Origin of the sequence: Vibrio sp. MM46, from assembly GCF_027587135.1 — a bacterium.
GTDB lineage: Bacteria > Pseudomonadota > Gammaproteobacteria > Enterobacterales > Vibrionaceae > Vibrio > Vibrio harveyi.
Genome location: NZ_JAPPTO010000007.1, coordinates 1 through 57,671 on the forward strand (window position 1 = coordinate 1; position 57,671 = coordinate 57,671).

Annotated in this window: 46 protein-coding genes and 1 other RNA gene; 9 read left to right on the forward strand and 38 right to left on the reverse strand. The window is 45.5% G+C overall.

The window, feature by feature from the left end:
* Nucleotides 1-692 precede the first annotated feature (692 nt).
* A complete protein-coding gene (locus OH459_RS09480; protein ID WP_269986487.1) occupies nt 693-1,085 on the forward strand; it encodes a hypothetical protein in 393 nt (130 codons plus the stop codon).
* Nucleotides 1,086-1,166: 81 nt separating this feature from the next.
* On the opposite strand, the gene carB is transcribed toward OH459_RS09480, so the two are convergent.
* The 21 genes from carB to rsmI all read right to left on the reverse strand — a co-directional run bounded on the left by carB (nt 1,167) and on the right by rsmI (nt 29,471).
* The gene (gene carB, locus OH459_RS09485; RefSeq protein WP_269986489.1) at nt 1,167-4,400 is read right to left on the reverse strand and encodes a carbamoyl-phosphate synthase large subunit; all 3,234 of its coding nucleotides are present in this window, start codon (nt 4,398-4,400) and stop codon (nt 1,167-1,169) included.
* Nucleotides 4,401-4,416: 16 nt separating this feature from the next.
* A complete protein-coding gene (gene carA, locus OH459_RS09490; RefSeq protein WP_005447811.1) occupies nt 4,417-5,571 on the reverse strand; it encodes a glutamine-hydrolyzing carbamoyl-phosphate synthase small subunit in 1,155 nt (384 codons plus the stop codon).
* A 481-nt stretch (nt 5,572-6,052) separates the two neighbouring features.
* Nucleotides 6,053-6,862, reverse strand: coding sequence for a 4-hydroxy-tetrahydrodipicolinate reductase (gene dapB, locus OH459_RS09495; RefSeq protein ID WP_005447810.1), 810 nt, complete (start codon nt 6,860-6,862; stop codon nt 6,053-6,055).
* Between the two features lie 113 nt (nt 6,863-6,975).
* Nucleotides 6,976-7,374 (reverse strand): 8-oxo-dGTP diphosphatase MutT, encoded by a 399-nt coding sequence (gene mutT, locus OH459_RS09500; protein WP_009697612.1) that lies wholly within the window; start codon nt 7,372-7,374, stop codon nt 6,976-6,978.
* A gap of 73 nt (nt 7,375-7,447) precedes the next feature.
* Nucleotides 7,448-10,177 carry a preprotein translocase subunit SecA gene (gene secA, locus OH459_RS09505; protein WP_009697611.1) on the reverse strand — a complete coding sequence of 910 codons (2,730 nt, stop codon included), beginning with the start codon at nt 10,175-10,177 and terminating at the stop codon, nt 7,448-7,450.
* 781 nt (nt 10,178-10,958) lie between these two features.
* Nucleotides 10,959-11,876 carry a UDP-3-O-acyl-N-acetylglucosamine deacetylase gene (lpxC, locus tag OH459_RS09510; protein ID WP_005447804.1) on the reverse strand — a complete coding sequence of 306 codons (918 nt, stop codon included), beginning with the start codon at nt 11,874-11,876 and terminating at the stop codon, nt 10,959-10,961.
* Between the two features lie 101 nt (nt 11,877-11,977).
* The gene (gene ftsZ / locus OH459_RS09515; protein WP_009697610.1) at nt 11,978-13,222 is read right to left on the reverse strand and encodes a cell division protein FtsZ; all 1,245 of its coding nucleotides are present in this window, start codon (nt 13,220-13,222) and stop codon (nt 11,978-11,980) included.
* A gap of 30 nt (nt 13,223-13,252) precedes the next feature.
* A complete protein-coding gene (gene ftsA / locus OH459_RS09520) occupies nt 13,253-14,515 on the reverse strand; it encodes a cell division protein FtsA (RefSeq protein ID WP_005447800.1) in 1,263 nt (420 codons plus the stop codon).
* Complete coding sequence (locus tag OH459_RS09525) at nt 14,508-15,293, reverse strand: cell division protein FtsQ/DivIB (protein ID WP_009697609.1); 786 nt, start codon at nt 15,291-15,293, stop codon at nt 14,508-14,510. Before OH459_RS09525 ends, ftsA begins: the two co-directional genes overlap by 8 nt.
* Before the next feature lie 191 nt (nt 15,294-15,484).
* Nucleotides 15,485-16,942, reverse strand: a complete 1,458-nt coding sequence (gene murC / locus OH459_RS09530) for a UDP-N-acetylmuramate--L-alanine ligase (RefSeq protein WP_005447797.1) — start codon at nt 16,940-16,942, stop codon at nt 15,485-15,487.
* A 22-nt stretch (nt 16,943-16,964) separates the two neighbouring features.
* Nucleotides 16,965-18,032, reverse strand: a complete 1,068-nt coding sequence (murG, locus tag OH459_RS09535; RefSeq protein WP_045490788.1) for an undecaprenyldiphospho-muramoylpentapeptide beta-N-acetylglucosaminyltransferase — start codon at nt 18,030-18,032, stop codon at nt 16,965-16,967.
* Entirely contained in the window at nt 18,019-19,215 is a 1,197-nt protein-coding gene (gene ftsW / locus OH459_RS09540; RefSeq protein ID WP_017190080.1) for a cell division protein FtsW, read from the reverse strand. The genes murG and ftsW overlap by 14 nt, the downstream gene beginning before the upstream one ends.
* Nucleotides 19,216-19,233: 18 nt before the next feature.
* Nucleotides 19,234-20,547 carry a UDP-N-acetylmuramoyl-L-alanine--D-glutamate ligase gene (murD, locus tag OH459_RS09545; RefSeq protein ID WP_049534677.1) on the reverse strand — a complete coding sequence of 438 codons (1,314 nt, stop codon included), beginning with the start codon at nt 20,545-20,547 and terminating at the stop codon, nt 19,234-19,236.
* Between the two features lie 39 nt (nt 20,548-20,586).
* On the reverse strand, nt 20,587-21,669 hold the full coding sequence (gene mraY, locus OH459_RS09550) for a phospho-N-acetylmuramoyl-pentapeptide-transferase (RefSeq protein WP_005447790.1): 1,083 nt from the start codon (nt 21,667-21,669) through the stop codon (nt 20,587-20,589).
* Nucleotides 21,669-23,033, reverse strand: coding sequence for a UDP-N-acetylmuramoyl-tripeptide--D-alanyl-D-alanine ligase (locus OH459_RS09555; RefSeq protein ID WP_101960639.1), 1,365 nt, complete (start codon nt 23,031-23,033; stop codon nt 21,669-21,671). Before OH459_RS09555 ends, mraY begins: the two co-directional genes overlap by 1 nt.
* A 2-nt stretch (nt 23,034-23,035) precedes the next feature.
* Entirely contained in the window at nt 23,036-24,511 is a 1,476-nt protein-coding gene (murE, locus tag OH459_RS09560) for a UDP-N-acetylmuramoyl-L-alanyl-D-glutamate--2,6-diaminopimelate ligase (RefSeq protein ID WP_050907500.1), read from the reverse strand.
* 60 nt (nt 24,512-24,571) lie between these two features.
* Entirely contained in the window at nt 24,572-26,377 is a 1,806-nt protein-coding gene (locus tag OH459_RS09565) for a peptidoglycan glycosyltransferase FtsI (protein ID WP_005447785.1), read from the reverse strand.
* Entirely contained in the window at nt 26,374-26,691 is a 318-nt protein-coding gene (gene ftsL / locus OH459_RS09570; protein ID WP_005428577.1) for a cell division protein FtsL, read from the reverse strand. Before ftsL ends, OH459_RS09565 begins: the two co-directional genes overlap by 4 nt.
* 5 nt (nt 26,692-26,696) lie before the next feature.
* Nucleotides 26,697-27,647 carry a 16S rRNA (cytosine(1402)-N(4))-methyltransferase RsmH gene (gene rsmH / locus OH459_RS09575; protein ID WP_069218194.1) on the reverse strand — a complete coding sequence of 317 codons (951 nt, stop codon included), beginning with the start codon at nt 27,645-27,647 and terminating at the stop codon, nt 26,697-26,699.
* A 176-nt stretch (nt 27,648-27,823) separates the two neighbouring features.
* An RNA gene (gene rnpB, locus OH459_RS09580) (RNase P RNA component class A) lies at nt 27,824-28,252 on the reverse strand.
* 355 nt (nt 28,253-28,607) lie between these two features.
* Nucleotides 28,608-29,471 (reverse strand): 16S rRNA (cytidine(1402)-2'-O)-methyltransferase, encoded by an 864-nt coding sequence (rsmI, locus tag OH459_RS09585; RefSeq protein WP_005447783.1) that lies wholly within the window; start codon nt 29,469-29,471, stop codon nt 28,608-28,610.
* A gap of 68 nt (nt 29,472-29,539) precedes the next feature.
* Between rsmI and OH459_RS09590 the strand changes: the two genes are divergently transcribed.
* Genes OH459_RS09590 through OH459_RS09605 form a run of 4 tightly spaced genes read left to right on the forward strand, consistent with a single transcriptional unit; the run spans nt 29,540 to nt 32,964 of the window.
* Complete coding sequence (locus tag OH459_RS09590) at nt 29,540-31,351, forward strand: penicillin-binding protein activator (RefSeq protein ID WP_009697603.1); 1,812 nt, start codon at nt 29,540-29,542, stop codon at nt 31,349-31,351.
* Nucleotides 31,338-31,706 (forward strand): YraN family protein, encoded by a 369-nt coding sequence (locus OH459_RS09595; protein WP_005447774.1) that lies wholly within the window; start codon nt 31,338-31,340, stop codon nt 31,704-31,706. The genes OH459_RS09590 and OH459_RS09595 overlap by 14 nt, the downstream gene beginning before the upstream one ends.
* A gap of 3 nt (nt 31,707-31,709) precedes the next feature.
* Nucleotides 31,710-32,300: a phosphoheptose isomerase gene (locus tag OH459_RS09600; RefSeq protein ID WP_005447772.1), complete on the forward strand. Its 591-nt coding sequence runs from the start codon at nt 31,710-31,712 to the stop codon at nt 32,298-32,300.
* A 22-nt stretch (nt 32,301-32,322) separates the two neighbouring features.
* Nucleotides 32,323-32,964 (forward strand): BON domain-containing protein, encoded by a 642-nt coding sequence (locus OH459_RS09605; protein ID WP_005447770.1) that lies wholly within the window; start codon nt 32,323-32,325, stop codon nt 32,962-32,964.
* A 65-nt stretch (nt 32,965-33,029) separates the two neighbouring features.
* Here the strand turns inward: OH459_RS09605 and sspB are convergent, their stop codons facing one another.
* The 8 genes from sspB to zapE all read right to left on the reverse strand — a co-directional run bounded on the left by sspB (nt 33,030) and on the right by zapE (nt 39,592).
* Nucleotides 33,030-33,509: a ClpXP protease specificity-enhancing factor gene (sspB, locus tag OH459_RS09610; protein WP_005447768.1), complete on the reverse strand. Its 480-nt coding sequence runs from the start codon at nt 33,507-33,509 to the stop codon at nt 33,030-33,032.
* Between the two features lie 19 nt (nt 33,510-33,528).
* Nucleotides 33,529-34,164 carry a stringent starvation protein SspA gene (sspA, locus tag OH459_RS09615; RefSeq protein ID WP_005436105.1) on the reverse strand — a complete coding sequence of 212 codons (636 nt, stop codon included), beginning with the start codon at nt 34,162-34,164 and terminating at the stop codon, nt 33,529-33,531.
* A 96-nt stretch (nt 34,165-34,260) separates the two neighbouring features.
* A complete protein-coding gene (locus OH459_RS09620) occupies nt 34,261-34,998 on the reverse strand; it encodes a cytochrome c1 (RefSeq protein WP_005447766.1) in 738 nt (245 codons plus the stop codon).
* Nucleotides 34,995-36,260, reverse strand: a complete 1,266-nt coding sequence (locus OH459_RS09625; protein WP_005447764.1) for a cytochrome b — start codon at nt 36,258-36,260, stop codon at nt 34,995-34,997. Before OH459_RS09625 ends, OH459_RS09620 begins: the two co-directional genes overlap by 4 nt.
* Nucleotides 36,260-36,850: a ubiquinol-cytochrome c reductase iron-sulfur subunit gene (gene petA, locus OH459_RS09630; protein ID WP_005436095.1), complete on the reverse strand. Its 591-nt coding sequence runs from the start codon at nt 36,848-36,850 to the stop codon at nt 36,260-36,262. The genes OH459_RS09625 and petA overlap by 1 nt, the downstream gene beginning before the upstream one ends.
* A 547-nt stretch (nt 36,851-37,397) precedes the next feature.
* Nucleotides 37,398-37,790 (reverse strand): 30S ribosomal protein S9, encoded by a 393-nt coding sequence (gene rpsI / locus OH459_RS09635; RefSeq protein ID WP_005436094.1) that lies wholly within the window; start codon nt 37,788-37,790, stop codon nt 37,398-37,400.
* Nucleotides 37,791-37,805: 15 nt separating this feature from the next.
* Nucleotides 37,806-38,234 carry a 50S ribosomal protein L13 gene (rplM, locus tag OH459_RS09640; RefSeq protein ID WP_005372872.1) on the reverse strand — a complete coding sequence of 143 codons (429 nt, stop codon included), beginning with the start codon at nt 38,232-38,234 and terminating at the stop codon, nt 37,806-37,808.
* A 254-nt stretch (nt 38,235-38,488) separates the two neighbouring features.
* A complete protein-coding gene (zapE, locus tag OH459_RS09645; protein WP_005447762.1) occupies nt 38,489-39,592 on the reverse strand; it encodes a cell division protein ZapE in 1,104 nt (367 codons plus the stop codon).
* A 196-nt stretch (nt 39,593-39,788) separates the two neighbouring features.
* Between zapE and zapG the strand changes: the two genes are divergently transcribed.
* The 3 genes from zapG (at nt 39,789) to degS (ending at nt 43,092) form a co-directional block, all read left to right on the forward strand.
* Nucleotides 39,789-40,232 carry a Z-ring associated protein ZapG gene (gene zapG, locus OH459_RS09650; protein ID WP_005447760.1) on the forward strand — a complete coding sequence of 148 codons (444 nt, stop codon included), beginning with the start codon at nt 39,789-39,791 and terminating at the stop codon, nt 40,230-40,232.
* A gap of 218 nt (nt 40,233-40,450) precedes the next feature.
* Entirely contained in the window at nt 40,451-41,818 is a 1,368-nt protein-coding gene (locus OH459_RS09655; protein WP_009697599.1) for a Do family serine endopeptidase, read from the forward strand.
* 206 nt (nt 41,819-42,024) lie between these two features.
* Nucleotides 42,025-43,092 (forward strand): outer membrane-stress sensor serine endopeptidase DegS, encoded by a 1,068-nt coding sequence (gene degS, locus OH459_RS09660; protein ID WP_009697598.1) that lies wholly within the window; start codon nt 42,025-42,027, stop codon nt 43,090-43,092.
* 38 nt (nt 43,093-43,130) lie between these two features.
* Here degS and parC read toward each other — a convergent pair whose 3' ends face one another.
* The 6 genes from parC to nudF all read right to left on the reverse strand — a co-directional run bounded on the left by parC (nt 43,131) and on the right by nudF (nt 50,158).
* Nucleotides 43,131-45,419, reverse strand: coding sequence for a DNA topoisomerase IV subunit A (gene parC / locus OH459_RS09665; RefSeq protein ID WP_005447746.1), 2,289 nt, complete (start codon nt 45,417-45,419; stop codon nt 43,131-43,133).
* Between the two features lie 3 nt (nt 45,420-45,422).
* Nucleotides 45,423-47,303: a DNA topoisomerase IV subunit B gene (parE, locus tag OH459_RS09670; RefSeq protein WP_005447744.1), complete on the reverse strand. Its 1,881-nt coding sequence runs from the start codon at nt 47,301-47,303 to the stop codon at nt 45,423-45,425.
* A 254-nt stretch (nt 47,304-47,557) separates the two neighbouring features.
* A complete protein-coding gene (gene yqiA, locus OH459_RS09675) occupies nt 47,558-48,142 on the reverse strand; it encodes an esterase YqiA (protein ID WP_009697597.1) in 585 nt (194 codons plus the stop codon).
* Between the two features lie 54 nt (nt 48,143-48,196).
* Entirely contained in the window at nt 48,197-49,003 is an 807-nt protein-coding gene (gene cpdA, locus OH459_RS09680) for a 3',5'-cyclic-AMP phosphodiesterase (RefSeq protein WP_009697596.1), read from the reverse strand.
* A gap of 61 nt (nt 49,004-49,064) precedes the next feature.
* On the reverse strand, nt 49,065-49,508 hold the full coding sequence (locus OH459_RS09685; protein WP_005395930.1) for a DUF1249 family protein: 444 nt from the start codon (nt 49,506-49,508) through the stop codon (nt 49,065-49,067).
* On the reverse strand, nt 49,508-50,158 hold the full coding sequence (nudF, locus tag OH459_RS09690; RefSeq protein WP_005450390.1) for an ADP-ribose diphosphatase: 651 nt from the start codon (nt 50,156-50,158) through the stop codon (nt 49,508-49,510). The genes OH459_RS09685 and nudF overlap by 1 nt, the downstream gene beginning before the upstream one ends.
* Before the next feature lie 229 nt (nt 50,159-50,387).
* Between nudF and tolC the strand changes: the two genes are divergently transcribed.
* Nucleotides 50,388-51,722 carry an outer membrane channel protein TolC gene (gene tolC, locus OH459_RS09695; RefSeq protein ID WP_050907495.1) on the forward strand — a complete coding sequence of 445 codons (1,335 nt, stop codon included), beginning with the start codon at nt 50,388-50,390 and terminating at the stop codon, nt 51,720-51,722.
* 206 nt (nt 51,723-51,928) lie between these two features.
* Here the strand turns inward: tolC and hldE are convergent, their stop codons facing one another.
* The 3 genes from hldE to OH459_RS09710 form a co-directional block, all read right to left on the reverse strand.
* On the reverse strand, nt 51,929-53,359 hold the full coding sequence (hldE, locus tag OH459_RS09700) for a bifunctional D-glycero-beta-D-manno-heptose-7-phosphate kinase/D-glycero-beta-D-manno-heptose 1-phosphate adenylyltransferase HldE (RefSeq protein WP_005450394.1): 1,431 nt from the start codon (nt 53,357-53,359) through the stop codon (nt 51,929-51,931).
* Nucleotides 53,360-53,436: 77 nt separating this feature from the next.
* Complete coding sequence (gene glnE, locus OH459_RS09705) at nt 53,437-56,280, reverse strand: bifunctional [glutamate--ammonia ligase]-adenylyl-L-tyrosine phosphorylase/[glutamate--ammonia-ligase] adenylyltransferase (protein WP_269986504.1); 2,844 nt, start codon at nt 56,278-56,280, stop codon at nt 53,437-53,439.
* Between the two features lie 120 nt (nt 56,281-56,400).
* Nucleotides 56,401-57,657, reverse strand: coding sequence for a methyl-accepting chemotaxis protein (locus OH459_RS09710; RefSeq protein WP_269986505.1), 1,257 nt, complete (start codon nt 57,655-57,657; stop codon nt 56,401-56,403).
* Between the last annotated feature and the right edge of the window lie 14 nt (nt 57,658-57,671).

The window sequence follows — 57,671 nt, forward strand, 5'->3', positions numbered from 1 at the left end:
TGGATATAAATACTCAGAAAAATTAAGTCAATCCTGGCTGTATGATAAGAACTACGTTTATATAAAGTGATAAGAATTAGAAAACCAATATTATTTGGAGTAATCATCCTCTACATTCGATAAGAATAGGTTGTGATACTAGAAATGGAATATTAACACATGAGTAAATGGGTATTATGATGAAGCATGGTAACTACGATAGAACGCAAGCATTATTCTACTTGATACTCTTACTCACATCATCAATCTCTCTATTTATATACTCATTTAAAGGTATCGTCGACTTCTATGATAATATAGTCACCAAAAGTGAAATAGCAACCTTTGATCAAGTATATGTATATATGTTTGGAGCGAGTTTCATTCTTTTTGAATGCTTGAGAATACTAGTTATCTCAATTATATCAAACAACTTTTTGACTAAGGGCCAATTCAAAAAATCAAGTGAGATTTTTTTAGCACTCTCCATAACTACTTTTTTATCATTATACCCTGCAATTATCTTAGCTGATGTATTTGCTAAGTCTAATAACTATATATTTAGCAAAGACGAATCAACTTACAATTTTTTATTGGAGAAAAGATCATACAAAATAAAAAATAGAGTTTAATGTATGGAGCGCGACTCCTTATAAATTACTCTCGAAATCGGATACATATCAAGTTTCAACTTAAGAATTAAAGAGGGTCGCATGACTAAATGGTTTCTCCCTATTGCTTTATATCTATGCTTGACTGTAGGTCTAGCAATAAGCCTAAACATCTGGAATGAATATTTTTCTATCAAGCGAAGAATTGGGGTTGATATTTACTTAATTCTCTTCGGCACAATAACTGCAATAGTAATATGTGTTCCAAACATTCTAACGATTAGCAAAGGCTTGAGTATTGCAGCTAAGGTAAATTTGATCACTATTGCATTTATTCTGGTTACTTGTAGCTCTAATTTTGTTATTGCAAATGGCAGTGCTATTTCTTCATCTTTAGGGACGTTACTTTCAGCCATTAGTTTGATGCTGTACAAAAGTCCGCTCTATCAGGCTTTCTTAGCGCACTTCAATTCTCTCCATTTTAAGCAACCTTAAAGACAAAAAAGCCCGCTCAAATGAGCGGGCAATGAGGTTGTCATATAAGCCCTATTTTTCGGGCTTACTGATTTTTATCTATTACGCTTCTAGGCTAGCTTTCACTTTTGCGTGTAGCTCTTGAACCGAAGTTACTGTGCTCTTCGCATCTGCCGTGTGTGCCATACAAGTTGCGAATGCAGCGTTTAGTGTTGTCGTGTAGTTCACTTTCTCAGCTAGTGCACCGCGACGCAGAACTTTAGAGTCTTCAATCGCTTGACGACCAGCAGCTGTGTTTACGATGTAGGTGTACTCGTTGTTCTTAATACGGTCAAGAATGTGAGGGCGACCTTCGTGTACTTTGTTTACTAGACGTGGGTTAATGCCCGCTTCACCAAGAATGACAGCTGTACCGTGTGTTGCATCCAACTGGTAACCAAGTTTTGTCAACTTAGACGCTAGGTCCACAACGCGCTCTTTGTCACCTGCACGAACAGAAAGAAGTGCACGACCACCTTCTGGGTAAATGTTGCCACAACCCAATTCTGCTTTCGCGTAAGCTTCTGCAAACGTCGCACCAACACCCATAACTTCACCAGTAGAGCGCATTTCAGGACCCAACAGTGGGTCAACACCTGGGAACTTGTTGAATGGCAGTACAACTTCTTTTACAGAGTAGTACGGTGGGATGATTTCTTTCGTAAAGCCTTGAGACTCTAGCGATTGACCCGCCATTACACGCGCAGCAATCTTAGCGATTGGCGCACCAGTTGCTTTAGATACGAACGGTACCGTACGCGCTGCACGAGGGTTAACCTCGATTAGGTATACTTGGTTGTTCTTAACCGCGAACTGCGTGTTCATCAGACCACGAACACCCAATTCAAACGCTAGCTTTTCAACTTGCTCACGCATTACGTCTTGGATTTCTTGGCTTAGCGTGTATGCAGGAAGAGAACATGCTGAGTCACCTGAGTGAACACCCGCTTGCTCGATGTGCTCCATGATACCGCCGATAACCACACGCTCACCGTCACAGATAGCATCGATATCGACTTCAACTGCGTCGTCTAGGAAGCTATCTAGTAGTACTGGAGATTCGTTTGATACGCTTACTGCTTCGTTGAAGTAGCGACGTAAGTCTTGCTCGTCGTATACGATTTCCATCGCACGACCACCAAGTACGTAAGAAGGACGTACAACCAGTGGGTAACCGATTTCACGAGATTTCTCTACTGCTTGCTCCATCGTCGTTACTGTCGCGTTCTCTGGCTGTAGAAGACCTAGACGGTCGACAGCAACTTGGAAACGCTCACGGTCTTCTGCACGGTCGATTGCATCAGGGCTAGTACCGATGATTGGCACGCCAGCTGCTTCAAGTGCACGAGCCAGTTTAAGTGGTGTTTGACCACCGTACTGAACGATAACGCCTTTTGGCTTCTCAACACGTGCGATTGCTAGTACGTCTTCCAGTGTTACTGGTTCGAAGTACAAACGGTCAGATGTATCGTAGTCTGTTGAAACAGTCTCAGGGTTACAGTTAACCATGATAGTTTCGTAGCCATCTTCACGTAGTGCTAGCGATGCGTGTACACAACAGTAGTCAAATTCAATACCTTGACCGATACGATTTGGACCACCGCCTAGAATCATGATCTTGTCTTTGTCTGTTGGGTTAGCTTCACACTCGTCATCGTAAGATGAGTACATGTAAGCTGTATCAGATGAGAACTCTGCCGCACACGTATCAACACGCTTGTACACTGGGTGAATATCGTACTGGTCACGTAGACGACGGATTTCGCTTTCCGCAACACCTAGAATCTTAGATAGGCGCGCATCAGCAAAACCTTTACGCTTCAGCTTGTTAAGTTCTTCTTTGTTTAGACCAGCGAAACCTTTTGCTTTTAGCTCTTGCTCAAGCTTCACAATGTCTTCGATTTGAACTAGGAACCAGCGGTCGATTTGCGTTAGGTTGAATATGCCATCGACTGACATACCCGCACGGAATGCATCCGCGATGTACCAAATACGCTCTGCGCCTGCTTCTTTCAGCTCATGACGAATTTTCGTCAGTGCGTCTGGTGCATCTAGGTCAACCATCTCGTCAAAACCAGTCGCGCCAACTTCTAAACCGCGAAGTGCTTTTTGTAGTGACTCTTGTTGGTTACGACCAATTGCCATTACCTCACCAACTGACTTCATTTGCGTCGTTAGACGGTCATTAGCACCTGCAAATTTCTCGAAGTTAAAGCGAGGAATCTTAGTTACTACGTAGTCGATTGTTGGTTCGAATGATGCTGGTGTAGCGCCACCAGTAATGTCGTTCATTAGCTCGTCTAGTGTAAAGCCAACAGCCAGTTTCGCTGCAATCTTAGCGATTGGGAAACCTGTTGCTTTCGATGCTAGAGCAGAAGAGCGAGATACACGTGGGTTCATCTCGATGATAACCATGCGGCCATCTTTCGGGTTAATACCAAACTGTACGTTAGAACCACCAGTTTCAACGCCAATCTCACGCAGTACTGCTAGAGATGCGTTACGCATTAGCTGGTATTCTTTGTCTGTTAGTGTTTGCGCTGGTGCAACCGTGATTGAGTCACCCGTGTGGATGCCCATTGGATCGAAGTTTTCAATCGCACATACGATGATACAGTTGTCCGCTTTGTCGCGAACCACTTCCATCTCGTACTCTTTCCAACCAATAAGAGACTCATCGATTAGAAGTTCGTTAGTTGGCGACAGGTCTAGACCACGACGACAGATTTCTTCGAACTCTTCTTTGTTGTATGCGATACCGCCACCAGTACCACCCATAGTAAATGATGGACGGATGATACAAGGGAAGCCAACCATATCGAGTACAGCGTAAGCTTCTTCCATCGTTTTTGCAGTATCCGCACGTGGACACTCAAGACCGATAGACTTCATCGCTTTATCGAAACGAGAGCGGTCTTCCGCTTTGTCGATTGCATCAGCCGTTGCGCCAATCATCTCAACGCCGAACTCTTCTAGAACGCCGTATTTCTCTAGGTCTAGAGCACAGTTCAATGCAGTTTGACCACCCATTGTAGGTAGTACTGCATCTGGCTTTTCTTTCGCGATGATGTTGCGAACCACTTCCCATTGGATTGGCTCGATGTAAGTTGCATCCGCCATGTCTGGGTCAGTCATGATGGTTGCAGGGTTAGAGTTTACTAGGATAACTCGGTAACCCTCTTCACGCAGTGCTTTACACGCTTGTGCGCCAGAGTAGTCAAACTCACATGCCTGACCGATAACAATCGGACCAGCACCAAGAATAAGAATACTTTGAATGTCAGTACGTTTTGGCATTATCTACTACTCCGAATTAAGCGCTGTGTTTTTTGATTAGTTCGATAAAGTGGTCAAATAGCGGTGCCGCGTCGTGTGGACCTGGGCTCGCTTCAGGGTGACCTTGGAAGCTAAATGCTGGCTTGTCTGTACGGTGAATACCTTGTAGAGAGCCATCAAATAGCGATACGTGAGTAGCACGTAGATTTTCAGGTAGTGTTGCTTCGTCTGCGGCAAAACCGTGGTTTTGCGACGTAATCATTACAACATTACGCTCCAAATCTTTTACTGGGTGGTTTGCGCCGTGGTGACCAAACTTCATTTTCACTGTTTGTGCACCCGATGCTAGCGCAAGGATTTGGTGACCTAGACAGATACCAAAGATTGGCAGGCCTTTTTCTAGGAATACTTTTGTCGCTTCAATCGCGTAAGTACATGGTTCTGGGTCACCAGGGCCGTTTGATAGGAAAACGCCATCTGGGTTTAGAGCCAGAACTTCTTCTGCTGAAGTTTCAGCAGGAACAACCGTTAGGCGGCAGCCTCGGTCAACCAACATGCGCAGGATGTTACGTTTTGCGCCGAAGTCGTAGGCAACAACGTGATATGGTAATTCGCTGTCGTCTTTCGCTTCTGGAAGTCCACCCTCAAGCGTCCACGAACCTTGTTTCCATTGATACGCTTCTTTTGTTGTAACCTCTTTCGCAAGATCCATTCCTTTCAAACCAGGGAATTCTTTTGCTTTCGCTAGTGCCAAAGCTTCGTCTAGATTCTCTCCGTTTATAGAAGAGCCAGCTACGATACAACCGTTTTGAGCACCTTTTTCACGCAGGATACGAGTTAGCTTACGCGTGTCGATGTCTGCAATGCCGACGATGTTTTGCGACTTAAGGTAATCAGAAAGGGATTGTTCATTACGGAAGTTAGAAGCGATAAGAGGGAGATCGCGAATCACAAGGCCTTGTGCGTGGATTGAAGAAGATTCTTCGTCTTCGGAATTGGTTCCGGTATTGCCAATGTGAGGATAAGTAAGAGTAACGATTTGTTGAGAATAGGAAGGATCAGTGAGAATTTCTTGGTACCCCGTCATCGAGGTATTAAAAACAACTTCACCAACGGAAATACCATCTGCTCCAATGGAAACACCGCGGAACACTGTCCCATCTTCTAGGACTAACAGTGCTAATTTACCCAAGACAACCTCCAGAATAAAAATGCATAAAAAATAAATTAAGCTGCAAATTTGCCTTCCTTTACCTTGATAATTTACATAAACAGGTATTTTTGACAAATTGGCGGTATTCTAAAGACGGACTTTGAAACTGTCAACACACATTGAAAAATAAATTGGTACTTTCTAGCGAGTAATGACGTTTCAACAGAAAAAGCCCTAAAAAAGTAAGTTTTAGTTATCTACAGATCACTTACCATGACTTTTTTGTGAATTTTACAAATTTGAACTTATTGAAGATCACAAAATTTTGTGAGATTTTTGCGCAAACGTTCATCCTGCAAATTCAACTGTAACTTTTAGGACTTACAGCCATTTTTACACACCAAGCACACAAAACAATAATAAAACTATGAGAAATCTTGCGACCTTATGGAACCATTTTGTTTACATAATTTTCTCCAAAAACAAAAAAGCCGGCTTACGCCGGCGAATAATTATGTATTTACAGTTCATTGAGCCCGAGAACATCTGTCATGGTATAAAAACCTGCTGGCTTAGCATGCAACCAAACTGCGGCTTTTACCGCCCCATTAGCAAAGGTCATTCGGTCGGTCGCTTTATGAGTAATCTCAACGCGTTCTCCAATGTCAGCAAACATAGCCGTATGTTCACCTACAATATCCCCAGCACGGATCGTAGCAAAACCAATTTCATCTTTTGTTCGCTCACCCGTAATACCTTCACGAGCGTAAACAGCAACATCGCTTAGCTTATTGCCCATCGCTCCTGCGATCGCTTCCCCCATACCAATCGCGGTACCAGACGGAGCATCAACTTTGTGGCGGTGATGCGCTTCAACAATCTCAATATCACAGTAATCCCCCATCACTTTGGCCGCTTTCTCGAGAAGCTTAAAGACAAGGTTCACGCCGACTGAGTAGTTAGGAGCCATCACAACTGGCACTTGCTTCGCAGCAGCATCGATCAATTCACGCTCTTCTTCGCTAAAGCCAGTCGTGCCAATGACGATACTCTTGCCATGTTGTTTGCAAAGCTCTAGATTCGCTAGCGTGCTCACTGGAGCCGTAAAGTCGATAACAACATCGAAGTTGCCGACCTCTTTTGCTAAATCATCCGTCAGAAAGACATCAAACTTACCTTCACCGCACAGCTCACCAACATCTACGCCAACTAGCGAAGACTCTGGACGTTCAGATCCCGCAGTCACGGATGCCTCTGAGTTTAAATGCGATGCTTTAACTAGGTTGCGACCCATGCGGCCAGCAGCTCCTGCAATTGCAATACGAACCATTGCGCTTTCTCTCCTTCTCTGGATAAACGAGGCTTGCCTCGTCCTCTTTCGTTTCGCCGAATCTTTTTAAACTAACAATATCCCGTGTTAACCACAAGATAGTTCGCAGCGAGTTAAGAAAACTCTTTAATCACTCGCTCTAGAATCGGTACGTTTGCCTCTGGGAAGGTGTAATCAAGTAATGCAGCAACATCAACCCAACGTCCTTCTTGACCTTCGCGACCATAAGGTTGGTTATCGAACTGAGATACTGTCATGAAATCAAACTTCAAAGACTTTTCTGGATAGTCATATTCCAAGTGTTCAAATAGGGATTGCTCTGTCACTGTGATACCAATCTCTTCTTCCAGCTCACGAATCATCGCTTGCTCAACACTTTCACCTTGCTCTACTTTGCCACCAGGGAACTCCCAGAATCCTCCTTTGTGTTTGTCATCTGGACGTTTAGTGATGAAGATTTGCGATTTATCTTGGTTAAAGATGATTGCCGCAACAATATGAATTCTTTTCATTAGATTCGTTCCTAGATCCATCGATACAAAAAGAGCCGCCTAAGCGACTCTTTATCAATATTTTCGGACTGTATTAGTCAATTTTCCCGTGGCACTGTTTGTACTTTTTACCACTGCCACATGGACAAGGCTCATTACGACCCACTTTACGCTCTTCACGAACCATTGGTTGGTTAGACGTTTCTTCAGACTCTTCGCCTTCAGTTAGTGGGTTTTGTGCTGCTGCGTGTTGAGCTTGGGCACGACGAGCTGCTTCTTCAGCTTGCGCGCGACGTTGCTCTTCCATACGCTCAACTTCTTCTTGTTGTTGAACACGTACGCGAGATAGCACGGTAATCACATCCGTCTTAAGCGCTTCTAGTAAACCTTCAAACAGTTCAAACGACTCACGCTTGTACTCTTGTTTCGGGTTCTTCTGCGCATAACCACGTAGGTGAATACCTTGACGTAGGTGATCCATTGCCGCTAGATGCTCTTTCCAAAGCGTGTCTAGCGTTTGAAGCATAACTGACTTCTCGAAGTTGCGAAGTACTTGCGCACCGACTACTTCTTCTTTCGCTTTGTAGACTTCAACTGCTAGGTTGATGATCTTCTCACGCAACGCTTCTTCGTATAGCTTGTCGTCTTCTTCAAGCCATTGCTTAATAGGCGCATCTAGATCGAAGTCCGCTTTCAAGCGCTCTTGAAGACCTTCCACATCCCACATATCTTCTAGAGATTGTGGTGGAATGTATTCATCGATGATCGCAGTAACAACATCTTCACGGTTTTGTTCGATCATATCGCTAATGTCGTCAACGCTCATTAGCTCATCACGTAATTCGTAAACTACTTTACGCTGATCGTTTGCTACATCATCGTATTCAAGAAGCTGTTTACGGATGTCGAAGTTACGACCTTCCACTTTACGTTGTGCTTTTTCGATTGAACGAGACAACATCTTAGATTCAATCGCCTCACCTTCTTCCATACCGCTTTGGATAAGGCTAGCCATACGATCTGAAGTGAAGATACGTAGTAGTGAATCTTCCATCGATAGGTAGAAACGAGATGAACCTGCGTCACCTTGACGACCTGAACGACCACGTAACTGGTTATCGATACGACGAGATTCGTGACGCTCAGTACCAATGATGTGCAGACCACCTGATTCTAGTACTTGATCGTGAACTTGTTTCCACTCAGCTTTGATAGCATCGATCTGTTCTTTGGTTGGATCTTGAAGCGCTTCGACTTTCGCTTGCCAGCTACCACCCAACACGATATCAGTACCACGACCAGCCATGTTAGTCGCGATCGTTACCGCACCAGGTGTACCCGCTTCTGCAACGATCTCTGCTTCGCGTTCGTGGAACTTAGCGTTCAGTACATTGTGTTTAATCTTAGCTTTCTTAAGTGCGTTAGAGAGTAGCTCTGATTTCTCGATAGAAACCGTACCTACTAGAGATGGTTGACCTTTCTCTACGCGCTCTTTGATGTCTTCGATAATTGCAGCGAATTTCTCAGCTTCAGTACGGTAAACTACGTCTGGCATATCGTTACGGATCATAGGTTTGTTGGTTGGGATAACCACTGTCTCTAGACCGTAAATCGATTGGAATTCGAATGCTTCTGTATCCGCTGTACCTGTCATACCTGACAGTTTTTCGTATAGGCGGAAGTAGTTCTGGAAGGTGATCGATGCCAGCGTTTGGTTTTCGTTTTGAATCTTAACGCCTTCTTTCGCTTCAACCGCTTGATGAAGACCTTCAGACCAACGACGACCCGGCATTGTACGACCGGTATGTTCATCGACGATCACAACTTCGCCGTCATCATTGACGATGTAATCTACATTGCGTTCAAACAATACGTGTGCACGAAGCGCTGCATTAACGTGGTGCAGTAGGCTGATGTTAGTTGGAGAGTAAAGTGTATCGCCCTCTTCCATCAGACCATTTTTCACCATTAGTTCTTCAACGAATTCTTGACCCGTTTCCGTTAAGTGAACTTGTTTAGATTTCTCATCAACCGTGTAGTGACCGTCGCCGCGGTATTCTTCAGAGTCTTCTTTATCTTGCTTTTGAAGATTTGGAATAAGCAGGTTAATACGAGTGTATAGATCCGAGCTATCTTCTGCTGGACCAGAGATGATAAGAGGAGTACGAGCTTCATCGATAAGGATTGAGTCCACTTCATCGACAACTGCGAAAAAGCGTTCACGTTGAACACGGTCTTCATTGCGGAAAGCCATGTTATCACGTAGGTAGTCAAAGCCAAACTCGTTGTTTGTACCGTAAAGGATATCAGCTTGGTAAGCTTCTTTTTTCGCTTGAGGAGGCATGTTTGGCACGTTCACGCCAACTGTCATACCTAAGAATTCAAATAGTGGACGGTTAGTCTCAGCATCACGTGTTGCTAGGTAGTCGTTCACAGTGACTACGTGTACACCTTTACCTGGAAGTGCGTTTAGGTAAGCAGGAAGGGTTGCAGTTAAAGTTTTACCTTCACCAGTGCGCATTTCCGCAATTTGACCGCCGTTCAGTACCATACCACCGATAAGCTGAACGTCGAAGTGACGCATACCGTAAACACGCTTAGATGCTTCACGAACCGTAGCAAAAGCTTCTGGAAGTAGCTTATCAAGAGTCTCACCTTGCTCTAGGCGCTCACGGAACTCAACAGTTTTCGCTTTTAGCTCTTCATCAGAAAGTGCTTCGAACGTTGGTTCGTAGTTATTAATCTCTTTTACAATTTTTCTAAGGCGGCGCAGTGTTCGGTCGTTGCGACTGCCAATTACTTTTGTCAGTAGCTTAGTTATCATTTTTCGTGAATCTCTCTTTAATCAGACCGTTCCCGATCTACTCGTAATGCCTTCAGTCTCTGCCAGTTTGGAACTAAGAATACTGAGATAAATCATTTATCAAAGATATTGAGTTCAAACATCCATATTTCAAGGCTAAATTTTGAATCAATGTGGCTTAGTGTAAGGATTTTTCGTCGATACAACCATAAATAGACGTATTTGTTTGAAGCACTCGTAAGTTTTTAGACAAACTGATGATGTATTAGCCACTATTACCCCCTCATCAAAGCGCAAAGTCGGTATTTTATAAGCCATTCTTTAGAAGAATCAGCCTCTAGTGGCTAAGTTCAAATCGTCGCTATGAGCTGAAGATAAAGGCAATAATGTAAACCATCGCCCAGTAGAAAGCTGCTTTTGAATACCCATATCTCAACAAAATTAGATTTTACCTATGTAAGATCATAATTTTATCGCCTTCACTTAAAAAGGATCCTAAGTTTGGTGTTCAACGTTAAAAGATCATAATGGTAAGAAAAGGATCGGCAACGCCTTGCCAAGCGGTAAAAAGTGGCAATGTTTCACTATTCGCCATTGCCATTTCTAATAGGCATTTACAGGACATCTGTATTCATTGAAAGTAATATCTTCACAGAAGATCGTTGAACGATCATTTGCAGAACGCTTCACATGCTGCCAAAAGCCTATGTCAAACAAAGCGTACGTCAGAAATATAGACTCAACATTCAGATACTAAAAAGCCAGGCATTGCCTGGCTTTTTTAATCTGTTTGCGCTGTTTATTACGCTAAAACCATGTTTGGTTCTGCAAAAGCAACTGGTGAACCCACTTCTTCTTCGAATGTTGTCCATTCCCATGCTTCTTGATCCGCAAGAACTGCACGTAGAAGCTGGTTGTTTAGACCGTGACCTGATTTGAAAGCACGGAACTCACCGATAATGGCATGACCACACATGTAAAGGTCACCAATAGCATCTAGTACTTTGTGAGTAACAAACTCATTATCAAAGCGTAGACCTTCTTCGTTAAGAATACGGTAATCATCCAGTACAATTGCATTATCGAAGCTACCACCAAGAACTAAGTTCTGAGATTGTAAGTATTCAATATCACGCATGAAACCAAACGTACGTGCGCGAGAAATTTCACGAACGAAACCTTGAGATGAGAAATCAAACAGAAGACGTTGCTCGTCTGATTCAATCGCAGGGTGGTTAAAGTCGATTTCGAAGTCCATACGGAAGCCATTAAATGGAACAAACTCTGCCCACTTATCGCCATCTTCAAAACGAACTGGTTTTTTAATACGAATAAAACGCTTAGGTGCATTTTGCGTTTCAACACCAGCTTGCTGTAGCAGGTATACAAACGGGCTTGCACTGCCATCCATAATAGGAATTTCAGGAGCGTCTACTTCGACAATAATGTTGTCGATACCCATACCAGCAAGTGCTGCATTCAAGTGTTCTACAGTTGAAATTCGCACGCCTTCATCGTTCACCAATGCTGTACATAGCATAGTGTCTCGAACAGACGCTGGGTCAGCTGGAAAATCTACAGGTGGGTTTACATCTGTACGACGGTAAATGATACCTGTGTTTGCAGCAGCTGGGCGCAGAGTAAGTGTGACTTTACGACCAGAGTGGAGACCCACACCAGTTGTTTTCACTATTTCTTTCAGAGTACGTTGTCTGATCATCTGCTTGCCTCTCTAAAATATGCTACAAAACACGGTCGTCTGTAACGTCGACCGTGAATGCTACCATAATCTTGAGCTATGTCAAATTTATGGGTTAAAGATTAATCAGCCTGACGACGCAAAAATGCCGGGATATCTAAATAACCACTTTCCTTCTCTTGCTTAGGAGCGGCAGAACTCTGACCCGCAGAAGCTGGAGAAGAAGAAACTGTGTTTGTCGGCTGAGGAGTTACCTGTGGCTTCTCTTGCACTGGAGTAGTCTGCAAAGTCTGTGCCGGTTTCTCTTCAGCTTGTGGTGCCGCAGCTTGCTGTTGTGGTTGAGCTTGCGGAGTCGCAGTTGGTGCTACTTTCGCTTTGCCACCAGCAACTAGCGTAATGTCTGGTTTTTTCTCGTTGCCGATACCTGTCGCAACAACTGTTACGCGGATTTCATCAGTCATATCTGGGTCTAGAGAAGTACCGATAACTACGGTTGCATTGTCAGAAGCAAATGCTTTCACTGTGTTACCAACAGTCTCAAACTCATCAAGACGCATATCCAGACCTGCAGTGATGTTAACAAGAACACCACGAGCACCAGCTAGATCGATGTCTTCTAGAAGTGGGCTAGAAATTGCCATTTCCGCTGCCTCTTCTGCACGATCTTCGCCTTTCGCGATACCGCTACCCATCATTGCGTGACCCATTTCAGACATCACAGTACGTACGTCTGCAAAGTCGACGTTGATCATGCCAGGGCGAGTAATTAGCTCCGCAATACCTTGAACAGCGTTCTTAAGAACGTCGTTCGCACTTGCGAAAGCTTCTAATAGCGTTACACCACGACCAAGTACTTTAAGTAGCTTTTCGTTTGGAATTGTGATCAAAGAGTCAACATGCTTAGACAGCTCATCGATACCTTGCTCAGCAAATGCCAAACGCTTTTTGCCTTCAAAGCTGAACGGTTTTGTTACTACCGCAACAGTAAGAATGCCAAGCTCTTTAGCTACTTCAGCAATAACAGGTGCTGCACCAGTACCTGTACCGCCACCCATACCTGCTGCGATAAACACCATATCGGCACCAGTTAGGGAATCTTTAATTCTATCTCTGTCTTCGAGAGCTGCCTCACGGCCGACCTGTGGATTCGCACCTGCACCCAGACCTTTAGTGATATCACCACCAATCTGAATGACATTGCCAACGCTTGTCTTACGAAGTGCTTGCGCATCAGTGTTGACGCTGATGAATTCCACACCTTCGATGGATTCACGCACCATGTGTTCAACGGCGTTACCACCGCCGCCACCAACTCCAACGACCTTGATTACTGCATCGTCAGACATTTCCATCATCGGTTCAAACATGTGTTGTCTCCGTTTATCCTGCAACTCAGGTTAAAACTCTTTTTGTATCCAATTACGCAATTTACCGAAAAAGCCAGTAACAGATGAGCGCTTAGGTTCATTATAATCGCTATCGTCGCTAGACTGCATGTCTCTTGCGTAATGAAGTAATCCAACTGCCGTAGAATGGTACGGCTCTTTTACATAGTCAGTTAACCCGCTGACTTCAAGCGGTTTGCCAACCCTTACTTGGTTGCGGAATACGCGTTCCGCACATTCTACCACTCCTTCGATTTGCGCAGCACCGCCGGTAAGAACTACACCCGCAGCGAGATGGTGCTTAATGCCCTCTTCGCGCAATTTCGCTTGTACAGAGTCGATAGTTTGGTTAACCAGTCCCATAAGCTCAGAGTATCGTGGTTCAATCACTTCTGACAACGTCTGACGTTGCAGACTACGTGAAGGTCGACCACCTACGCTAGGAACGTTAACCGTGTCATCCTTACTGACTAGTTCGCTCAAGGCACAGCCATATTTGACTTTTATTTCTTCAGCATCGCTCACTGGCGTACCAAAAGCAAAAGCAATATCGCTAGTTACTGCATTTCCTGCGTAAGAAAATACTTCAGTGTGACGTAACGCACCACCGGTCCAGATAGAAATGTCCATCGTGCCGGCACCGATATCAACCACACAAACCCCAAGCTCTCTTTCATCCTCGGTGATCACTGCATTACTTGCAGCAAGCCCAGAAAACACAAGTTGCTCTACTTTAAGACCACAACGTTCTACAGCCTTAATAATATTGCGTGCCATATCATTATGGCATGAGATCAAATGGACACTGACTTCCATTCTCACTCCTGATAAACCAAGTGGGTTTTTAATGCCCTCTTGGTAGTCGATGGTGAACTCTTGTGGAATCACATGAAGGATTCGCTGTTCATCACCGATTTTAATCGATTTTGCAGTATGGATAGCGCGATCCATATCTTCCTGAGACACTTCCTCATCAGATATGGTGCCCATGCCTTTTTCAATTCGGCTTGCGATATGCTTACCAGACAACGAAATAAATACTCGGCTGATTTGGCATTCCGCCATCAACTCAGCTTGATCAATTGCGCGTTGTACTGATTTTACAACCGACTCCAAATCATTCACGCCGCCTTTATCCATGCCACGTGAAGGGCTGCTACCCGCACCAATAATATTTATTTGGCCATCCGGTAGAATCTCACCCACTAGAGCTGATACGGTTGCAGTGCCTATATCAAGACCAACAATAATGTTGTCATCAGCGGCCTTAGTCATTCGTACTCTCTTGTTCTAACTCATGTTCAGGGAACCAACCAACTGCGGCTCCCGTATCGTACCTAAGATCGATATAACTGATTCTTTGAGTGTCACTGCCGAGCTTGTTATAAAGCAAAAAGAAGCGCTCTATCCGCTCATCCAGAGACTCTTTACCGAGCTCTAGTCGAATACCGTTATCAAGGATGATCTGCCAAGCTCGTCGTTCGTTTAACACTAATGACGAAATAGCCAGCCCCAACGTTTGGAACTTAGGACGGAGATCGCGATAGGTTTGCAAAACTTCCGGTCCAGTCTCATTGGGACCATATAACTTAACTTTTTCTTCCTTTAGCAGGCCAACATCACCATTAAATACTAAGCCATTAGCATCTAACAGCTCATTGCCATTCCAGATGGCAACGGGTTGATGTTCTGTCAAAAATACTTTTACCGTGTCTGGCCATTGCTTACGAATCGCAGCATGCGCGACCCATGGAAGGGCTTCGACACTTTGCTGCAACACATCAATGTCTTGAGACATAAAGGTGCCAATATGATCAATTTGTCCAAACGCTGCTTGCACATCGTCTGCTGTGACATACTCCAGTTTTCCCTGAAGTACAATTTTGGAGAGAGGTAACCTTTGGTCATCCCACATCCAACTGATCGCTGAGTACAAAACAGAACTAATTAAGGTCACCACAACAAAGAAAAATAGCGCACCCAAGATTTTATCTTGACGACCACGGTTATTGTCCGTGTTAAGTCGCTCTTCATTCAGTGCAATATTCAACAACGTCTTCGTTTCCTGACTTTTGTCCTGTACTTTTCACCGTGTTAGTACACATTGGCAAAAGCATTGACTTTAACCTTGGGATTATACTGAGCTCTTGTAAACTATCAAACACTGATAGTGATAAATCACAACGTTCTTGACGCAAAATCGAGATCTAGGTCTTTCTCTGCACTTTGCGCCCGTCCCTATTGTTAGCCAAGCATCTTATTTATATTCAATTCAAGAGCAGCAAGCTGCTTGGCAACTTTACCAACATCACCTGCGCCTTGAGTCAAAATCAGGTCGCCATCTTGTATAACGTTAGCCAAAACTGAAGGTAATTGCTCGATTTCTGGGACAAAAATTGGATCGACCTTTCCGCGACTACGAATAGTGCGGCATAAAGCACGTCCATCCGCGCCGGCAATCGGTTTTTCGCCCGCAGCGTATACATCCAACATGATCAGAACATCCACTTGCTCCAGCACATTCGCAAAGTCATCGTATAAGTCACGGGTACGGCTATAACGATGAGGCTGGAAAATCATGACGAGACGTTTATCCTGCCAGCCACTGCGTGCTGCGTTAATCGTCACGTCCACTTCTGTTGGGTGATGACCATAGTCATCGACAAGCATTGCATGACCATTACCAGTATCGAACTCGCCTAAATGATCAAATCGACGACCTGTACCTTGTGTACCCGCCATTGCTTTTAAGATCGCTTCATCACTGATGTCGTCTTCTGTAGCAACCGCAATCGCTGCAGATGCGTTCAATGCGTTATGGCGACCAGGGATGTTCAGCGTGATATCCAGGTTTGCACGACCTTCGCGAACCACAGTGAACTTGCCCTGTTGACCTTCTTGATGGTAATTCTCTATGCGCACATCAGCGTCTTCAGAGAAGCCGTAAGTTATCACTTGGCGACTAATACGTGGAATAAGCTCACGAATGACTGGATCGTCAATACAGACAATAGCTTGACCATAAAAAGGCAAGTTGTGAAGAAAATCGATGAATGTCTGCTTCAACGTTTCGAAATCGCCACCGTAAGTATCCATGTGGTCAGCTTCGATGTTCGTCACGATGCTTACCATGGGTTGTAGGTGCAAAAATGAAGCATCACTTTCATCTGCTTCTGCAATCAGAATTCGGCTCGAACCTAAGCGTGCATTTGTACCTGCACTCTTAACTAAACCACCGTTAACAAACGTTGGGTCAAGACCTGCTTCAGAATAGATTTGCGTAACTAGAGCAGTCGTCGTCGTTTTACCGTGTGTACCCGCAACAGCAATCCCGTGACGGAAGCGCATTAATTCAGCAAGCATCTCTGCTCGACGCACGATAGGGATACGCAACTCACGTGCTGCCATCACTTCTGGGTTTTCTTCGTTGATCGCGGTTGAAACCACAACAACACTGGCTTTTTCAACATTACTTGCTTGGTGACCGATAAATACTGTCGCACCTTTTGATACTAAACGCTCTGTCACTGGGTTCTCTGATAAATCAGAGCCTGTGATTTGGTAGCCTTCGTTCAACAGCACTTCTGCAATGCCGCTCATGCCCGCACCACCAATACCGATGAAGTGGATGGATTTCACGCGGCGCATCTCTGGCACCATTGCGCGAATCTGAGCTAAGTCTTGTGTATGTTGGATAGTCATCAATTCTATTCTCAATAATTCGTTAACGCTTTTCGGTCAAAGCGACAATGGCTTGTGCGACAACTCGGTCCGCATTCAATTTTGCAGCGCCACGCGCTTGCTCTGCCATTGTAAGTAAAGCTTGTCGATCCAATTGTTGGATCTGCTGAGTCAGTGACTCAACGGTTAAATCTGGTTGTTCAATCATTTTCGCTGCACCGCAATCGACTAAGTGGTCTGCATTTAATGCTTGCTGACGGTCTTTATGCATAAACGGAACGAAGATAGCACCCACACCAGCAGCAGACACTTCAGATACCGTTAGCGCGCCTGAGCGACAAACCAGTAAGTCTGCCCACGCATAAGCTTGCGCCACATCATCGATAAACTCTGTTACCTCTGCATTCACCACGCCATTGGCTTGGTATGCTGCGTTGACTTCTTCCGCTGCGCCTTTGCCCGCTTGATGGCGAATAATGTAATCTTGACCCAATTTCGCCATCACTTCTGGCAGAGTTTGGTTAAGAATGCGTGCGCCTTGGCTGCCACCCATAACCAGAATGCGAATAGGGCCTTGGCGTTCTTGCATGCGTTCGGTTGGCGCGGTTAATTGAGTCACGTCTTCACGAACTGGGTTACCAACCACTTCGGCATTTGGAAAAGCGCCCGGGAAAGCTTGAAAAACCTTCTTAGCGATTTTTGATAACCATTGGTTCGTTAAACCTGCTACTGCATTTTGCTCGTGCAATACAACAGGGATTCCGCTCACCCAAGCCGCAATACCACCGGGACCACTGACATAGCCGCCCATGCCTAGCACAGCATCGGGTTGCCAGCGCTTCATATGAGTGCGAGCTTGCATGATGGCATTAATAATCTGAAATGGTGCCGCAAGAAGACGCTTAACGCCTTGACCTCGTAGACCTTTTACTTTGATAAAGTCGATTTCGATACCGTGTTTTGGCACCAAATCAGCTTCCATTCTATCCGCGGTACCCAACCAGCGAATTTCCCAGCCTTGCTCTTGTAGCTGCTTAGCTACCGCTAGACCAGGGAATACGTGACCGCCAGTACCACCAGCCATCACCATCAAACGTTTATTTTTCTTCATCGACTTGTTGTTCTGATTCTTTCTTGCCGTGCTTTAAGCGGCATTCATGATCGATACGCAGCAAGATAGACACCGCCACGGACATAATAATAAGACTCGAACCACCATAACTGATCAGTGGAAGAGTAAGACCTTTGGTTGGAACGATACCGGCAGCAGCGCCGACGTTAACCAACGTCTGGAAGGCAAACCAAATACCAATACCAAATGCGAGGTAACCACCAAACATTTCGCCTTCTTCGAACGCTCGTTTGCCAATGTAAACCGCTTTAAGCACCAAGCTGAAAATCAGCATTAGCACTAACACAACACCAACAAAACCCAGCTCTTCAGCCAGTACCGCAAACACGAAGTCAGTGTGCGCTTCAGGTAGGTATTCAAGTTTTTGGATTGAGTTACCAAGACCTTGACCAAACCACTCACCGCGACCAAATGCCATTAAAGATTGCGTTAGCTGATAACCACTACCGAATGGGTCTTCCCAAGGGTCTAAGAACGAAGTGACACGACGAATACGGTATGGCTCGACCAAAATCAAGCCAACAACAGCCGCAATACCGGCAATCATTAGAGCCAAGAATTGTGTCAGCTTCGCCCCTGCAATGAACAACATGCCAAACAAGGTCACCAACATTACAACCACAGTACCTAAATCGGGCTGCCCCAGGAGCAATACTGCGAAGAAAGCAAATACCATGATTGGCTTCATAAATCCGCCAAAGAAAGTCTGACGGACCTCGTCTTGCTTACGTACTAAATAACCAGACATGAAGACAAATAGCGAGAGCTTGGCGACTTCGGCAGGCTGCAAGTTAAACAGACCGAGAGGTATCCAACGCGATGCACCGTTCACCGACTTACCCGCAAGCAGTACAACAATCAGTAACCCAAAAGAGAGCCAAAGAAGATAATGACTTCTCTTAAACCACTGCTCTAATGGCACTTGCAGAATTACGGAAGAGACACCTATCGCGAGCACAAGAAAGGTTGCATGACGGAACATGAAATGAAATGGCTGATCCGTCAAACGAGAGCTGATTGGAAATGATGCTGATGTCACCATCACCAACCCCGTTAACATCAAACCCAACGCAATCCATACAAGCTGACGATCAAAAAGCGCCTCAGGTGCAGGATGCTTAAGCCAAGTACCAATGCTGCGTTTAACGTTACCTAAACCCACGAAGTGTGTGACCTTTAATTATGCGTATTTCTCGGCAAGAGCTGCGAATGCGTCACCTCTTGCCATAAAGTTGTCGAATTGATCAAAGCTAGCACATGCCGGAGACAGCATCACCATATCACCCGTTTTTAACTGCGAAGATATCTGCTGAATCACATCTTCCATGGTGTCGAAACGAGTTGCTGATTCGTGCAGTGGCATAAATTCATCGCCATCAGCGCCAAAACAGCAAAGTTGCAGGTTCAGCGTCGCGAAGATCGGTTTTAGTGGAGTGAAATCCGCACCTTTACCAACACCACCAACGAGCAAGTACAGTTTGCCCGTCGACTCTAAACCAGAAAGCGCTGCCATAGTGCTCGCAATATTGGTCGCTTTTGAGTCATTCACCCATTTTACGCCACGATTATCCGCAACCACTTGGCATCGATGTGTCAAACCCGTGTAAGTTTTAAGTGCATTCAATGATTTGTGATAATCCACACCTGCCGCTTTAAGCAGTGCAAGTACGACTAGAGCATTGGCTAAATTGTGCTTACCAACCAGCTTTAGCTCATCACTAGCAATGACACGCTGACCATGATCGAGCAACCAAGTACGATTGCCATCCAATTCAAGACCGTAAGCTTGCTCATCGTTCCCGAATGTCACTAACGGCATATCAATATCAGGGAAGGTCTCTTGGTCATCTCGATTTACAACTGCCAGTTCTGCATGGTTGAAAATACGCAATTTAGCTTGTCGATAATCCGCCATGCCGTCATAACGATCCATGTGATCTTCAGAAAGATTTAGAAACGCAGCGGCTTTGAGTTTTAAGCTCGACGTAGTTTCTAATTGGAAGCTGGACAATTCAAGGACATACAAATCTGCATCTTGCTCTAGCAAATCAAGAGCAGGAACACCGATATTGCCACCGACACCTACCGTTAGACCTGCGGCTTTCGCCATGACACCAGTTAAGTCCGTTACTGTGCTTTTACCGTTAGAGCCAGTAATCGCAATAACAGGTTTATCGGCAGCCCAAGCGAAGAGTTCAATATCGCCAACAACTGGCGTCCCTTTCGCAAGAATGACTTGAATTTCTGTTGTCGCCAAAGCAATGCCGGGATTAGTCACCACTAAGTCAGCTTCTGCAAGCCACTCAGTATTCCACCCGCCACTGTGCAATTCGACTTGCTCAGGCAAGCGTTCAGCCCCAGGAGGGTTAGTACGCGTATCAATGACTTTGACCGCTAGTTGCGGTTGTGTTTTTGTTAGGTGTTTAACGACAGAGAGCCCGGTAATACCGAGCCCTACAACAACAACCTTATGTATGTTTTGCCAACGTTCCATATTTGCTCACGCAATTTGTCTTATTCTTGGAAAGTGCGATTAACGCACTTTCAGTGTCGCTAGACCAATCAGAACAAGAACCATAGAAATAATCCAGAAACGCACGATTACGCGAGGCTCTGGCCAACCTTTCAATTCGTAGTGATGGTGAATCGGTGCCATACGGAAAATACGTTGACCACGTAGCTTGTACGAACCTACCTGTAGGATTACCGACAGTGTTTCCATTACAAACACACCACCCATGATCACCAATACCAACTCTTGACGAACAAGTACTGCGATCGTACCAAGCGCACCACCAAGAGCAAGTGAACCAACATCACCCATAAACACTTGCGCTGGGTATGTGTTGAACCACAAGAAACCAAGACCCGCACCAACAATTGCCGTACATACAACTACCAACTCAGATGCGTGTGGTAGATATGGAATGTGGAGGTATTCTGAGAAGTTAACGTTACCCGTCGCCCACGCAATCACGGCAAAGCCGGCTGCAACTAAAACGGTCGGCATAATTGCCAAGCCATCCAGACCATCGGTTAGGTTTACCGCATTACTTGTACCCACAATCACAAAGTAAGTGAGGATAATGTACATGAAACCAAGTTGCGGCATGATGTCTTTGAAAAACGGCACAACAAGTTGAGTAGCGGCTGTATCTTTGCCATAAGCGTACAACGCAAACGCCACAACAAATGCAATCAACGACTGCCAGAAGTACTTCCAACGAGCAATCAAACCATCGGTGTTCTTACGAACGACCTTACGATAATCGTCGACAAAGCCAATCGCACCATAACCTAACAACACGGTTAGTACTGCCCATACGTAAGGGTTTGATAAGTCAGTCCACAAAAGAATGGTGATAGAAATAGCTGCCAAAATCATGATACCGCCCATCGTTGGGGTACCACGCTTGCTAAAGTGGGATTCTGGACCTTCGTTACGGACAACCTGACCAATTTGTAGCATCTGTAGACGCTTGATCATGATAGGTCCCATCCATAGGGATAAACCTAAAGCGGTTAATACGCTGAGGATTGCTCGAAAAGAGAGGTATTCAAACAATCGGAAAAAAGATAGGTATGGCTGTAGCAGCTCGGCAAGCCAAATAATCATTAATAATACTCCTTCAAAGCAGCAGCGACTTCAAACATACGTGCACCGTTCGCCCCTTTCACCAACATCGTGTGATGCTCAGGAGCCGCTTGGTCTAGATGCTGCTTGATGTAGTCAATCATCTCTTGATGTGTCTCAAAATGGATGCCGTCGCAGAGTTCGCTAATAACCCTTGCATCTGCACCATACGTGAGAACATGTTCAAATTTTTGTGGGGCAGCATGTTCCCCGACTTGACGATGAAGTGCAAGACTTTCCTCACCCAACTCCGCCATATTGCCTAAAATCAACCAACGTTGTCCTTGAAATGCCGCTAGCAAATCAACAGCAGCCTTCATTGCGGGAACACTTGCGTTGTAGCTGTCGTCAATCAGTTTGATCTTGTCGCTCAGCTCTTCCACTTCGACACGACCTTTAACTTTATTAAGATGCTTAAGACCAGCTCGAACCTCTTCTAAGGTCGCTCCCATTTGCAGTGCAATGATAGAAGCGGCAATTGCGTTAGACACGTTGTGTTGACCAATAATACCCAGAGACAGTTCAATTTCTTGTGAACCTGCGGCGATATGTAAGTCAAAGCTTGCTTCACCTGCGGCGTTCATCACGATATTTGTCGCATAAAAGTCAGCGTTTGTGTTGCTTTGTGAGAAAGTAATCACCTTCTTATCAGCGAGAACCCCCTCCCACTTAGCTTCACCATGACTGTCTAAGTTCACAATCGCAACGCCACCAGCGGAAAGCCCTTGGTAGATCTCTCCTTTTGCTTGCTTCACTCCATCAATCGAACCAAAGCCTTCAAGGTGTGCTGCAGCTACGTTGTTAACAAGGGCCATATCGGGTTTAACTAATTGAGTAGTATAAGCAATCTCACCAATGTGGTTTGCTCCAAGCTCAATCACAGCGTAGTCATCGTTTTTTTGCGAACGTAATAGTGTCAGCGGAACGCCGATGTCATTATTAAAGTTACCCGCAGTAAATAACACCTGACCTTTCAATTGTAAGATGCTTGCGACCATCTCTTTTACTGTGGTTTTTCCACAACTTCCGGTGATCGCAACCGTTGGTGTTTGACATGATTGGTGAACCCACGCAGCAACTTCGCCCAATGCTATCTTACTATCAGCAACAACAACTTGAGGCACATTCACATTGAGTGTTTTTTGCACCAATAGTGCCCCAGCACCAGACTCTACGGCTTGTTCACAGAAATCATGAGCATCAAAACGCTCACCGACTAAAGCAACAAATAGTGCCCCTAGGTCGATTGTGCGAGTATCAGTAGAAACAGATTCGATGGCAACGTCATTGCCAACCAATTCACCACCTGTGATTTCAACAATTTGAGAAAGCGTTACGGTGATCATGATCAAAGCCCCAATAATGTCATGGCTGACTCGCGGTCAGAGTAGTGAATGGTTCCAGAATTTAGAACTTGATAGTCTTCATGACCTTTACCAGCCAGAAGAATAATGTCTTGAGAAGAGGCATTTTCAAGTGCATAAGACAGTGCTTTGAAGCGGTCGTGTTGCACAATAGCATCAGCTGGCTTAGTTAACCCTGCCAGCATATCTTTCATGATAAGAGCCGGATCTTCACTGCGTGGATTGTCGTCCGTCAGAACCACTTTATCACCCAAACGCTCGGCAATTTCCGCCATCATTGGGCGTTTTCCAGCATCACGATCGCCCCCACAACCGAAGATCGCCCAAAGATTACCTTGGCAATGAACACGAAGCGCTTGCAGCGCTTTTTCCAAAGCATCAGGTGTATGAGCATAATCCACAACCACTTTCGCGCACTCTTCCGCTTGAAACAGTTCCATTCGACCAAGTACAGGCTGCAACTGTGCAGCCGTTGCAAGCAAGCTCTGTTTATCGAAACCTAGGCTAAGCAACGTTGTAAATGCCAACATTAGGTTCGCTGCATTAAATTCTCCGATCAGCGGAGCATGTAATGTGCCCTCACCAAACTTGCCGCTAAACTCAATCGTAATGCCTGATTCTGCATAAGCAATATGATTAGCAAACACTGTATGCGCAAAATCTGTCGTTGGTTTGAGTGATACGGCTAGAGCATTAGGAAGCTGTTTCGCCCAAGTTGCACCGACTACATCGTCTACATTGATGATTGCGTGCTCGCATTGATGGGCTGTAAATAGGGTAAGTTTAGCTTTAGCGTACTCTTCCATAGTGCCGTGGTAGTCTAGATGATCTCGGCTTAGGTTAGTAAATACGCCCGCAGCGAAAGACAGAGCCTTAACACGACCTTGAATCAGACCGTGGGAAGAAACCTCAAGCGCAGTGTATTGCGCTTTTTGCTCAGCGAGGGAAGCAAGTGTCTTTTGGATTTCAACGGCGTTGCCCGTTGTATTTGCAGCTTCTTGCAGGTTATCAAGGAAACCATTACCCGTTGTACCCATAACCGCTGCTTTTGCACCGACTAAATCAATCCACTGAGCAATCAGTTGAGTGATGGTGGTTTTTCCGTTCGTACCTGTGACACCAATCAGCTCCATATTTGGATAGTGGTACAACTGACCCGCAATTTGAGATAAGCATTTGTCTAATGCATCAAGATAAACAACTGGTACGTCGTTAATGATCTCAATCGAGCCATGCGCTTTTACATCACAGGCTTGAGCGATAACCGCGTTCGCTCCTTGTTCAATTGCTGTTGGGATAAACTGACGTCCATCGACAACATGACCGATAATGGCAACAAACGTGGTACCAGATTGAACTCTTCGGCTATCGAGTTCCAATTCAGAGACAAGGATAGAGGACAAGCTAGGGCAATCTACCCAAGTGGAAAGCAGCGTGTCCATACTGATGGCTTTAGTCATATATGTTCTCCGAGCATGCGCTCAGCTTTCTTCATTTTGTTTCTTAGCAGACTTATAAGCCTACTGTTGGAATTTATTTTCGTCAGGGGCAACATTCAAGATTTGCAGCGCACCTTTCATGATTTCAGAAAAGACAGGAGACGCTACTGAACCACCGTAGTAATCATCACCTTGTGGCTCATTCACAATCACTACCAACGCAATTCGCGGGTCGCTCACAGGCGCAAGACCAGCGGTATACGTAATGTATTCATCACTATAGCCACCTGCTGTCGCTTTACGTGACGTACCGGTTTTTGCCCCGACTCGGTAACCTGGAACAGCCGCTCTTCGAGCTGAACCACCTTTTTGTGTTACCGTCTCTAGCATATCTAACACTTGACGAGCATGCTCTTTGCTCACCACTTGGCGTGACATATCGTTATCGTTACTTTCGATAATATGAATTGGTTCGTATTTTCCTAAGTTGCCTAGCGTCGCGTACGCATGAGCAAGCTGAATTGGCGTGATGGATAAGCCGTAACCAAAAGAAATCGTTGCTCGCTCAATAGGAGACCAACGAGAGCGGCTTGGGAAAATACCGGTCACCTCACCAACCAAGTTCAAGCCGGACAATTCGCCCAAACCAACAGAGCTATACAAACCCAATAACGCTTCCACTGGCATTCGCATCGCAAGCTTGGTCACACCGATATTACTCGATTTTTTCAAAATCTTGGTCAGGCTTGCTTTACCTACTTTGGACACGTCACGAACACGGCTACCACCGAGTTGAAGAATGCCATTTCCGGTATCGACGATCGTATCTTTGTCCGCCACACCATTTTCTAAAGCGGCTAAGATCACGAATGGCTTAATCGTCGAACCAGGCTCCATTGAGTCGGTAATAACTCGGTTACGCATCTTGTAGCTTTGCCAGTCGCTGCGGTTATTTGGGTTATAAGATGGCGCATTCACCATCGCCAACACGGCACCTGTTTTTACATCAAGCATTACTGCAGAGCCGGAAGTTGCACGGTGATCGGCTACAGCTTGCTTAATTGCGCGATACGCGATGGCTTGCAGTCTTTGGTCAATGGTCAGTTGCAGCGGCTTACCTTCTTGCTTCTCTTCCAAAGCAATGTTCTCGACGACACGACCATAACGGTCTTTACGAATGGTTTTCTTACCCGCAGCGCCAGTCAGCCATTCATCGTAGCTACGTTCAACACCTTCTAAACCATGTCCATCAATGCCTGTTACACCGACTAAGTGGGCACTAACTTCACCTGCGGGATAGTAACGACGAGATTCGGATTTCAACCCCACACCCGGCAGCTTTAACTCTCGAATGTAGTTCGCCATCGCTGGACTTACTTGACGTTGAAGGTAAATAAAACGGCGGGATTCGTTCTTCTTAATTTTGTTAATCAGACCTTGGCGATCTAAGCCAAGCACGTCGGCAAGTGCGTACCAACTTTTAGTTTGCTGCAGTGCGCCTTCTTTAAAGATGGTTTTCGGGTCTGCCCAAACGGCTTCTACCGGTACGCTCACTGCCAGCGGTTCACCGTTACGGTCAGAGATGATCCCACGCGCGGAAGGAATGGCTTTTACACGGATAGAACGAAGATCACCTTGCTTGATAAGGTTGTCTGGCTCGATAATTTGAATGTAAGCCACACGCCCAACGAGAAGAGCGAAGGCACAGAAGACAAAAAACAGCAGCAAGTGAAAACGCCAGCGAATCAAAAATGACTCTGGTTCTGCCGTTACTTCTGTTTCTTTTGTTTCTTTGGTGGGTTGCGGTTTTGCTGCAGAAACTTTCTTTTCTTTTGCAGCAGACTTGCGCGTATTTCCTTGTTTAGATTTGGCTTTCTTTCCAATCATTTTAGCGTGATAACCACTTCTTTATCGCCATCTGGTCGTTTCATTTCAAGATCCTTCTTTGCCAAGTCTTGAACGCGACTGTGTTCTGCGAGAGCTGTTTCTTCCAACATTAGGTTGCGCCATTCGCTGTCCAATCGCTCCCGCTCAACCAATGTATGATCTTTTTCAGTGATCGCTTGACGCGCATGGTGGGTTGCAAACACCACTCCCATTGCGGTTGCGAAGATCAAAATCATCAACAACAACGACCAGCGACCGACGGTAATCAAATCCGTCGCTATCAACTTAGCAAGGTTAGGAGTGGTTTTCGTCATAATAATTAAAGCTTTTCTGCAATTCTTAGCACTGAGCTTCGAGAACGCGGGTTCATGTCAATTTCTTGCTTAGTTGGTTTGATAGCTTTACCAACAGGCTTCATGTTTGCACTACCCAGAGCACGAATCTGCTCTTCTGTCATTGGGATACCGTGTGGCACTTCTGGACCTTTACTCTCTTTACGAATAAAGCGTTTTACCATACGGTCCTCTAAAGAGTGGAAACTGATCACTGATAAACGTCCCTCTGGAGCCAAGATGCTCGCAGCGCCTTTTAGTGCTGTATCAATTTCTTCTAATTCACTGTTGATGTAAATACGAAACGCCTGAAAAGCACGAGTCGCTGGGTGTTTTTTCTCTTTGAAACTCTTTGGAGCGGCATCCGAGATCAATTTAGCTAATTGACCAGTACGAACCATAGGCTCGTTTTCCTCGTCTTCGCGGTATGCCACGATCGCTTTCGCTATGCGACGTGCGTGTTTGTCTTCACCGAACTCGCGAATGACCCAAGTAATGTCATCCAAATCCGCTTCCATCAACCATTGAGAAACAGGGATACCTGATGTTGGGTCCATACGCATATCTAGTGGACCATCTTTCATAAAGCTAAAGCCACGCTCAGCATCATCTAACTGTGGAGAAGACACGCCAAGATCAAGCAGGACACCGTCAACTTTACCAACTAAACCGTATTCTTCTGCGTACTTCGCCATACCAGAAAATGGACCATGAATGATGGTAAAACGAGGGTCGTCGATTTTGCTCGCTTCTGCGATAGCCTGTGGATCACGGTCGATACTGTATAGACGACCATTCTTCCCGAGCTTCGACAAGATAGTTCGGCTGTGACCGCCACGGCCAAATGTTCCATCGATATAGATACCATCGGGTTTGATAGCCAAGCCATCAATGGATTCATTTAATAACACTGAGATATGTTGAAATGTTTCGGTCATAGCTTTCTCGTTGAATGATCTTGAAGCGATTCTTTAGTGTACTGATTTCCCACATCATCGCCACCTCAAGTCTAAAGTTAGACGTGATTCAGCGCCAAGTTTATTGGTAATGACATAGTTTGCGTCAATAAAATGCAAAAAACCCATCACTACCGAAGTAGGGATGGGTCTCGAATAGGTGGAGCCGACACATAAGCCGGGTTCTGTTCCGCTTGCGCGGCGGTAGCCATTCGTCTAGGCCAGCAATCACTCACTGGCTCGAGCAACCTACCCGCCTCCTTACGCGAGCAACGCAATGTGGAGGCCTATTTGGTCTTGCTTCAGGTGGAGTTTACCCTGCTACGAACTATTACTAGTCGTCCGGTGCGCTCTTACCGCACCCTTTCACCCTTACCTGTGCCCTAAGGCCATCGGCGGTCTTCTCTCTGCTGCACTTGTCGTAGGCTTGCGCCCCCCAGGCGTTACCTGGCACCTTGCTCTATGAAGCCCGGACTTTCCTCCCCTTTGTCAGTCTCCCGAAGGACGTCAACGTCAGTCTCCCAAAGGGACTTCGACGTCAGTCTCCCGAAGGACATCAACAAAGCAGCGACTACCCAGTCAGCTCCGATGGCGGATTGTATAGAGTTATCCCTTCTGAGTCTAGTGAGATCACAGATATGATGAAATGAGGATGTTAATTGCTCAGAAAACAAACAAGAATACTTAAATTTGGGGAACATGCGTTGCCGGATTCGAGAACCGGGAGCGCGATACTCCGAAGATAGAACGTTGTAGGTAAGCTTGGAAAATAAAAAGGAGAACCGAGTTGATGGTTCTCCTTTCAAACAGAAATTCACTTAAGATAAATGAACGTCTTGGGATATATTGATAGCTGAGCGCAGGATTAAGACCACTATATTCTCGAGTCTCACCTCCAGAAGCGAAGCGTTTCCAAAGTGCCGGCGTTCGTTCTAGAAGCTTTTAACCCAGATTTTCCAAGCCCCACTTGTATAAAGCATTCTTCTTCAAACTGTAGATTTCAGCGGCAAGCGCAGCGGCTTTCTTCAATGGTAACTCTTTAGTCAAGATGCCCAATGTACGCGTCGCTTCATCAGGTAGGCTCTCTTCCGTTGAATCTCGGTGACCATGAATCAGCAATACCATCTCACCACGTTGTTGGTTATCGTCACTCTTCACCCACTCAATCAACTCACCAAGAGGCATTCCTTGAATAGTTTCAAAGGTTTTGGTTAGTTCACGAGCCAATACCACTTCACGTTCTGGACCAAGAACGTCTAACATATCTTGTAGAGAGTCTAAAATACGATGCGGAGATTCGTAGAAGATACAAGTACGTTCAACAGAAGCAATCTCCAAGAACTTGTCTTTACGACCTTTACTTTTCGGTGGTAAGAAGCCTTCGAAACTGAATCGGTCAGATGGTAGACCTGAAGCACTTAACGCAGTGATGACCGCACACGCACCAGGAAGAGGCACAACTCTTACGCCCGCTTGACGACATTTTGTCACCAAATGGTATCCTGGATCGCTTATTAGCGGCGTACCAGCGTCAGAAACCAATGCGATAGACTGACCTGACAGTAGCTTTTCAACTAGAACTTGTGCTTTTTGTTGCTCGTTGTGATCATGCAGCGCAAAAGTTTTGGTTTGGATATTGAAGTGAGACAGTAATTTGCCTGTATGTCGAGTATCCTCAGCGGCAATGATGTCCACATTCGACAGAACTTCGATAGCACGTTGAGTGATATCCGCTAAATTTCCGATTGGAGTCGGTACGATGTATAGAGTTGGCCCCTCATTCGGCAACTTATTTTTATCTGTCATTTGTTTACCATCACTTCAACGATTAATATAGAGACAATTTTGTACAAAATTATAGAGAACTCACGGCAATGATGAACCATAAGAGACTCAGTGTACCACGCTTACTCACTCCTGTTGCACTGGCAATTACGCTCGCCGCCTGTTCTTCAGGTCCGCGACAACCAGATAGCGTAGATATTACACTTGAGCCGACACAGTCTGTTCAGAACTACATGATTCAAGCTGATAGCACCGAAGGTAGCCTACAAAACGACTGGTTGATCATGGCAACCAAAGCGGCAATCCAAGCAAATGAGTTAGACCAAGCTGAGCTGTTAATCAAACGTCTTTCTCGTCAGCAACTGAGCGAAGTTCAACAGGCTGAGTGGCAATTGGCTCGTGCGACCTTACAGCAAAAGCAAGGTAAATACTCACAATTGCTGCAAGGGCTGAACTTTAAACCTTGGTGGAAACTGCCAAGCGAACAGTGGAAAGACTACTACGAGTTGCGCGCGGACGCTTACCAAAGCTTAAACCAACCGTTTGAAGCAAACCGCCAATTGGTAGCCGAAGGCCAATACGCGTCATCAGCAGAGCAACGTGAGATCTCTAGCCGTATTTGGATGAACTTCGGCAGTTACTCTGAAAATGAACTGACGGCATTGCAAACTGAACCAAGCGAAGACGTACTAGATGGTTGGCTACAATTAGCGATCTATGCAAAAACGTTATCGAGCAATATTCCTCAGCTTAAAAACACGCTTGAGCACTGGTTAAGTGAAAACCCTTCACATCCAGCAGCGGTTTATACTCCTGCAGAAATTCAAAACATCCTCTCGTTAGAGATTGTGAAACCAAACAACACAGCGCTTCTGTTACCGCTAACGGGTAAATTTGCTCCGCAAGCACAACTGATCCGCGATGGTTTCATCTTTGCGATGATGAACGACCAAGCACGAGATCCAAGTGCGACGCTGACGGTAATTGATACACACGCTTACAGCGCCGATCAAATCAAACAGCGCTTAATCAATGAGAACATCGATTTTGTCGTTGGTCCTCTACAAAAAGAAAACGTAGAGAAGCTACAAGCGACATTAGACGGTTCCGAAACTGGCGTAAAAATTCCAACGTTGGCACTCAACATTCCAGAAGAAGTGCAAGCTGGCACAGACATGTGTTACCTAGCACTTTCTCCAGAGCAAGAAGTTGCACAGGCAGCCAAGTACCTATTCAGCCAAGGCTACCAATTCCCAATGATCTTAGCGCCAAACGGAGCTTATGGTCAGCGTGTTGTTGAAGCGTTTAATGAAGAGTGGAGCAAATACAGCTCAAACAAAGTTGCGACTAGTTACTTTGGTGATAAACGCCAACTGCAAAAGAACATTAATGGTGTATTTGGCTTACAAGAGAGTCAGCAACGCATCGCACAAATGCAGTCTCTGATGCGCATCTCTTTAGAGAGCCAACCTCGTAGTCGTCGTGATGTGGATGCGGTATATATTGTCGCACGCAGTTCCGAACTGACGTTGATCAAGCCATTTATCGAAGTCGCGATTAACCCAGATGCAAAACCACCTAAGTTGTTCTCTAACTCTCGCAGTAACAGTGGTGGCGCAACTTACGAAGATCTATCAGGCGTGGCGTACAGCGACATTCCGATGTTAATCAATCCAGATCCAACCATCGCGACACAAATGAATGAGCTATGGCCAGATCAATCCAATATGGAAAAACGCTTAGAAGCATTAGGTATGGACGCATACAAACTGCTTGGTGAGTTACCGCAAATGAAGTTACTACCGGGCTACTCAGTTGATGGTCAAACAGGTGTATTAAGTATCAACAACAACTGTGTAGTACAACGTGAGTTAGACTGGGCCGAGCGTGGGGCTCTTTAGTAAGCGACAAATCGGCAATCAATACGAAACCCTGGCGAAGCGATATTTGCAGCGTCAGGGTTTGCGCTTTTTAGATCAAAACTTCCTAACGAAAGTCGGCGAAATTGATTTAATTTTCCAACAAGGTGAAACTATCGTCTTTGTTGAGGTCAAATATCGTAAGAATGATGCTTTTGGCTCTGCAGCAGAAATGGTCACCTACGCAAAAATGCGTAAACTAGTCAAAACGGCTCAAATTTGGCTAAGCCAGCAAAAATGCTCGGCACACACTATCGATTATCGGTTTGATGTTATTGCCATTCACGACAGTGGTCGAGACATCAACTGGATACAAAATGCAATCTCTGAAGGATAAACGATGCTAGACAGCATTAAAGACAGTTTTACAGAAAGTATTCAAATTCAAATCGCTGCAGCAGAAGCACTACCAGATGCAATTACTCACGCTGCTCAGGCAATGGTTTCAAGCTTACTCAACGGCAATAAAATCCTATGCTGTGGCAACGGGGGCAGTGCGTCGAATTCACAACAATTTGTCTCTTGTCTTTTGAACCGATTCGAAACAGAGCGCCCTAGCCTACCAGCAATGACGTTGACGGCGGATAACACAACGCTCACTGCCGTTGCCAATGACTACCACTACCAAGAGATCTTCTCCAAGCAAGTACGCGCTTTTGGTCAGCCGGGCGACATCTTGCTCGCAATCTCTACCAGTGGTAACAGCAAAAACATCATCAAAGCAATGGAAGCCGCGGTAACTCGCGATATGACGATCATTGCTCTTACTGGTAAAGATGGCGGTGAAATGGCTGGCTTGCTTGGTGAAAATGATGTGGAGATTCGCATTCCATCACATCGAACAGCACGCATCCATGAAGTACATATGGTCACCCTTCATTGCTTGTGTGACCTCATCGACCAAGTTCTTTTCCCTGCTCACGAAGAATAATTGAAATTGAGAGTTTAGAAATATGATACGTAGTCTTGTCATTTTATTTGCAGCACTCAGCATGAGTGGCTGTGCGGGTTTGTTTATTGCAGGGGCAGCAACTACTGCCAATATCGTTACAGATACACGTACAACCAAAGAAATTTGGCAAGACAACAACATCGAATTTGAAGTTGCAGCGATTGGCAATAAAGCACCATTCAAAGGAAAAGCTCGCGTCGTTGCGAGTTCATACAATGGGACCGTTGTATTAATGGGACAAGCCCCAACTCGCGAACTGATTAATGAGTTTGAACGTCGAGCTCGTGCTGTGAGTGGTGTGAAAAATATCCATAACCAGATCAAACAAAAAGAACCATTGAGCGTAACTCAAATCAGCAACGATAGCTGGATCACCACCAAGGTTAAATCAGCATTACTGACTGATAGCGAGTTAAATGGCATCAAAGTAAAAGTGATTACTGAAGACAGTGATGTATTCTTGTTTGGTTACGTCACGCCACAACAAAGCGATCGAGCAACAGAGATTGCACGTAATATCTCAGGCGTAAAACAAGTGATTAAAGGCTTCCAATATGGTGATGAAAAGCCATTAAAAGTGGAAGAACCAGAAACAACACAGCCTGAAGCAACAGTCACTGAATTAGGCTCTCAAGTGAACTAGCTAGACAGTTGTTTAATACAACTTAGCAGATAATAAAAAAGCAGCGTGGGCACGCTGCTTTTTTTTTATTTGATAACTCGTAAGCTTGGTCTGCCTTTCGGACGAGGAGCTTCTTCCTCTTCAGACTCCGAGTCCATGACTTCTGAATCATCACTCACGGTAGTAAAAGTTGGTGACTGTTCTTCTTCAACAATCCCTTCTTCTTCGATATGAGTGTACGCTTCTTCAGGTTCAAACATGGTGCCAGCACCATTCTCTCGAGCGTAAATCGCTTGTACCGCATAAACCGGTACGATCACTGAATGAGGTCGACCACTAAAACGAGCATGGAAGGTAATCGCATCATTACCCAACTCAAGTTGACCAACAGCACGTGGAGCAATATTCAAGATGATTTGACCATCTTGAATAAACTCAACTGGTACACGCACACCCGGCATCGTTGCATCAACCACCAAGTGAGGAGTTAAGTCGTTGTCTACCAACCAATCGTAAAATGCACGAAGCATATACGGACGGCGAGCAGTCATTTTTGCAATATCCATAACGTGTTATCTAAATCGCTTAGCGAACTAGGCGCATTTCACGTTCAGCTTCAGTTAGAGAAGCAAGGAATGAATCACGCTCAAATACGCGGTTCATGTAAACTTTGATCTCTTTTGAACCAGGACCTACAAGGTCGATACCTAGTTGAGGCAGACGCCACAATAGTGGAGCTAGGTAGCAGTCGATTAGGCTGAACTCTTCGCTCATGAAGTATTCGTATTCAGCAAAGATTGGCGCTAGAGTCAGAAGATCGTTACGTAGTTTAGTACGTGCTTTTTCTGATTCTTCCGCGTTACCCTTAACAACTTTTTCAGCTAGTGAGTACCAGTTGCGTTCAATACGGTACATCATCAAACGGCTGTTACCACGAGCAACTGGGTAAACAGGCATTAGAGGTGGATGAGGGAAACGCTCGTCCAAGTACTCCATGATGATTTTTGAATCGTAAAGAGCTAGCTCACGGTCCACAAGAGTTGGTACTGATTTGTATGGGTTCAGTTCCACAAGCTCAGCAGGAAGGTTAGCTTCATCAACAAGCTCAACTTCAACACTTACGCCTTTTTCAGCTAATACGATGCGAACCTGATGGCTATACAAATCTGATGCACTTGAGAAAAGAGTCATCACAGAACGTTTATTGGCAGCTACAGCCATGGAGCCCTCCAGCACACTTACAAATAAAAATAATGGAGGCTAAGCCTCCATTATTCGTCAATTAAAATTGGGAATTAGCACGGTATGATAGCACAATTAATGCACATCACGCCAATACTCTTTCTTGAGCATCACGACAACAATTGTTAGTAGAACGAGGAAGCCCATCACCCACCAACCAAGCGCATGACGCTCTAGTTGAACTGGGTCGCCTGAGTAAACTAGGAAGTTAACTAGGTCACCAACCGCTTTGTCATATTCGCCAGAGCTTAGCTCACCAGTACCGTCTGTTTCAGTACCTACAACGACCTGAACTTCCTCACCGTCAACCACTTTCGTGCCGTAGACTGGAGTAGGAATGCCTTGAAGCTCTTCAAGCACATGTGGCATACCAACGCTTGGGAATACAATGTTGTTCACACCGAATGGACGTGATGGGTCAACATAGAAAGAGCGCAGGTAAGTGTATAGCCAGTCTGCACCACGAACTCGAGCAACAAGTGTTAGATCCGGTGGCGGAGCACCAAACCAGTCACCCGCTTGCTTCGCAGGCATCGCATTTACCATTAGGTCACCGATTTTCGCTTCAGGATCAAAAATCAGGTTTTCCTTCATTAGGTCAGCAGGAATATCCAAGTCTGTCGCTACTCGCTCGTAACGCTGGTATTGCGTTGAGTGACAAGCAAAACAGTAGTTCATGAATAGCTTCGCGCCGTTTTGTAGCGAAGCTTTATCCGATAGGTCCACGTTCGCCTTGTCTAGCGGTACGTTGGCACCCGCTGCCATCGCGAGAGATGGCAACATAGCAAATAGAATTACAATCCACTTCTTCATTTGAATGTCACCCTCTCTGGTAATGGTTTGGTCGCTTCATTTTTGCTGTAGAAGAACAGCAGGACAAAGAACATGAAGTAACACAAGCTAAAGATCTGAGACAAAAGCGTGTACAGCGGCGTTGCCGGTAGTGCACCCAAAATACCCAGAGCGATAAAGGCGATAGTGAACTGAACAATATTCAATAGGTGAATTTTGCTGCGGTAACGGTAAGAACGAACTTTACAACGATCCAACCAAGGTAGAACAAACAGTACTGCAATTGACGCACCCATTAGGATTACACCCAATAGCTTGTCCGGAACCGCACGTAAGATTGCGTAGAATGGTGTGAAGTACCAAACAGGAGCGATATGCTCAGGTGTCTTCAGTGGGTTTGCAGCTTCAAAGTTAGGTGGCTCAAGGAAGTATCCACCCATTTCTGGGTTGAAGAACAGCACATAACAGAAGAAGAACAAGAAACCAGCCACACCAACTAGGTCCTTAACCGTACCGTATGGATGGAAAGGAATCGAATCGATGATGTCGTATTTCTTCGTGTAGTAATCGTGGAACTTGAACTGTGTTTCGTAATCATCGCCCATTGAGCCTTTTGGTAGCTTAGTCTCGATACCATCCGGGTTGTTAGAGCCAACTTCGTGTAGTGCCAATACGTGCAGAACAACAAGAAGAAGTAGAACGATAGGTAGCGCAATAACGTGTAGTGCGAAGAAACGGTTTAGCGTTGCACCTGAGATGATGTAGTCACCACGGATCCAAAGCGTTAAGTCATCGCCAATAACAGGAATCGCACCAAATAGAGAAATGATTACCTGAGCACCCCAGTATGACATCTGACCCCATGGTAATAGGTAACCCATGAAAGCTTCAGCCATTAGAACCAAGAAGATCAACATACCGAAGATCCAAAGTAGCTCACGAGGCTTTTGGTATGAACCGTAAATCAGACCACGGAACATGTGCAGGTAAACAACAACGAAAAACGCTGACGCGCCAGTTGAGTGCATGTAACGCAACAACCAGCCGTAATCAACGTCACGCATGATGTATTCGATAGAAGCAAACGCACCATCACCAGAAGGAACGTAGTTCATTGTTAACCAAATACCGGTTAGGATTTGGTTAACCAGTACCAACATTGCCAGAGAACCGAAAAGGTACCAAAAGTTGAAGTTCTTAGGCATTGGGTATTCAGACAAATGCTTTTTATAAGCATTCATCGCGGGAATTCGTTTTTCAACCCAGTCTAGTAGTGCTTGCATTATGCGTCTCCCTCATCAACACCGATCATGAGCTTCGTATCACTCAAGTACATGTGCTTAGGAACCACAAGGTTCAGAGGTGCAGGAACACCTTGGAACACTCGACCAGCCATATCGAATTTAGAACCGTGACATGGACAGAAGAAGCCAGACTTAACGCCTTGAACTTGCTCGGAGAACGTGTCAGGTAGATAGGTCGGTGAACAACCTAAGTGAGTACAGAAGCCAACTGCCACGAAATACTCAGGCTTGATCGAACGATGCGCGTTCTGAGCATAAACTGGCTGTTGTTCCATTTCTGATTGTGGGTCACGAAGCTGTCCGTCGATGTTCTTTAGGTTATCCACCACTTCTTGAGTGCGACGTACAACCCATACAGGCTTACCTTGCCACTCAACACGAACCATCTGACCAGCTTCGATTTTACTGATATCCACTTCCACCGGTGCACCCGCAGCTTTTGCTTTGGCGCTCGGATTCCATGATTTGATAAAAGGCACGGCGACGGCAGCTGCCCCTAATCCACCAACAACTGCCGTTGTAGCGGTTAGAAAACGCCTGCGACCGTTATTTAAAGGCGCGTTGCTCATCCAAACATTCTCCCATTTGCTCCCTTTGGATCGTTATTATTCCGCTTATAAGAGCATGGCTAACAAATAATGAATTTAGTTCTATTTATTGGGGGGAAATGATAAAGAAAACCCTACTTTTTGACAAGATAAAGCTACCTTTTTGTAACAATTGTGAGGCAAATCGCTCACGCCGTCACAAAAGCGGCAAAATTATAAAAAATAGATGTGATTTGTAACAAGAAAGCGAAACGAAGAATGGCTAAGAATGGGATAAAAAGCCTTGTATTCCGGCAGTTTTCAGTCGATTACATAGAAAGATATGTCAAGAATGTGAAGGGACTCCCCACTTTTGTTATCTCCGTCTTGTAGCACGAATAAATCCAGAAAAAGTGCAGATAAAACATTCAAATGTTGCGAGGATATTAAGTGGCGATGTGAAGTTCGATATGAAATGAAAAAACGCTTTTCCACGCGTTAGAAAAACAAAAAGCTCGGCATATAGCCGAGCTTTGGTACACAGTATCCAGAGAAACTCTGGAACAGCATAATTTCCGATAAAAGGAAATTAACGCTTAGAGAACTGTGGACGACGACGTGCTTTACGTAGACCAACTTTCTTACGTTCAACGCAACGAGCGTCACGAGTAACGTAACCAGCTGCACGTAGAGTAGGACGTAGAGACTCATCGTACTCCATAAGAGCGCGAGTGATACCGTGACGGATAGCACCAGCTTGACCAGAAATACCGCCACCTTTAACAGTAACGTATAGGTCTAGCTTCTCAGTTAGTTCAACTAGCTCAAGAGGTTGTTTAACAACCATGCGAGAAGTTGGACGACCGAAGTACTCATCAAGGCTACGCTTGTTGATTACGATGTTGCCGCTGCCTGGTTTGATGAAAACACGCGCAGCTGAGCTTTTGCGACGGCCAGTGCCGTAGTATTGATTCTCTGCCATTTTCGAAATCCCCAATTAGATGTCTAGTACTTGTGGTTGTTGAGCAACATGGTTGTGCTCAGCGCCCGCGTAAACTTTAAGCTTACGGTACATAGCACGGCCTAGAGGACCACGTGGAAGCATGCCTTTAACTGCAAGCTCAAGAGCCATCTCAGGTTTACGATCGATCAACTTTTCAAAAGTGATAGATTTTAGACCACCTGGGAATTCAGAGTGACGGTAGTACACTTTGTTCTTAGCTTTGTTACCAGTTACAGCAACTTTCTCAGCGTTGATAACGATGATGTAATCACCAGTGTCAACGTGAGGAGTGTATTCAGCTTTGTGTTTGCCACGTAGGCGAGATGCAATTTCACTTGCTAGACGACCAAGAGTTTTACCCTCTGCGTCTACAACGTACCAGTCGCGTTTTACAGTTTCTGGTTTAGCAACGAAAGTTTTCATGCTAATAATAACCCGTTAATTAAAATTTAAACTTTAAAGGAACACCCAATAGTGCTCCCACACTGTCTAAGAGCCCAGTCATCACCCCTTCGAGTCGTTGGTACTCTCGACCTTCTATGTCGAAATAACTTCGATAATCAGGTCTGCAGTAACGGTGGGTCGCAGGATTATAGAGAAGAGCGAAGAAAAAATCACCTTTTTTTGCGTTAAATCACGAATTTTTTCTTCACTTTTTTAAGATGAGTTGTCGATTTTTACGCCAGATGCTCTCTAGCGAGGTATTCATGGCTTTGCATCTCAGTCAATCGAGACAAACAACGTTTAAATTCGAACTCTAACTGCCCTTGCGTATACAGAGACTCCATCGAGACTTCTGCAGAAATAATCAGTTTCACGTTACGTTCGTAAAACTCATCGACTAAAGCGATAAAACGTCTTGCTGCATCATCAATTTTACGATCCATCTGCTTCACCTCTGCCAACAATACCGTATGGTAAATACGCGACAGTTCAATATAGTCATTCTGACTGCGTGGTGTCTGGCAAAGTTGCTCAAAAGACGCATGTAGCACGCCATCACTTGCTTCAATTACTTTAACTTCACGATGATTTACTTCAATGCTGTGTGCTGCGACCTTTCTTTCGCCAATCAACTGGTGGTAGTACTTATTGAGATTGACGGACGCTTGTTCATCTAGCGGATAATGGTAGATTTCAGCTTGTTGCAGCGTTCTTAGACGGTAATCCACTCCACTGTCGACATTAAGCACGTCACAGCGCTGAATGATCATGTCTATCGCTGGTAAGAAGCGCGCCCGTTGTAAGCCATTACGGTACAAGTTTTCAGGTTCAATGTTGGATGTTGCAACCAAAATCATCTGGCGTTTAAACATCTCTTGCAGCAATGTCGCTAAAATCATCGCATCGGTAATGTCAGAAACAAAAAACTCATCGAAGCAGACCACATCCGCTTCTTTTTTGAATAAGTCAGCGACTTTTGACAGTGGATTTTCAACTTCCCCTAACCGCTTGAGTTCATCATGGACTCGATACATAAAGCGGTGAAAATGCACTCGCATCTTTCGTTCTGTAGGCAACGCGTCAAAAAACGCATCCATAAGATAAGTTTTACCACGCCCAACACCACCCCAAAAGTAGAGCCCTTTCGGCGGTTCTGGTAATTCTGGCTTTTTACCAAGTAATTTCTGCCAAGTGCTAAGCTGAGGAATAGGCGCAGACTGAAACTCTGCAATCGCATGGTAAAGATTGTCTAAAGCAACGACAGCGTTATATTGGGCTTCATCACGCTGGAATCCATGCTCTGCTATGTCTTGTTGGTATCGTTTTAATGGTGTCATGGTATAGAGTCGTATCAGAGGTACAGAAAAAATTGTCACCTCGGGGTCAGCGTTGAGCATAGAGAGAGGTAGATATCAGTCCCCGAAGACTTACCGCTATTTTTCTTTATCGGCTGTTCAAGCCATAGTAACATGGACAAGCACCGCGTGTAACTAAGTAGTAAAAGACTTGTTAAAACAACTATAAGGAGCAGTTATGCCTTGGATTTATGCCATTGTGGGTTTGCTGGTCGGTACAATCGTAGGCGTAGTCATTAGTAGACTAACCACCCCCGAATACAAAAAACAAAAGTCTGTGCAAAAAGAGCTGGAAGCAGCCAAATTTGAACTAGAGCAACAACGTCAAGAGCTCGTCGATCACTTTGCACAAACTGCAGAAATGCTGGACACCTTAGGTAAAGATTATACCAAGCTATACCAGCACATGGCGAAGACGTCTTCTGAACTTCTGCCAAACTTGCCTGAGCAAGACAATCCATTCGATAAGAAGACTGCAATGTCATCTGATAAAGTCGAAGAGGATCAATCAGACGTCAATGAACAACCAAAAGACTATGCCAACGGCGCAACTGGTCTTTTAAAAGATCAGGAAAAAGAAATCATCGACGCACCTGAAGCAGTCACAGCGAAAGCGTCTTAATCCTCTTATCCTGCCTAATTGGGTCAATACATTCACATTTCTTATCAATTTGTATTGACCCTTGTTGAACTTTTCTTAAGCAACTCATCTCTAACAACTTGTGTGCTGCCGCCACGTTTTGATTGTCCGAATTCGTCCCTATATTAATTACTATCAATAAGAGACAAAGCATTCGGATATTTCTTTTTTGGCAGACCCGTTTCAAGAGGAGTTATTGGATGAAAAAACCATTGCTTGCGTTAACCGTTCTATCTTTAAGCTTGGGTTCAATCATCACCCCAGTCACCGCATCAGCGGCGCTTCCACTCAGTGTGGATGGGGAGCAGTTACCTAGCCTTGCCCCAATGCTCGAAAAAGTAACCCCTGCGGTTGTGAGTATTGCTGTCGAAGGCAAACAAGTTCAAACCAGTCGTATTCCAGAGCAGTTTCAGTTCTTCTTTGGTCCTGATTTCCCGACAGAACAAACTCGTGAGCGTCCGTTCCGAGGTTTAGGTTCTGGTGTCATTATTGACGCTAAGAAAGGTCAAATCGTAACGAACTATCACGTCATCAAAGGCGCTGATGACATTCGTGTCCGTCTATATGATGGCAGAGAGTACGATGCGGAACTCGTCGGCGGAGACGAGATGTCAGACATTGCCTTGCTTAAGCTCGAAAAAGCTAAAGACCTGACACAAATTAAAGTCGCGGATTCAGACAAACTACGCGTAGGTGATTTTACCGTAGCCATTGGTAACCCGTTTGGTCTAGGTCAGACAGTGACATCCGGCATCGTTTCTGCACTGGGTCGAAGCGGCTTAAATGTCGAAAACTTTGAAAACTTCATTCAAACCGATGCAGCAATTAACAGTGGTAACTCCGGTGGCGCTTTGGTTAATCTCAATGGTGAACTGATCGGCATCAACACCGCCATTCTTGGTCCAAACGGAGGCAACGTCGGTATTGGCTTTGCGATTCCGTCCAACATGATGAAAAACCTAACTGATCAAATCTTGGAGTTTGGTGAAGTAAAACGCGGCATGCTTGGTGTTCAAGGTGGTGAAGTCACTTCTGAGTTGGCAGAAGCTCTGGGCTATGAATCAAGTAAAGGTGCCTTTGTTAGTCAAGTGGTTCCGGACAGTGCCGCTGACAAGGCTGGTCTAAAAGCTGGTGATGTCATCGTTTCGATTAATGGCAAAGCGATTGATACGTTCGCCGAGCTTCGCGCGAAAGTCGCAACCTTAGGGGCTGGTAAAAAAGTCACGCTTGGCGTTGTCCGAGACGGTAAGAAGAAGAGCTTTGATGTGACCTTGGGAGAATCAACCAATGTCAAAGCGAAGGCTGAGACTCTACATGAAGGACTCAAAGGCGCTGAGCTTAGCAATACGACACCAAGTGATTCTATCCAAGGTGTGAAGGTAACGAGCGTTGCTGAGAACTCGCCAGCAGCACAATATCAGTTGGCAGAAGGCGACATTATCATTGGTGTAAACCGTAAACGCGTGAAGAACTTAGCGGAGTTACGTGCGATTGTAGAGAAGCATCAAGGTGTACTCGCGATCAACGTTCAACGCGGCGATCGAACGGTTTACCTCGTTATCCGCTAATCGTGTTGAGTTAACAGCAATCACGTAAGCTAAAGTAAACGTGCGTTAACCACATCGATATTCGTGATAACGCTCGAACACTTTACCTCGTATGTCATGGTTTTATAAAAGGGTAAGACGATTACGTCTTGCCCTTTTGTTATTTTTCAATGTAATGCTATCCTTCAGTTTTCTATGCCAATTGGGCGCTCAATCATGGAGAGGTTATGCTTAGCTTTTTGTTACGTTCTGTCTTTTTAGGCTTAGCAACTGCCATCATCGTATTACTCGCCGTTCCATCTTTGCGCAGCAATGTTATTCCTACAGCACTAAGCGATCCGCAGCCGAGCAATATCGCCTCGCTCGAAGTCTCTTTTAACCAAGCGGTAAGAAAGGCAGCGCCAGCGGTTGTGAATATCTATAGTCGCAAGTACGTCGAAAACGACCGAAGCAAGCTTTCAACTCAGGGCTTGGGATCTGGTGTGATTGTTAGCGAGAAAGGCTACATCATTACTAACTACCATGTCGTCGCCCAAGCAGATCAAATAGTAGTCGCACTGCAAGATGGTCGTGTTGCTGCAGCTCAGTTGGTCGGTACGGACAAGCGTACAGATATCGCGATTTTACGCGTTGAAGGCTCTAATTTACCTGTCATCCCACTGAATCCTGATTACAAGCCTCAGGTTGGTGACGTGGTACTGGCTATCGGAAACCCATACAACTTAGGTCAAACCACGACGTTTGGTATCATCTCAGCAACAGGACGCTCATCGATCAGCGATGGTCGTCAAGCCTTCATTCAAACCGATGCGGCAATCAACGAAGGTAACTCTGGCGGCGCTTTGGTCAACACTCAAGGTGAACTGGTAGGCATTAATACGGCTTCATTCCAACAGGCGACAGACCTTGAGACCTACGGTATCTCTTTTGCGATTCCGGCTCCTCTGGCGAATAAGATCATGCAAAAGATCATTGCTGATGGTCGCGTGATCCGTGGCTACATTGGTATTGACGGACAGGATATCAATGCGGTTACTGCCCGCTTACTAGGTAACCAGCACATTGGCGGTATTGTCGTCCTAGGCATTGATCCAAATGGACCTGCAAGTGCGGCTGGCTTTGAAAAGCAGGACATTATTATCAGCATTAACGGAACCAAGGTGCAAGGTCGTCAAAGTGTGATGGATATTGTTACTGACTTGCGTCCAGGCACCAGCGTTGATGTTGGTATTATCCGCAAGGGTAAAGAAATGAATTTGAAAGTAACCATCGCCGAAGACAAACAAGAAGCATAAAAAAATCCCAGCCATTGGCTGGGATTTTTGTTTGTGCGTTATTCGCTATCGCTCGGCTCTTCTGAAACCTCTGAGCTTCCACCCATTTCAATTTCAATTCGAGTTACGCGCTGCAAACCTCGCGGTAGCAAGCTGCCTCGACGTCCGCGTTCACCACGGAAGTTCTCAAGATCAGCAGGTTTCAAACCTAACTTTCGCTTACCCGCATAAAGTGTAAGAGACGCACCTTGTGGCAGAGCCATCAAGTGAGAAAGCACCTCTTCACGTTCTTTCGCCTTCGCTGCTGGGATGTTGATGATCTTGTTACCCTTACCTTTCGCTAATTGCGGTAGGTCTTTGATTGGGAACAACAGCATACGACCTTGATTCGTAATGGCTAGAATTTCATCTGAATCCAAGTCTGCAATCGTCTTTGGTGTCATCACCTCAGAGTTTGCAGGTAGAGTCACCAATGCTTTACCGCTGCGGTTCTTAGATAGCAAATCTGAGCCTTTACATACAAAGCCGTAACCAGCATCAGAACCCACCAGCCATAGCTGATCTTCTTCACCCATGATCACTTGGCGAATATTGCTGCCTGCGGTGATATTCAAACGACCTGTAATTGGCTCGCCTTGACTTCTTGCAGACGGTAATGAATGCGACTCAAGTGAGTAGCTTCGACCATCACTGCCAAAGAACACCGCTTGCTGGTTACTCTTACCACGCGCATGTGCTAAGTATTGGTCACCAGACTTGTAGCTCAAGCCTTCAGCATCCACATCGTGACCTTTCGCGTGACGAATCCAACCTTTCTCAGAAAGCACAACCGTGATTGGCTCACTTGGTACTAAGTCGCGTTCAGTCAATGCTTTTGCTTCTGCACGTTCAACCATTGGAGAACGGCGGTCATCACCATATTTCTCTGCGTCTGCTTTGATTTCTTTCTTCAGTAGTGTGTTCAGACGACGCTCAGAACCTAGTAGCTGTTCTAGCTTCTCACGTTCTTTCTCTAGCTCGTCTTGCTCACCACGGATCTTCATCTCTTCTAGTTTTGCTAGATGACGAAGTTTGGTATCTAGAATTGCATCCGCTTGGATATCGGTAATGCCAAAGCGTTCCATCAGCACTGCTTTTGGATCGTCTTCAGTACGAATGATCTCAATCACTTCATCTAGGTTTAGGTAAGCAACCAACAAACCTTCCAAGATGTGTAGACGAGCCATTACTTTGTCTAGGCGATGTTGTAGACGGCGACGTACAGTCGTACGACGGAACTCGATCCACTCAGACAGAATTTGTACCAGGCCTTTAACTTGAGGACGGTTATCCAAACCAATCATGTTCAAGTTAACGCGGTAGCTGCGCTCAAGATCCGTAGAAGCGAACAAGTGGTTCATCAACAGATCGCAATCAACGCGGTTTGACTTCGGAACCACAACGATACGCGTCGGGTTCTCGTGATCCGATTCATCACGAAGATCGTCAACCATTGGCAGCTTCTTAGCACGCATTTGGTTAGCGATTTGCTCAAGTAATTTTGCACCTGATACTTGGTGTGGCAGAGAAGTGATCACGATATCTGAACCTTCTTTGTGCCATACCGCGCGCATCTTGATGCTGCCACGACCGTTGCGGTAAATCTTCTCAATATCTGCTTGTGGCGAGATGATTTCCGCTTCTGTTGGGTAATCCGGACCTTTAACGAACTGCATCACATCTGGCAGTTCCGCCTTCGGGTTGTCGATCAAATGAATGGTCGCATCCGCCACTTCACGAACGTTGTGAGGTGGAATATCCGTCGCCATACCAACCGCGATACCGGTTACACCGTTTAGCAGAATATGAGGCAGACGTGCTGGCAACATTTGTGGCTCTTTCATCGTGCCATCAAAGTTAGGTTGCCATTCAACTGTACCCTGACCTAATTCGCCTAACAGTACTTCGGCAAACTTAGACAGTTTTGCTTCGGTATAACGCATTGCTGCGAATGATTTCGGGTCATCTGGCGCACCCCAGTTACCTTGACCGTCAACCAATGGGTAACGGTAAGAGAATGGCTGCGCCATCAATACCATCGCTTCGTAACATGCAGAGTCACCGTGCGGGTGGTATTTACCCAACACGTCACCAACGGTACGTGCGGATTTTTTGTATTTTGCTGATGCCGAAAGACCAAGCTCCGACATTGCGTAAATGATGCGTCGTTGAACCGGTTTCAGACCATCGCCAATGTATGGCAATGCGCGGTCCATGATCACGTACATCGAGTAGTTCAGATAAGCGTCTTCGGTGAACTTGCGCATTGGCAACTGTTCAACGCCATCGTAAGTAATTTCTGTAGACATCCGTTAAACCTCTGCCATATCGCCGTTGTTTTGCAGCCAAGAACGACGATCATCTGCTCGTTTCTTACCAAGCAGCATGTCCATCATTTCCATGGTCGCCGCCGAGTCATCGATGGTTAGCTGAACCAAGCGACGCGTATTTGGATCCATGGTCGTTTCGCGCAACTGAAGTGGGTTCATCTCACCCAGACCTTTGAATCGTTGCACGTTGATTTTGGCTTTCTTCTTAGACAAGCGCTCTAATACACCATCTTTTTCGTCATCGTCTAAGGCATAGAATACTTCTTTGCCACAGTCGATACGGTATAGAGGCGGCATCGCGACGTAGATATGACCAGCTTCAACCAGCGCACGGAAGTGACGAGTGAACAGCGCGCATAACAGCGTTGCGATGTGCAAACCGTCCGAGTCCGCATCGGCAAGGATACAGATTTTACCGTAACGAAGGCTGTCTAGGTTGTCGCTGTCTGGGTCAATACCCAGAGCAACTGAGATATCGTGCACTTCTTGAGATGCAAGCACTTGGTCTGCAGAGACTTCCCACGTGTTTAGGATCTTACCGCGCAGTGGCATTACCGCTTGGAACTCACGATCACGTGCTTGTTTAGCAGAACCGCCCGCCGAGTCACCCTCCACGAAGAAGATTTCGGTGCGGTTGAGATCTTGCACAGAACAGTCTGTCAGTTTGCCTGGTAGAGCAGGACCTGATGCAACCTTCTTACGCACAACCTTTTTACTAGCACGCATACGGCGGTGGGCATTCGCGATACACACTTCCGCTAACTGCTCAGCCAGTTGTGGCTTTTCGTTCAACCATAGGCTGAATGCATCTTTTACTACACCAGAGACAAAGGCAGCCGTTTGACGAGAAGACAAACGCTCTTTGGTTTGACCGGCAAATTGCGGGTCTTGGATCTTAACTGACAGGACGTAAGAACAGCGGTCGAAAACGTCATCACCAGTTAGCTTCACACCACGAGGTAACAAATTGCGGAATTCACAGAACTCACGCATCGCATCAAGCAAACCTTGGCGTAGACCGTTAACGTGTGTACCACCTTGAGCGGTAGGGATAAGGTTCACGTAACTTTCCGTGATCATCTCGCCGCCTTCCGGCTGCCAGATTACCGCCCAGTTTGCCGCTTCAGTTTCTGCTGAGAACTCACCAGTAAATGGCTCTTCAGGTAGAACTGGATAACCTTTCACACCTTCCGCTAGATAGTCTTTAAGACCATCTTCGTAGTGCCATTTGTAGTCTTTGTTGTTTACTTTATCGGTAAACGTAATCTCTAGACCCGGGCAAAGTACTGCTTTCGCACGTAGGTTGTTCACCAGACGCGTAACAGAGAAGTTTGCGGAATCAAAGTACTTTGCATCTGGCCAGAAATGTACGCTGGTACCACGGTTACGACGACCGCATGTCCCTGTGACAGTGAGGTCAGAAACCTTGTCACCATGCTCGAAAGCAATCTCATAAATTTGACCGTCACGACGAACCGTCACTTCAACACGCTTTGATAGCGCGTTTACTACAGAGATACCTACACCATGCAAACCACCAGAGAATTGATAGTTCTTGTTGGAGAATTTACCACCCGCATGAAGCTTACATAGGATCAGCTCAACGCCTGATACCTTTTCTTCTGGGTGTATATCAACAGGCATGCCTCGACCATCATCGATCACTTCTAGTGATTGGTCAGCATGTAGGATGACTTGTACTTTTGAGGCATGTCCGGCAAGCGCTTCATCGACACTGTTATCGATAACTTCTTGGCCCAAGTGGTTTGGGCGCGCTGTATCCGTATACATCCCTGGTCGGCGACGTACTGGCTCTAAGCCATTCAGTACTTCAATGGCACCAGCATTATATTGTTCAGTCATAATACGGAATTGTTCTCAAAGTTTACTTGTAACCCGAGCCTCGCATTCACGCGAGCTGTACTCGAGAAACGAAAAAGCTACCCCGTCTGCACATTTATCTAAAGATAAAGAAGATGCATAACAAAGTAGTCAGGGCTTAAATACCCTTAAGATCTTTTTGGCAAAACATAGTCGGAAAGCATATCGACTATGTCAAGAAACAGTTGGATATATCAATAAAAACTATGAGCCTATTCCAATCCGTCTCTTTAGTATTACAGTTTTAAGAATTCAATGATTTGAGCAGGATAACGCTCAAAGCCTACAAAACTGTGATCACCGCCCTCTTCTACCGTTTGCGTCGCTTGTGCGAACTTTTCTACGGCTTGGCGATAGTCTAAAACCTCATCTTCGGTTTGTTGTAAAAGCCAAAAGGATTGAGGCGACGCGATGCTTTGTACATCAAGAGCTTTTAGCTCGTCAATATGACAAGCTTCAAGTGTATAGGTTTCATGCGTGTAGGGGTTAGTTTGCTCCCCTAAATAGTCCACCAGCAACTCATACGGCTTCACCGCGGGGTTAACAACCACTGCTCTAAAACCAAACTTATCATTGAGCCAAGTAGACATGTATCCACCCAATGAGCTACCCACCAAGCCGATGTTGTAGTCATCTTTGTATTGCTCAATGATATCGAGCAAGCATTGTGCAGCAAGTTGAGGGAAGCATGGTAACTGAGGCACGATGACTTTTATATCTGGACGCTGCTGCTCACAATACTCTTTCATCAAGTTCGCTTTCATCGAAAGCGGTGAGCTGTTAAAACCGTGAATATAAAGCAGCAAAGAAGATTGGCTCATGGTTGCCTCATGTAAAAAAGTAAGCCCGAACATAAAGTTCGGGCATGGTAATGATTAGTAACCGCTTGAGGTAAAATCTGGCTGGAATTGACCATCTGGTAAACGGTTAACCTGTGTCGAGATGTCACCGTTACTATGTAGTTCTAATTCCCGCCAGCCTGGAGACTGTGTATCTAATGCAAAGTCATCAGAGTTCGGCTTGAATTGTACACACGTTGAAGGCGTTGCCATCACACGAATACCTTTGTGAATAATGTTCATATCCTGATGAACATGACCACAGAGAATACCCTTCACATTGTCAAATCGGTCTACGACCTGCCAAAACGCCTCTGCGTCTTTCAGCGTGTGTTGATCTAGCCAAGCACTGCCCACTAAAAGTGGATGATGATGCAAAAGCACCAACGTATGTCGCTGCGGATTTTCTGCGAGCTTTTCTTCAAGCAAAGTCAGTTGTTGATCGCTTAATCGCCCATGAGGAACGCCAACCACTTGTGAATCCAGCAGAATTACCTGCCAATGGTCACCCAGCTTTAGGTGTTCAACAGCTTGAATTTGAGGGGATGGTAGCACACTACCCATGTTTGGCTTGTAGTCGTGGTTGCCCGGAAGCCAAAAACAATCTTTTTTCAGCGGCGAGATACCCTCAGCAAAACGCTGATATGACTCTGCACTATGATCTTGTGAAATGTCGCCTGTAGCCAAGATGTATTCAAATGGCACTTGACGATGAAGAATCTCTTTTACCACGGCTGCAAAGCTGTCGGCGGTTCTTACGCTCAGCAAACTGCCCTCATCTGCCTCAAACAGATGAGTATCCGTGATTTGTAATAGCTTTATGCTGTCACTAGATGGTTGCAAAATGAAAACCTGATTCGTCCACTATATAGTTTTTTGTTATTTTTCCTTAGTGACGTGACAATCAATTGAAGGCAAGCGGCGTTCTACTAATGCCACTTCGTAAACAGAATGTCAGCCATTCACCAAGAAACGTATTAAGCTGATGCTTTTCATCTTTCTGCATCAACTGGTCGTTGGGATAATCATATTTAGCTTTAATGCGAGAAAACTCTCCGCTTGAGCATACTTCAGCTACTCTCGCATCGTGATAAAGCCTGACAGACATCGTCGGTAAAGGAAACACTGGTGTTTCATCACTCTGACATATCTCAACAACTGTGGTGTATTTTGTGATTTCATTCACGGTCAGTTGATAAACCATATTCGCCGCCTGATAACAGCGTACGTCACCAACTTCGGCAGAGGCAGGCAGCAAAGCGTTCAACTTCGCATAGTTGGTCTCATAAGTTCTCATAAGACCTGCTAAGTCGACATGGTATCTTTGCTTTTCAGCTACTTGCGCCATTACTTACTCTCCACCATAGGGGATTTACCCCATTGTGATGTCAATTCTTGATGATTTAACTGCAACCATTGAAGCGCAATGATTGAAGCACCATTTTCAAATTTGCCATCTTTCACCCACTGATACGCAGTTTCACGGCTCATTACATGGACTCGAATATCTTCATTCTCATAGTCTAAACCATGAATGCCATGCGCTTTAGATGCATCGACTTCACCAATGAACACATCAAGCTTCTCTGAGCAGCCGCCCGAAGAGGGATAATAAGAGGTAACCGAAGCAACACGTCCTACTTGAATGCCCGCTTCCTCTTCTGCTTCTCGACGAATCACAGCTTCTGCTGATTCATCTCGATCAATCATGCCAGCAACAATTTCGAACTGCCATGGGTGCGAATGCTCTAATGCTCCAACGCGGATCTGCTCGATGATCACGACTTGGTCAGTCACGGGGTCATACGGGAGCATGGCTGCAGCATGACCACGTTCGAACATTTCTCGTTCGACAATCCCACTCCAGCCACCGGCGAATAATCTATGCTTAAAACGGTATTTCACCATTTTAAAGAAGCCTTTAAATACGGTTTCTTTTGAGATTATTTCCACATCTTGGGGAGTAAAATCATTCTGTTGCTTGTCACACTGTTGCATTCAACACCTCTCTGAGTGAATCTTGTAGTTTACTCATTGTTATTCGCTTGCTCAAAGGACTTGGCTCAACTTTTTGTACAATAGTTATAAATTATTTTAAGCAATTCTCATTTATTTATTGCACAACTGGATAATTACGTGTAAAAAAGTGCAAAGTTTCGAGTAAATATCGTCCAAATTGAGTTAAACTACTGAGAATTAACCAATCTATAGACCGCGGGAATAGAAAATGAAAAAACTGCTTCCACTATTTATCAGTGCAGCGCTAGGCAGTATGAGTACATCTGCATGGGCAGACTCTCTTGCTGAAATCTATGACTTAGCAAAACAAAATGATCCTCAATTGCTCAGTGTAGCAGCGCAGCGTGATCAAGCTTTTGAAGCAATCAACTCTAGCCGCAGTGCCCTACTACCACAGATCAACTTGACAGCAGGCTACGACATCACTCGTGGTGATACTGACTACGACAACAATACCCCTACGTTACAAGATCGTAATAACGACCAAAACGTACTGTCAGCAGGTGTTGGTTTTACACAAGAGCTATACAACCGTGCATCTTGGATCACGCTTGATACCGCAGAGAAAACAGCTCGTCGTGCCGACGCAAACTATGCCGCAACACAACAAGGCTTGATCCTTCGTGTTTCTCAAGCGTACTTTGAAGTGCTACGCGCACAAGACAACCTAGTGTTCGTTCGTGCAGAAAAAGCAGCGGTAGGTCGCCAACTAGAGCAAACTAAACAACGTTTTGAAGTTGGTTTGTCAGCAATCACTGACGTACACGATGCGCAAGCACAATACGATGCAGTACTTGCAGACGAAGTATTGGCGGAAAACTCGCTAATCAACAGCTACGAATCGCTACGTGAGATTACAGGTCAAGAGCACAAGAACCTAAACGTTCTAGATACAGCTCGCTTCTCTGCAAGCCGCTCTTCTGAAGCTGCTGAAACATTGATTGAAGAAGCGAAGACAACCAACCTAAGTCTATTATCTGCACGTATCGGACAAGACATCGCACGCGATAACATCTCACTAGCAAGTTCTGGTCACCTACCAACACTCTCGCTAGACGGTGGTTACAACTACTCTGATACTGCAGAAAGTACAGCAGACAATACAACTGATGGCTTCAAAGTTGGTGTTAACTTAGCAGTTCCTCTATACACTGGTGGTCGTACAACGTCTGAAGTGAAACAAGCAGAATACGGCTATGTATCAGCAAGCGAAGAGCTGGAAAAAGAATACCGTAGTGTTGTGAAAGAAGTGCGTGCACAAAACAACAACATCAACGCTTCTATCGGCGCACTAAAAGCGTACGAACAGTCTGTAGTGTCAGCGCAATCTGCACTAGAAGCGACAGAAGCCGGTTTCGATGTAGGTACTCGTACTATCGTTGACGTATTAGACGCAACTCGCCGTCTATACGATGCAAACAAGAACTTGTCAGACGCACGTTACAACTACATTCTTGCTGGTCTTCAGCTACGCCAAGCGGTAGGTACACTGAGCGAGCAAGATATCCTAGATGTTGATGCAGGTCTTAAGCCAGCAAAATAAATGTCTCATGTATACCCAAGTAACCTCGAGACGCTTAGTTCAGCGAGAATGACTTGGGTATAATGCATAAAACGCCAGTTGAGCTTTCAACTGGCGTTTTTTATTGCGAGCTATTTTGCTAAGCATTACATTCCAAAAAACAATTACGATCAAAAAAGGTCGCCCATAGAGCGACCTTTTCTTTAAGAATCGAAAGCAAGGAAGGCTTAGCCTTTACCGCCTTTGATGGCATTGATGATTTCGCTAGTTGAGCAACCATCTTCAAAGTTCAGCACGCGAACCTCACCGCCTGCGGCAATCACTTCTTTACCACCAGCGATCTCTTCCGGCTTGTAATCACCACCTTTCACTAACAAGCTTGGTAGTACTTCCGAAATAAGGCGTTGAGGCGTGTCTTCGCTGAAAGGCACAACCCAATCGACAGCACCTAAACCAGCTAACACAGCCATACGACGATCGGTTGGGTTTACTGGACGACCAGGACCTTTTAGACGTTTTACCGAATCATCCGTGTTTACCGCAACAATCAAGCGATCACCGAGTTCTGCGGCGTGGTTTAAGTAAGACACGTGACCAGCGTGTAAGATATCGAAACAACCATTAGTCATCACAACCTTCTCACCTTTCGCTCGTGCTTTCTTCACGGCTTCAATCAGAGCTTGCTCTGAAATCACACCGTAATCTGTATCTTGGCTACCGTGAATGGCTTCTGCCAGCTCAATTTCAGAAAGCGTTGAGGTACCCAATTTACCAACCACAACACCTGCCGCTGCATTGGCTAGAGCACAAGCTTCTTCAAATGATTTGCCTGCGGCAACAGAAGCCGCCAATACAGAGATCACCGTATCGCCCGCACCAGTTACGTCATAGACTTCTTTTGCTTGAGTCGGTAGATGGAATGGTTCCTGACCACGGCGGATCAGCGTCATACCATTTTCACTGCGCGTTACCAATAGAGCTTCAAACTCGAACTCTTCTACTAGTGCTAGCGCTTTTTCTACCAGCTCTTGCTCTGACTTCACCTTACCAACAACATCTTCAAACTCTTTCATGTTTGGTGTCAGTAGCGTTGCACCACGGTAGCGTTCGAAGTCTGCGCCTTTCGGATCGATGAAGACTGGGATATTCGCGGCACGAGCTTTCTGGATGTAAGCCTGTACATGCTCTAACGAACCTTTCGCGTAATCAGACATGATCACAGCTTTCACGCTTGGCAAAGCAGTTTCCATACGAGATAACACAGGTTCAGCATCGGTGTTTTCAAACTTGTCTTCAAAATCCAGACGAATCAATTGCTGACCGCGGCTCATCACACGTAGCTTAGTGATGGTTGGGTAATCAGGCAGCGCGACGAAATCGCATTTTACTTTTAGCGAGTTCAGCGTTTCAGTCAGAACTTTCGCTGGCTCATCCATCCCCGTTAGACCAACAATGTGAGCGTGACCGCCAAGTGAGGCAATATTCATTGCCACGTTCGCAGCACCACCCGGACGCTCTTCATTATTTTCTACTTTCACAACAGGTACTGGCGCTTCAGGAGAGATACGTCCAGTCGGGCCATACCAGTAACGATCTAGCATGACATCGCCGATGATAAGCACACCAGCGCTGTTGTAATCAGGTAGAATTGGTTTCATTATTGGTCTCCAAAAATTAAATCGTGGTGAGTTTAACACAGCCTTTTTCTAGGCTGAACCTTGTGCACTACTTCTGCTTAGGCAAACCATTGATTCCATGCTTGCTTCACCCACTCTCGCTCCGCAATAAATTTCTCTTCTGCCACATCGGCATCTAAGTTAAGCAAGTTTCGACGATGAATTTCATCGCGCATTGATGTGTATGCGCGTGTCAGTTGCATCGCTTGATCTTCTTCCATGACACCTTGTGCGATTAGAGTTTCAAAAATACGTACATTATCGCACCAGCGAATGAGCTTAGGCTTACTGTGACTGTAGTTGAGCACAAGGTATTGAGCGAGAAATTCGATATCGGTAATGCCGCCATTATCTTGCTTAAGCATAAAACGACCGGACTTTTTCCCGCCAAGATGGTCACGCATTTTCTCACGCATATCGACCACTTCTTTCTTTAACGTGTCTTGGTTACGCAGTTTACACAACACATCATGGCGAGTGTTATGGAAGGCGATCGCCAAAGGCTCATCACCATAAATCATACGAGCACGCACAAGAGCTTGATGCTCCCACGTCCAGGCATCTTTATGTTGATAATCATCAAATGCATCTGTTGGGCTGACTAATAAGCCTGAAGCGCCAGATGGGCGTAAGCGAGTATCCACTTCGTACAGAATGCCTGATGCTGTACGAGTTGAGAAAATATGGATGATGCGCTGCGCTAAACGAAGATAGAACTGGCGACCATCGATTTCTTTTTTACCATCGGTATAAACGTTAACTGGGCAATCGTGCATGAACACAATATCAAGGTCTGAGTTATAACCCAGTTCCCAGCCGCCGACTTTCCCGTAACCAATCACGGCGAAGCCTTTGCCTTCACGATCTTTCACATGCGTTGGCTCGCCATACTTTTCCGACACTTGCAGCCACGCTTGGTTCACTACCGCTTCAACGATCGCTTCCGCCAAATACGTTAAGTGGTCACTCACTTTCATGACGGGCAATACACCAGCAATGTCTGCCGCTGCAATACGTAAGATACAGATTTGCTTAAACTGGCGCAGCGCTTCCATCTGCTGCTCCATATCATCCTCTGGGATGCGGGCAAGGAAATCACGTAGCTCTGTTCGGTAGCTATCAAGTGGAATTGGGTTGTACAGATGCTGAGGGTCGATCAACTCATCAAGCAGAATCGGATAACGTGATAGCTGCTCTGAAATCATAGGACTGGCGGTACATAAACGAACCAGTTGTACCAAGGCTGCCGGATGTTCATCCAACAATTCAAGATACGTTGTACGAGTGCAGATGTTGTGCAGCAAGTGCAAAACACGTGGCAAGCCGAATTGCGCATCTGGGTGGGCAAATACCGCATCAAAGACTTTAGGCATCAACTTAGTCAGCACTTCACGACCACGTGGTCCAAGTGTTTTCTTTGCCAAGTCCGCTTTGAACTGCATGATGGTTTTTGCTAACTCTTGTGAGTTTTCAGCTTTAATGTCCTCTTGTAGAACGTGTTCAAGCACATCTTGCTTGGTCGCCATGTCCCACAATTCGTGAAAATGACGAGCCACCGCTTCTGTTTCATCTTCTTCGTCATCACCGATTAAGCTTTCAAACACCTTGTGGACATTTGCCATGTGTTGTTGGGTTTGAGCAATGAGCGTATCCCAAGATTCAAAACGCATCGCCGTAGCAAGTTTCAATTGCTCACCTTCACAATCCGGCAAGGTTTGCGTTTGCTTGTCTGCCATGGCTTGCAACAGGTTTTCTAGCTGGCGCAGATATTTATAGGCAGCTTCAAGATTATCAACCTCTGATTGAGTCAGCTGACCTAGCTCACCAATGGCATTCAAAGTTTCTAGTAAACCACGACCACGTAAAGAAGGTTCACGACCACCACGAATTAACTGGAACACTTGAGCGATAAACTCAATCTCGCGAATGCCTCCAGCACCCAGTTTAATGTTGTTACTCAAACCGCGACGGCGCACTTCACTGCTGATCATTGATTTCATGCGGCGCAGGGATTGAATCGCACTGAAGTCGATATAACGGCGGAAAACAAACGGACGCAGCATCTGACGCAACTCTTGATATTGCGGATACATTTCACTGCCCATCACACGCGCTTTGATCATCGCGTAACGCTCCCAATCTCTTCCTTGTTCTTGGTAGTAATCCTCTAGTGCCGCATAGCTCATTACCAACGGACCACTCTCACCAAACGGACGCAAACGCATATCTACACGGTAACAGAAGCCGTCAAAGGTTTGTTGGTCGAGCGCTTTAATGATGCGCTGCCCTAAACGGGTAAAGAATTGCGCATTAGCAATGCTGCGGCGCGCGCCTTGTGTCTCACCGTTTTCTGGATAAGTAAAAATCAGATCGATATCAGAAGAGAAGTTCAGCTCGCCACCACCAAGTTTACCCATGCCGATGATCAGCATAGGCTGCGCTTCACCTTCTGCATTGGTTGGCGTGCCCCATTCATTGCAACAAATCTTGTATTGCCATTGATAAGTTTCGAAGATCATCGCTTCAGCCAGTTGAGACAAATGGCAAAGCGATTCTTCTAACGTCCAAGTATGGGTGAAGTCTTTCCACGCAATGTAAACCATTTCGCGGTTACGGAACTGACGCAACACACGATGCCCAGCCATCTCATCTTGGCATCCAGCCAACAGCTCCGCTAGACGAACACGATACGCTTGTTGTCGACTGCTTTCTGCCAGCATGTTTGGCAAGTCTTGCGCGAGTTTCTCATCGCGGTGAATCGCTTCGGTAATGAACTTACTTAGACCAGACACAAAACGAAACTGTTCGGCAATCTCGGTAGACCATTGTTGAAAGTATCCCGCTTGCTCAGCATTTTGAACCGCGGAATCCGCGACAGAAATCAGTGACGAAGGCAGCTGCATTTTTCTTCCTTGTTTGAAAAGCACTGTGGTTTGAGAGGTATACACTCTTTTATACCAGAGTTGACATAAATAAAAACGCCCACAAAAGGTTTGTGGGCGTTTTATCAAAGCTTACAGAAACTAGACTTCGAAAGATTTAATCTTCTTATCTAGCTCTTCGGCATTGCTTTGCATCATCTCAGAGGTTTCCAATAGCTCAGTCACGACCACAACTGAAGCTTCAACAAGCTCACGAACATTGGTTAAGTTTTGACTCATTTCCTCTGCAACGCTGCTTTGTTGACCTGACGCCGTTGCGATTTGGAAATTCATGTCGTTAATCTGCGTCACCTGCCCAACAATGCCATCCAACTCGCTACCAGCATTTGATACCAGCTCTACCCCTTCTGCTGCTTCAACAACACTTTTCTCCATCAACTCCACTGCTGAGGTGGCACTTGATTGAAGCTGAGTAATCATCTCTTGGATTTCAACGGTTGCTTGCTGAGTGCGTTGTGCAAGGTTACGAACTTCATCTGCAACGACAGCAAAGCCGCGACCAGCTTCACCAGCTCGCGCCGCTTCAATTGCCGCATTCAGTGCAAGCAAGTTAGTTTGCTCAGAAATACCTTGAATGGTGCCAACGACACTACCAATTGCGTCAACACGCTCTTCTACTTGGTTAACGGCACTTGCCGAAGACGCGATATCGGAAGACAGTTCACTCATCTTAGAGACCGTTTTCTGCAAGAACTGCTGACCAGTCACGGCTTGCGTTGATGCCTGCTCGGTCAATGAAGATGCCGTCTGCGCATGATCCGCAACCGTTTGAACTGTCGATGACATCTCACTCATTGCGGTAGCAAGTTGATCGATCTCATTAAACTCTTCTTGTGCCGACTCTTTCGTTTCCGACATACTCAATGTCATCACTTCGGTCAACGTTGCAAGCTCATCAGATGCGTTGTTCTGCATTTGGATGACATCATGCAACTGACGACGGGTTTTCTCTAGCTCACGCGCTACGTCACCGTATTCGTCTTTACAATCCATACCAAATGGCACAGAAAGGTTTTTGCTTGCCATTAACTTGATTGCATCGTTCAAGTATTGTGTTTGTCGTAGCATGACACGAGCAGCTGCAAGCAGTAACACCACAAACACCACAATCAACAATGCAGTTTGCCAAGCCACTTGTGTTAAGTAGGCTTCATAGTGCTGTTGGGCAACTTGTTCATTTTGCGTTGCTGCAAGTAATGAGTTATAGAAGGTACTTGCGTCCCACAATTGCTTTGCCACAATCAAGATGGTGCTGAATACCATCAACATGACCATTTTCGGAACGAGCTTGATGTCGGATATCACCCTTTCCCACGGCTTAAATGCCAGCTTTTCCATTGTCAGTTCTCCAC

Coding starts and splice junctions, on each gene's coding strand:
- OH459_RS09625 (WP_005447764.1), bottom strand. CDS start 36,260: ATGCAAGCACTACTAGACTGGGTTGAAAAACGAATTCCCGCGATGAAT.
- mutT (WP_009697612.1), bottom strand. CDS start 7,374: ATGAAAAGAATTCATATTGTTGCGGCAATCATCTTTAACCAAGATAAA.
- OH459_RS09620 (WP_005447766.1), bottom strand. CDS start 34,998: ATGAAGAAGTGGATTGTAATTCTATTTGCTATGTTGCCATCTCTCGCG.
- zapG (WP_005447760.1), top strand. CDS start 39,789: ATGCCTTGGATTTATGCCATTGTGGGTTTGCTGGTCGGTACAATCGTA.
- tolC (WP_050907495.1), top strand. CDS start 50,388: ATGAAAAAACTGCTTCCACTATTTATCAGTGCAGCGCTAGGCAGTATG.
- glnE (WP_269986504.1), bottom strand. CDS start 56,280: ATGCAGCTGCCTTCGTCACTGATTTCTGTCGCGGATTCCGCGGTTCAA.
- OH459_RS09600 (WP_005447772.1), top strand. CDS start 31,710: ATGCTAGACAGCATTAAAGACAGTTTTACAGAAAGTATTCAAATTCAA.
- parC (WP_005447746.1), bottom strand. CDS start 45,419: ATGTCTACAGAAATTACTTACGATGGCGTTGAACAGTTGCCAATGCGC.
- murE (WP_050907500.1), bottom strand. CDS start 24,511: ATGACTAAAGCCATCAGTATGGACACGCTGCTTTCCACTTGGGTAGAT.
- nudF (WP_005450390.1), bottom strand. CDS start 50,158: ATGCAACAGTGTGACAAGCAACAGAATGATTTTACTCCCCAAGATGTG.
- ftsA (WP_005447800.1), bottom strand. CDS start 14,515: ATGACTAAGGCCGCTGATGACAACATTATTGTTGGTCTTGATATAGGC.
- yqiA (WP_009697597.1), bottom strand. CDS start 48,142: ATGAGCCAATCTTCTTTGCTGCTTTATATTCACGGTTTTAACAGCTCA.
- OH459_RS09685 (WP_005395930.1), bottom strand. CDS start 49,508: ATGGCGCAAGTAGCTGAAAAGCAAAGATACCATGTCGACTTAGCAGGT.
- OH459_RS09565 (WP_005447785.1), bottom strand. CDS start 26,377: ATGATTGGAAAGAAAGCCAAATCTAAACAAGGAAATACGCGCAAGTCT.
- ftsZ (WP_009697610.1), bottom strand. CDS start 13,222: ATGTTTGAACCGATGATGGAAATGTCTGACGATGCAGTAATCAAGGTC.
- secA (WP_009697611.1), bottom strand. CDS start 10,177: ATGATAACTAAGCTACTGACAAAAGTAATTGGCAGTCGCAACGACCGA.
- rsmH (WP_069218194.1), bottom strand. CDS start 27,647: ATGACCGAAACATTTCAACATATCTCAGTGTTATTAAATGAATCCATT.
- rsmI (WP_005447783.1), bottom strand. CDS start 29,471: ATGACAGATAAAAATAAGTTGCCGAATGAGGGGCCAACTCTATACATC.
- carB (WP_269986489.1), bottom strand. CDS start 4,400: ATGCCAAAACGTACTGACATTCAAAGTATTCTTATTCTTGGTGCTGGT.
- murG (WP_045490788.1), bottom strand. CDS start 18,032: ATGAAGAAAAATAAACGTTTGATGGTGATGGCTGGTGGTACTGGCGGT.
- dapB (WP_005447810.1), bottom strand. CDS start 6,862: ATGGTTCGTATTGCAATTGCAGGAGCTGCTGGCCGCATGGGTCGCAAC.
- degS (WP_009697598.1), top strand. CDS start 42,025: ATGCTTAGCTTTTTGTTACGTTCTGTCTTTTTAGGCTTAGCAACTGCC.
- OH459_RS09480 (WP_269986487.1), top strand. CDS start 693: ATGACTAAATGGTTTCTCCCTATTGCTTTATATCTATGCTTGACTGTA.
- parE (WP_005447744.1), bottom strand. CDS start 47,303: ATGACTGAACAATATAATGCTGGTGCCATTGAAGTACTGAATGGCTTA.
- sspA (WP_005436105.1), bottom strand. CDS start 34,164: ATGGCTGTAGCTGCCAATAAACGTTCTGTGATGACTCTTTTCTCAAGT.
- murC (WP_005447797.1), bottom strand. CDS start 16,942: ATGACTATCCAACATACACAAGACTTAGCTCAGATTCGCGCAATGGTG.
- petA (WP_005436095.1), bottom strand. CDS start 36,850: ATGAGCAACGCGCCTTTAAATAACGGTCGCAGGCGTTTTCTAACCGCT.
- mraY (WP_005447790.1), bottom strand. CDS start 21,669: ATGATTATTTGGCTTGCCGAGCTGCTACAGCCATACCTATCTTTTTTC.
- OH459_RS09590 (WP_009697603.1), top strand. CDS start 29,540: ATGATGAACCATAAGAGACTCAGTGTACCACGCTTACTCACTCCTGTT.
- ftsL (WP_005428577.1), bottom strand. CDS start 26,691: ATGACGAAAACCACTCCTAACCTTGCTAAGTTGATAGCGACGGATTTG.
- zapE (WP_005447762.1), bottom strand. CDS start 39,592: ATGACACCATTAAAACGATACCAACAAGACATAGCAGAGCATGGATTC.
- OH459_RS09605 (WP_005447770.1), top strand. CDS start 32,323: ATGATACGTAGTCTTGTCATTTTATTTGCAGCACTCAGCATGAGTGGC.
- lpxC (WP_005447804.1), bottom strand. CDS start 11,876: ATGATCAGACAACGTACTCTGAAAGAAATAGTGAAAACAACTGGTGTG.
- hldE (WP_005450394.1), bottom strand. CDS start 53,359: ATGAAACCAATTCTACCTGATTACAACAGCGCTGGTGTGCTTATCATC.
- OH459_RS09555 (WP_101960639.1), bottom strand. CDS start 23,033: ATGATCACCGTAACGCTTTCTCAAATTGTTGAAATCACAGGTGGTGAA.
- OH459_RS09710 (WP_269986505.1), bottom strand. CDS start 57,657: ATGGAAAAGCTGGCATTTAAGCCGTGGGAAAGGGTGATATCCGACATC.
- murD (WP_049534677.1), bottom strand. CDS start 20,547: ATGGAACGTTGGCAAAACATACATAAGGTTGTTGTTGTAGGGCTCGGT.
- OH459_RS09655 (WP_009697599.1), top strand. CDS start 40,451: ATGAAAAAACCATTGCTTGCGTTAACCGTTCTATCTTTAAGCTTGGGT.
- sspB (WP_005447768.1), bottom strand. CDS start 33,509: ATGGATATTGCAAAAATGACTGCTCGCCGTCCGTATATGCTTCGTGCA.
- rplM (WP_005372872.1), bottom strand. CDS start 38,234: ATGAAAACTTTCGTTGCTAAACCAGAAACTGTAAAACGCGACTGGTAC.
- rpsI (WP_005436094.1), bottom strand. CDS start 37,790: ATGGCAGAGAATCAATACTACGGCACTGGCCGTCGCAAAAGCTCAGCT.